Below are 57432 nucleotides of genomic sequence, written 5' to 3'. Positions count from 1 at the left end.
GCCGCAGTGGCGCTGGTCGGGCCGCAATGGCGCGCAAAAGCCGCGGTTTTCAGCGCATTCCACGATCAGGCGCGCATGCCTTACTCGCGCACGCGCGCCAGCACGCGGTTGACCTGTGCCAGATCGAAATGCCCGGGTTCGAAGCGCCCGCCCAAGGTCGCCAATTCCTGCACATGCTGCGCGTGGTCCGGGTCGGCGAGGATCTGCAACAGCGTCTGATAGTCGTCAATGCCGCCGCTGCTCCCTGGCGGGCAGGCGTTGACGCCCTCCACACAGCGCGCCACACGCAGGCCGGCATCCGGCGGCAGCAACGCTTCCACCTGCAAGCGATGCTGCCAGCCCTGCCCGGCGCCGTAGAAATAATCGAAGCTTTCCAGTTGGCCCAGGGCGCTTTCCAGGGTGACACGACCAGCATGTTTGAGCCGTGGACGCTCCGGCACATCCAGCCCGGATTCGCCATAACGCCCCACGCCCAGGTCGAACTCGTAGGGATGCGTGTTATTCCAGCCCATCACCGGCTGCAAGACGCGATGCAGCGTGGCCAGGCGCGCCGCGCCCGACACCAGCAGGCGCCGCCAGATCAACGGCGCACTGCCGGTCAATGCCACATGCAGTTGATACACCGGTGCCTGCACCGGCTGCTGTGTGGCCTTCTTTTTTGCCTTGGTCATCGTGTCGTGTTTGTTGCTGCCTGCCCGCGAGTATGGCGTGCAGGGCCGACGAATGCAGGCGCAGCTCAGGCACCGCGACGCATGCGCAGACCGAACAGCAGGTCGTACAGGATCGGAATCAGGCCCAGCGTGACCAACGTGCCCAACGCCAACCCACCGATCATGGTGATCGCCATCCCGGTCCACAGCGGGCCGGCGAACAGCATCAGCGGTACCAGGCCGACGATGCAGGTGAGCTTGGTCATGACGATCGGACGCAGCCGTTTGACCGCAGCGGCCACCACCGCCTCGCGGCGTGGCAGGCCATCGGCAAGTTCGGCCTCGATGCGTTGCAGCAGCAACACCGCGTTGTTGACGATGATGCCGGCCAGCGCCAGCAAACCGAACGTCGCCATGAAGCCAAACGGGTAGCCGGTGAGCACCAGCGCCAGCGCCGCGCCGATCAACACGAACGGCACCGCCGACAGCACGATGCACAATTTGCGGAACGAGTTGAACTGCCACACGAACAGCAACAGGATCGCGCCCAGCGCATGCGGCATGTAGTGCAGCAAGGCCTGATTGGCTTCGGCCGAATCCTCCAGCTCACCGCCAATCTCCACACGGTAGCCAGGTGGCAGTTTGAGCGCAGCGATTGGCGCGGACAGTCGTTCGACGATCTCGGTCGCGGTCAGTTGCAGATTGCGCGCAGTGACGGTGATGGCACGGCTGAGGTTGCGCCGCTGGATCGCCGACGGCTCGCTGTCGCGCAGCACCGTGGCGATCGCCGCCAGCGGCACCGGCGCGCCGCCTGCCTGCGGATACACCAGCGTATCGGCCGGATTGCCGTTGGCGGCGCGCTCCTGTGCGCTACCGCGCACGATCACCGGCACATCGGTGCCATCGTCACGGATCAACGTGGCGTCCACACCGCTGTAGCGCCCCTGCAATGCCTGCGCGATGTCCTCGCTGCTCACCCCGGCGCGGCGCGCCTTGAGCTGGTCTACCTGCACCACATAGCGCGGAATGCGCGCTTGCCAATCGTCCTGCACATCCACGGTGCCCGGCACCGCCCGCAACGCCCTGGCAATGGCAGCGGCGCTGCGACGCAACACGGCTTCGTCCGGGCCCATCACGCGGTACACCGCCATGCCGGCTTCGGTGGCACCCAGCGAGAAGCGTTTTGGCTCGGCACGCAGCGCGGGGAAATGGCTGCGCACATGCGTGCGGACCCGTGCGATCACCGCATCGATGTCGGTGCCCGGCCGCACGCTGACCGTGAAGTACGCCTGGTTGGCGGCCGGCAGCAGCGGGTTCAGGCCCAACACGATGCGCGGCCCACCATCGGCGACATAGCCGATGCTGTCCACCACCTCGGGGTTGGCGCGGCGGTCGCCCAGCCAGCGGCTGAGTTCGCTCACCGTGCGCAGGGTTTCGCGTGCGTCGCTGCCCGCCTGCAAGGTCACCGGCATCTGGAACTGCAGGCGATCGGACTTGGGCAGGAAATCGTACGGAATCGATACCAGCACGGTGATCGCCAACGCCAGCATCGCCGCCATGGCGCAGATAAACAGCGCCTTGTGCTGCAGCACACGTTCGATCACACGGCGGTAGCCGCGATAGAACCGCGATTCGGCTTCATCGCGCTTGGTGACATGCACCTTGGCGAAGTACATGCACAGCAGCGGCGTCACCGTGATGCTCAGCAACCACGACCCGAGCAGCGTCACGCCCAGCACGATGGCCAGCGAGCGCAGATATTCGTTGGTGCTGGTCTGGCCGAAGAAGAATGGTGAGAACGCCAGCACGATGACCAACGACGAAGTCAGCAAGGGCGTCGCCAACGTTCGGCCCGCATCGATACAGGCCTGGCGGCGTTCCTCGCCGGCCACCAGACGGCGCTCGATGTCTTCGGCAATGACGATGCCGTTGTCCACCAACAAGCCCAGCGCAAGAATAATGGCGGCAATCGAGACCGTCTGCAGCTCCACGTCCAGCACGCGCATGACGATCAGCGAAGCGAAGATGGTGAGCGGCACGATCGCGCCGACGATCAAGCCGGTGCGCCAGCCCAGAAACAGCATCACCACCGCCATGACGATGACAATGGTCTCGCCCATGACGTGATGCATCTTGCCCATCTCGCGCTCGACCACATCGGCCTGAAAGCTCACCACGTGCTGGGTGAAGCCGACAGGCAGCTGGCGCGCGGTGTCGTCGAGCTTGGCGCGCAGCGCCTTGCCGACATCGGCGATATTGCTGCCGGGCTGCATCGACACCGAGACCACCACCGCCGGCTGGCCCTGGTAAACGGCCGCGCTTTGCGGCGGGTCGGCCGGCATCACCTGCACCTGTGCCAGCTCGCCCAGGGTCACTTCGCGGCTACCGCCGACAGAAGCGCCCGGTACGCTCAGCAGAACGCCGCGCAACTGCCCGGGCGTGCGGATTTCGCCGGACGTGGCCACGGTCAGCGCCAATCCGGACACCGCCACCTGTCCGCCGGAGCCCACCACATTCTGCGCGCGCAATTGCGCCATCACGCTGGACGGGGTCAGGCCGCTCGCCAGCAGGCGCGCGCGATCAAACGACACGTACACGCGTTCGTCCTGCAGGCCGAACACCTTCACCTGCTCCACGCCGGGCACGCCATACAACTGCTCGCGCATGCGCCGCAGCGGGCCGCGCATTTCGCTCATCGAAAAGCCTGGCGCGGTGACTGCAATCGAGGCCACCGACACGCGCCCGAAGTCGTCGTCGACGAACGGACCAAGCGTGCCGGCAGGCAATTGCGCACCGGCCTCTGCGGCCTTGGCGCGCACATGCTGCCAGAGCGCTGGCAAATCCTGCACATCGTCGTAGGCGGTCAGCTGCACGATCGCGCTGCCCGGGCGTACCGTGGTGACGATGCGCTTGATGCCGGCCAGCTCACGCAGCTGCGCTTCAACCGGGCGCGCCAGCAGGTTCTCCACCTGCTCGCTGGGCATGCCGGGATAGGCCACCGAGACCAGCGTGTCGCGCACGGTCACCGACGGTTCTTCCTGCGAGGGGAAGCCGACAAACGCCACGATGCCGCCGATCAGGATCAGCGCTGCCGCAAACAACGTCAGCCGGCTCGAGCGCATCGCCATCTGGGTCAGCTTCATGGCAAGCGACCTCCGCTCAGTTGGGTCTGTACCTGCAGTGGTGTCACCGGCTGGCCGCTCACCAGAAAGCCCACCCCGGCGCTGACGACCTGCTCGCCTGCACGCAGCCCGCGCAGGATCTGGACGCGCTCGCCGACGATCGTCCCCAGGTCGACCGCACGTTCGATCACGGCCCGCTTCGCCGGCTGGTAAACGAACACGCTGGCCTGTTGCCGATTGAGCCACGGCACGACCGCCGACAACGGCACGCTGGGCGTGGAAGCGGCACGTGTGGGCAATGCCAGCAGCACGCTGTCGCCGCTGCGCAGCGCAGGCGCTACAGCGACCGGCTCGAGCAACGCCTGTACCGTTGCGGCATTGTCCAGGCGGTTGGAAAGACTGCGCACACGCAGCGCGATCGGCAAGGCGCCTACATCAGCCAGACGCGCGCGCACGGTTTGCCCGGGCACCAGATCGGGGCCGGCAGCTGCCGGCAGCGTGGCGACCAGTTGCACATGGCCCTGCCCTTCCACCTGCAGCACCGTCTGCCCCGCTGCCACATCTGCCTGCGGCTGTTGCAGGCGTGCCACCACGCTGCCATCGAACGGCGCGCGCAATTCGCCCAGACGCGTACCACGGCGGGCCATGGCCAGGTCGGCCCTGGCCGCCTGCAACTGCGCGCTGGCGGCATCGGCCGCTGCGCGCGCGGCAGTCAAGGTGGCATGAGAACTGGCACCGTCATCGAACATCGCCTGTTGTTGGCGCAGTTGCAGTTGCCGCTCGCCAGACTGCGCCAGCGCCGCGCGCACATGTGCGTCGGCCTGCTGTTCGCGCAGCCGCAGCGGTTCATCGTCCAGGCGCGCCAGCACCTGCCCGCGGGTCACGCGGTCGCCCACATCCACCAATACCGCAGAAAGACGGCCCGCCCCTTCGAACGCCAACTCGGCGCGTTGTTCCTGGCGCACCAGCGCCGGCACCTGCAGTGGGCTATCGCTGCCGGCGCCAAAGCGCTCCAGCTTCACCGCGCGCGGCGTCTCGGTGGCGGGCGCGTCCGGCCCGCTGCAGGCGGCTAGTGCCAGCAGCAACGTGCCGCACACCAGGCCGCGATAAAACATCGTCATCCTTCGATCCCCCGGTCTGTGCCGCTCAGCGGCTGTAGGTCAGTGCAAAGGTGCCGCCGACCACCGCGCGGCGTGCCACCAGCGGGCTGTCTTCGGCGTTGTCCAGGTAGCGCGTGCCGGTGACCCCCAGCGTGGTGGCCCAGTGGTCGCCCACCGAATGCGTCCAACTGCCACCGACCGCGGCGGCGTAGACGCCGGATCCGGCGTTGAACGCCGCAAAACGCGTCCGCTCCGCTTGCGCGTCGGTGACGCCGAAAGAGGCCTGATTGAAGCGGTGGTCGCCGCCATGCACATCCAGATCCAGGGTCACCGTGTCGCTGGCGCGATGCAGCAGGGTGAACTCCACACCGGCGCGATAGCGGTTGCGGCGCGCTGCATCCCTGAGTGCGCATTCCGCCTCTGCATTGACGTTCACGTAGGGCGTCACCTGCTGCATCACCAGCGTGCGTGCGGTCACCGACCCAGGCACATCGCCCATGCCCGCCAGCAGGCGCGAGCCCGGCCGCCAGTTGCTGTCGCTTTGCAGCCGGCCCAGGTCGTAATACAGCGATTGCGAGATGTAGAAGCCAGAGTTGCTCTGGAATTGCAGGCCGGCGCCGCGCGCCGTGTCGAAGAACAGCACGCCACGTTGCACCACCAATACCGGATTGAATTGCACGCGTGCGCGCTCGGCACCGGCATAGTCTGGCGTGGCCACTGCTGCGGCGCCCGCAGTGATTTCAGTCCGGTCTCCCAGCAGGCGCGAGCTCCCGGTCAGATCGGTTTGTGCATGCGCGATGCACGGAATGGCGGTCATGCAGGCGAGGACGCTGGTGCGAACGGCACGGGTGCCACGCAGGCGATTGAAGGACGTTGCATTCATCGGAAGTCTCCGGCGGAAGTCAGGAAGCGGTGGGCAGGCGCACGCCGTAGAACGCCTGAAACAGCGCAATACGGCTCAGCACGCGCTGACGTGCGGTGTCCAGGTAATCGAGTTCGGTCTGGGCGATGCGCGTACGCTCGGCCAGCAGCGCGCTGCGGTCTTCCAGACCGGCATCCACGCGCGCGTGCATTCGCGCAAGACGCAGTTGCTCGCGTTCGACCTGCGCGCGCGCGCGCGGCTCGGCCTGCGACAAAGTGGCGTGCGCGTCGAGCGCGTTGGCGACCTCACGAAATGCAGACTCGATTACCTGCTCGTAGGCGACGACATCGGCGCGTTTGCGCACCTGCGCCAACTCCAGATTGGCGCGGTTACGGCCACCATCGAACAACGGCAGATTCAGTTGCGGCATGAAGCTCCACAAGCCGTGGCCTGCGGAAAACAAACCGTTCAATCCGTCGCTGGCAGTGCCCACGCTGCTGCTCAAGGTGATCGACGGAAAAAACGCCGCACGCGCCGCGCCGATATCGGCATTGGCCGCGCGCAACTCCAGCTCGGCCTGCTGGATGTCCGGGCGTTGCAGCAACAGCGACGAATCCAGGGCGCGCCAGGCACTGGCAGGCGTATCAGCAGCGATCAGACCCTGCAGATCGCCGGGTACCGGCGTGCTGTCGTAGCCGACCAGCAGCTGCAGCGCACGCACCGCCGCAGCGTGATTGTCGTTGCCCTGCAAGGCCGCCACATGGGCCTGATCGGCCTGACGGCGCTGCGCATCGCGCTCGTCGCGCGCAATCAGCCCCACCTGATAGTGCCGCTCGGCAATGGCAAGCAACGCAGCGCTGTCGGCATCGAGCGATTGCAGCTGTTGCAGCGCCTGCGCAGTGGTGCGCTCGGCGGTGTAGGCACGCAGCACCTCAGCAATCAGGGCACCACGCGCGGCATCGCGGCCGTAGGTGCTGGCCAGGTAACGCTGGCGTGCGGCCTCGGACATCGCCTGCAGCTTGCCAAAGAAATCCACTTCGAAATTGCCGATCCCGGCATTGGCAATCACCAGGTCCTGCTGGTACCGCGCATCCAGCGCCGGGTTGTCGAAATGTTGCCGGAGCTGCTGTGCGCCGACGGCGAGCGCCGGCAGTCGCGACGCCTGCGCGATACCGGAGTGCGCACGCGCCTGCTCTACCTGCAACGCAGCGCGGCGGACATCGCCGTTGTGCGCCAACGCACGTTCAACCAGAGGCCGCAGGTCGCGGTCTGGTGCGAAGCGCTGCAAGAACGCGCGCGCTTGTTCGTTCAAAGCGACGGTGGTCGTCGCGTTGGCGTCGGTCCGATCGGATGCCGGCGCGGATGCAGCCTGCGGACTGCCGAACGTGGCCGGCACGCTGACCGCCGGGCGCTGGTAGGCCGGCGTGAGCGAGCACCCAGCCGCCAGCACCGCACTGGCGGCAACCAGGCACACGCAAGACCAACGATGCGGAATAATTTGTGGAATCATGATGTCGGAGCACAGAGCCAATCTCGACCGACATCCTCGACCCGCAGCGTCCAGGTTGTTTTCGGGAATTATCCAGATTTGATCGAGACGACAGGGCAACACGCCATGACAGGCAAAAAGGTTCTGCTGGTAGAAGACGACGCCGATAGCGCCAGCATTCTGGAGGCCTATCTACGCCGCGACGGCTTCGATGTGGCGGTGGCCGGCGATGGCGAACGCGCCATCCAGCTGCACCGGCAATGGGCACCGGATCTGGTGCTGCTGGATGTGATGCTGCCCAAGCTCAGCGGCATCGAGGTGCTGTCGGCAATCCGCCGTGCCAGCGACACGCCGGTGATCATGGTCACCGCCATTGGCGACGAACCGGAGAAGCTCGGCGCCCTGCGCTACGGGGCCGACGATTATGTCGTCAAGCCGTACAGCCCAAAGGAAGTGGTGGCACGCGTACATGCCGTACTGCGCCGAAGTGTGGCCGTGCGTGCGCCGGGCGAGCCCTTGCAGCACGGCCGGCTGAGCGTGGATCCGGCCGCGGTGGTCGCCAGCGTGCAAGGCGAGAACGGCGACAGCGTGGCGCTGGATCTGACACCGACCGAATTCAATCTGCTCGCGCTGTTGCTCAAGACCCCATGCAAGGCCTTTACGCGCAGCGAACTGCTCGACGCCTGCCTGCCCGACAGCGATGCCTTGGAACGGGTGGTGGATTCGCACATCCACAACCTACGCCGCAAACTTGAAGTGCATGGCATCACCGGCGTGCTGGTCACCGTACGCGCAGTGGGATACCGCTTTCAATGAAGGCGCTGCGGCGATTTCATGCGTGGCGCAACCAGGCCCCGCTGTGGTGGTGGGTGGGGCTGCGCATGAGCGCGCTGGCGGTCCTGACCATGATGGTCATCGCCTTCGGCATGTGGTGCTATTTCAATCTTCGCTACAGCCTGATTCTGAGCAACGTGCCCGCCGAGCCGCGTGCCGAGATCTCCCAGCTGATCGCGCAGCCCAGGGCCAACCAGGCCCGCCTGTGGGAGCTGTTCCAGCGCTATTACGACATTGAAAATTTCCTGCCCGGGCTGGCCAATCCGGACTGGTGGATGCTGGGCGCCATGATGACCATCTCGGTCCCGGTCATCCTGTTCTGCGGCCTGCTCGCGTCGCGGCCGCTGTCGCGGCAATTTTCGCAGGTGGCTTTCGCGGCGCATCGGGTCAGCGATGGCGATTTCGGCGCACGCGCACACGTGGTGCGCGGCGCACCGGACGAGCTCACCGCCCTGGCCGACGACTTCAATACGATGAGCGGCAGGCTGCAGCAGTACGAGCGCGAATTACGCGACTCCAGCGCGATGTTGGCGCATGAATTGCGCACCCCGCTCAATGCCGCGATGGGACGCGTGCAAGGCATGCTGGATGAGGTCTTCCCGCGCGAACCCGAGCAACTGCGGCTGGTGCATCGTCAGCTGGAGCAGATCAATCGCCTGATCGGGGATTTGCACCTGGTGTCGCTGGCGCGTGCCGGCCAATTGGTGCTGGAGCCGGAAAGTGTCGAGCTGCGGGAGCTCGTCGCCGAACGCATCGAGTGGGCGGGGCCGGCGCTGCGCCAGGCGCAGATGGCGATCCATTACCCCATGCATCCCCCGCTGCGCTTGCGTGCCGACCGGCACCGGCTGGGCCAGGTGTTGTCGATCCTCATCGATAACGCGTTGCGCTACGCCGCAGCCGGCAAGCTGCTGGAAATCGAGGTGCACCGCGAGGGCACCAGCGTGCAGCTCACTTTGGGCGACCGTGGGCCGGGCGTAGAGCCTGCGCAATTACCGCATCTGTTGGACCGCTTCTGGCGCGCCGACAGCTCGCGCGCACGGCATTCCGGCGGCAGCGGCCTGGGCCTGGCGATCGCCTCGGCCATCTGCCAGGCGCACGATGGCCGGCTGGTCGTCAGCAACCGCCCCGGCGGTGGCCTGCTGGCCGGCGTGCGGTTACCGCTGGGGCGTTGACGCCCCCCAAACGCGCACGCCGCTGCAGTTGCCGGCCACAGCAGACAACTGCGCGCTATCACCGCGATTGCAGGCTCGGCACCGCGTCGCTCACGTGGGCGTGGCGACGCATGATCCAGTTGAACAACGGCGTGGCCATCAACGTGGACAGGATCGCCATCAGCACCAGCACCGAGAACAGGCCTTGTTCGATCACACCCGCCTGCAAGCCGATGTTGATGATGATCAGCTCCATCAGCCCGCGTGCATTCATCAGCGCGCCGATCGCCATCGCGTCGCGGTTGTTCTCGCCGGTCGTACGCGCCGCTGCCCAGCAGGCCACGCCCTTGCCGATGAACGAGGCGGCCAGGATCGCCACGCCGGCCAGCATGATCTGCGGCTGCAGCAACACGCTGAGCTGGGTTTTCAAGCCCGAATAGGTGAAGAACATCGGCAGCAGCAAGACCACGACGAACGGCTGCAGCATCTCGCGCAGCTTCTCGGTCAATGCGCCTCTGGGCAGGCAGACGCCGAGCAGGAAACCACCGAAGACCGCGTGGATACCGATCGCGTCCATCGCCCAGGCGCTGACGCAGAACAGGATCAGCACCACTGCCAACACACTATTGCTCAGCGGCTGGCCGGGCACCACATGATCGGCCAGCCGCTTGAGCAGATGCCGGCCGACGAAAATCATGAAAACCGCATACCCAATGCCGCCGCCGATGGCCAGGTAGGCACTGCCCCAACTGCCGCCGAAGCTGGCCAGCACCACGGCCAAAATGCACCACGCAGACGCATCGTCGAACGCACCAGCGGTCAACGCCAAGGTCCCCAAAGGGCTAGTGGCCAGACCGCGCTCGTGGATGATGCGTGCCAGCATCGGGAAGGCGGTGATCGCGATCGCCGCGCCCAGGAACAGCGACGCTTCCATCAGCTTGGCCTTTTCCGAGAACAGGCCTTCCACGTTGATCAACCATGGGCACATGGCAAACGCCAGCAGGAACGGCACCGCGATGCCCGCCAGCGACACGCTCATCGCGCTGCGATAGCGCGCGCGAAAGTGATCGCTGCGAAAATCGGTACCGACCAGAAACATGTACATGCCCACGCCGAACTGCGCGAACACGTACAGCACGTCCATGGTCTGCTTGGGGAACAAGGCCGCCTGCGCGCCAGGTGCCAGCAAGCCGAACAGCGAGGGCCCCAGCATCACGCCGGCAATCATTTCGCCCACCACCTGCGGCTGTCCGAGGCGCTTGGCCAGCATGCCGACCAGCCGACACACCAGCAAGATCGCGGCAGCCTGCAAAAAGAAATACACCGACATCTGCGCAGTGGTCATGCGTGCGGCAACATCCCTGAAAAGTGCGCAGATCGTAACCGGACATGCCGCGCTTCGATAGCATGCAGTTGCCGGTGGCTATCCGGGCCCAAGCGCGCGCCTGGGCCCGCCAGACGCAGCGCGGCGGCTACGCGCACCTGCCTGCATCACTTGCCCGCAGCGGTTTCGGTCGGCACCGGCGTCAGCACCAGATCCTGGAAATCGAAGCTGAAATCGGTCAGCGGCGAAATCGGCTCCATGCGCATCTCGCGCACCGCGCCATCCGGCGTCAGCAAGAAATTGACGAAGGCATCGGCATTCAAGGAGCGGTCGTCCCAGCGCACGATGAAGCTGTCGTGCTGCCAATGCTCCAGCGTGCCCACGAGTTGGGCGGTCTTGGCGAACTGCAGCCGCAGCCGCTTGCCGTCCTGGACAATCACCACATCGCCGTACCACGGGTCGCGGTAGGTGGCCGCGTAACTGCGCAGCGGCAACGACGGGGTGGACCGCGCCGCACGTGCGTCCTGGTGCTTCTTCCAGCTGGCATCGGCATCGCTGTCGGCCTTTTCCACCAGTTTGGCGTAAGCGGCCGTCCAATCGGTGGGCGGCACCCGCAAGAACGCATCCAGCACCTGGAAGGTCACTGCGTTGAATGCGGCGCCCACTTCCTGGTTGGTCAACACCACCACGCCCAGTTTCTGATCCGGCAGCAGCGTGAGGCGCGACACCATGCCGGGCCAGCCACCGGTATGCCACACCATGCGATGGCCACGGTAATCGCTCAAGCTCCAGCCCTCGCCGTAACCGGCGAAGTTCGGCCGTGCCGCGGCAAACTCGGGCAACTGCACCTCACCGATCGGAATCGGCGTGATCATCGACCACATCTCGTGCTGACGCTTGGCGCTGAACAAGGGTTTGCCATCGGGCAGGATGCCGCCGGCCAGTTGCACGTTCATCCATAGCGCCATGTCGTGCGCACTGGAATAAATGCCGCCGGCACCGGAGTTGTTGGACCAGGTCAGCGGCGCCACCGTGCGCAACTCGGTGAAGTCGTACTTGGCATGCCCCACTGCAGCGTGATCGCCAGCCTGCAGATGGTCGGCGTTGAAGCGCGTGCCGCGCATGCCCACCGGGGCGAAAATACGTTGCTGCAGAAACGCCTCGTAACTCTGTCCGGAGACCTGCTCGATCACCTTTTGCGCGACCGCGTACAGGATGTTGTCGTACGCATAACGGTCGCGAAAACCGCCCTTCAGCGGCACCTTGGCCAGGCGCTGCACGACTTCTTCGGTGGTGTAGCTGGTGGTGGGCCAGAACAACAGGTCGCCCGCCCCCAGACTCAGGCCGCTGCGGTGCGCCAGCAGATCGCGGATGCGCATTTCGCCGCCCACATACGGGTCGGACATGCGAAACCACGGCAGATGGTCGATGACCTTGTCCTCGAGCGAGAGCTTGCCTTCGTCGGCCAGGATCGACAGCGATGCGGCAGTGAAGGCCTTGGTGTTGGATGCAATGGCAAACAAGGTGTCGGCCTGCACCGGCGCGGGCTTGCCTGTCTCGCGCACGCCGTAGCCGCGCTCCAGCACCACCTGGCCGTCCTTGACGATGGCCACCGCGATACCTGGCACATCGAACTGTTTGCGCACACGCTCCATCTGCACGTCGAACTGCTGCATGCCGGCGGGAAGTTCGGCCGCGTGCGTTGTCGCCACCAAGCTTGCCACCATCAGCACGCCCCCACTCAGCCATCGCTTCAAGGTCACTGCATCGCCCTCAGGTTTTCGGTCAGATCGATCCGCTGGCGCCATCCAACGACAACGGCTGCGGCGACACCAGCACGCCATTGGCATCGGCATACAGCCAATGGCCTGGAACGAAGGGCACGCCCGCAAAACTCACCGGCACATCCACATCGCCCAGATCGCGTCGCTCGGTGCGGCGCGGACAGGCGGCCAGCGCCAGCACCCCCAACGGCAGCGAGGCAAGCATCTCGACATCGCGCACGCCGCCATGGATCAGCACGCCGGCCCAGCCGTTCGCCACCGCGTTGGCCGCGATCTGGTCGCCCAGCAGCGCATGCTTCAGCGAGCCCTGGCCGTCCACCACCAGCACCCGGGCATCGCCCGGCGTGGCGGCCAGCTCGCGCATCCGCGAGTTATCTTCGAAACAACGCACCGTGACCATCGGCCCGCAGAACACGGTGCGCCCGCCGAAATGGCGAAACGGCGGCTCGGCAATCGTCACCTCGGGGTAGCGGTCACACAGATCAGGCGTGGTCCAGGTCATCGGGGCAGTCTCGCGCGGCAGAGCTGGCATGGTAGCCGGCCGCGGCGGTGTGCGGGCGACCTGTGAGGCGCCGCGTAAGCACCCAGGCAGCGGCGGTGCGCGGATGTGGGCAGTACGTAGCCCTGCGGTTTCTTGGTTGCCGCTGCGGTGGGCGCGCCGCGCGTCGTGTGCTGCGTGCTGGCCGTTTTCAGTGGCGCATACGCGAACAGCCCCCGGCGCGACAGCCCAGAACGCGCACTGCGAATGCGCAGCTCTGGCGCATCGACGCGCATGACGCGGCCGCTGCGGTTGCCGACAACTGCGCTGTTGACGTCTTACCCAGATCGTCTCCGACAGGCTGCAATGCCCATGCGCCATGTCAGCGCTGTCGTCGTTCGCCTTCCCACAACGATAGCGACGCCGCCACGCAACGATGCCCATGCAGGCTCAACCCTTGCACCGCGCAACGGTCGCCCACGGCGACACCGGATTCGCATCGCACCATCGGCACCGCGGCTATGATCGGACGAGGCGCATTGCACCTGCCGAAGAACCTGTCATGGCCCACGCCCCCGCCAGCGAGTATCCACGCAATGACCGATCTGTTCGCTTCCGCCCCACCCGCCCTCGACGGCATCCATATCGGCATCGGTGGCTGGGTGTATGCGCCGTGGCGCGCGGGCATGTTCTAGCCGGAAGGGCTGGTACAGCGCCGCGAGCTGGACTACGCAAACCGCCACGCCACCGCCATCGAGATCAATGGCACCTACTACGGCACGCAGAAGCCGGCCACCTACGCAACGTGGCGCGATGAAGTGCCGCCGGGCTTCGTCTTCTCGGCCAAGGCGCCGCGCCGCATCACCCAGGCACGCAAGCTGGCCGGCACCAAGGCGCCGGTGGAAGACTTCATCGGCGGCATTGTGGAGCTCAGCGACACCCTGGGACCGCTGGTGTGGCAGTTCGAACAAGGGCATCGGCTGCAGGCCGACGACCTGGACGCGTTTTTGTCATTGCTGCCCAAGCGTGCGGGCACGCGTGCGCTGCGCCATGTGCTGGAGATTCGCGACCGCGATGCGGTGGATGCACCGCTGCTGGCGTTGGTGCGCCGCCACGGTGTGGCCACGGTATTCACCGATTCGCACGAGCATCCCTCGTTCGCGGATCTGTCCACCGATTTTGTCTATGCGCGTTTGATGCGCAGCCAGGCGCGCCTGCATGCGGGATATCCGGCGCCGGCATTGGCGCGCTGGGCTGAGCGCATCCAGGCCTGGCGAGGTGGCGACGACCCGGCCGATCTGCCGCATGTGGATGCATCGGCAGCGCCAGCACGTCAGCCACGCGAGGTCTTCGTGTTTTTCATCAGTGCGGCGAAGGAGCGCAACCCTGCGGCAGCGATGGCGTTGTTGAAAGAGCTATCGACACGTTAGAGCAGCTGGCAACACGATGGCGCAGCCGGCAGACGGTGCGCCCGGTGCCCGATGCGGCATGTACTGCGCGCACATACCGGTTTTGAGTGTGCCGTCCACGCCCGCCTGACGATTGCTTGCTACGTCTGCTTGGCCGCTCTTGGCCCCGCGCATGCGGCGCAATCGGCGATGCATGATGCGGCTGTGTTTGGGGTGCAGTGGCGATCACTGGGGTGGAGCACTCGATCGCGGCGTGATGTGCCAAATCGCTGGTTGACTCTACTTGCCGCGATGCGGGTGGGCGATGGCTGGCGACCGGCCGCGCGATGACTGCCCGGCAGTCACATTCGCCATTCCCTTAACCCGCCGCTGCGCCCCGCATCCGCCGCCCTTGCAACGCCGATCAACGCGTTTTCGGCGACAATGGCGCATGCCCACGACCGACCTGCGCAAGGCGCAACTGCAAATCCATTTCTGCGTGCTGCTTTGGGGCATCACCGCGATCCTGGGCAAACTGATCACGCTGCAGGCATTGCCGCTGGTGTGGTGGCGCATGTTGATCGTGGTGGTGGCGCTAGCCTTGTGGCCACGCGTGTGGTGCTCGGTTATTGCGGCATCGGCGCGCTGGTTGCCCTGCACTGGCTCACCTTCTACGACGCAATCAAGCTGGCCAATGCGTCGGTAGCGGCGACCTGCATCGCGCTGGCGCCGGTCTTTACGGCGGTGATCGAGCCGTGGGTGACCAAGCGCCCGTTCCGCCCGCGCGAGCTGCTGTTCGGGCTGGCCGTGTTGCCCGGCGTGGCGCTCGTCGTTGGCGGGGTGCCGGAGGGCATGCGGGCCGGCGTGGTGGTCGGCGCGATCTCGGCAGTCTTCGTCGGGTTATTCGGCTCGCTCAACAAACGCATGGTGGCGCATGCCGACCCGCTCACCGTCACCGCGCTGGAACTCGGCGCCGGCACGCTCACCTTGACCCTGCTCGCGCCGGCGATGCCGCTGCTGCTGCCGGCGTTGCACGGCGATCTACTGGTCGTGCCCAGCCTGCACGATGGCGTCTTGCTGCTGGCACTGTCACTGGCCTGCACCCTGCTGCCGTTCGCGCTGGCGCTGGTGGCACTGCGCCATCTCAGCGCCTATTCGGTGCAGCTGGTGACCAATCTCGAACCGGTCTACGCCATCGTGCTGGCGATCGCGCTGCTGGGCGAACAACGCGAACTCACCCTGCAGTTCTATCTCGGCGTGGCGATCATTCTTGGCGCAGTATTCCTGCATCCGGTGCTGGAGCGTCGGCGCAAGGTAGTGCATCCGGAATTGCTGGGAACGGCCGAAGCGAAAAACATCGTTGACTGACTTGCACGACGTGATGCGACAGCGCACGTCGCGCGCAGCAACTGTTACGTCTCAAAAGCCACGCTGCGGCTGATGCTCTAGCGCGGGGCGTGGGCGCTGCAGCGCTCGTCTTGAGCCGTTGCCAGGCCGGCGTGATCAGCAGGCGGACGACAGACACGCGGCGGCGCGGTCGGCGCGTCTGCCGGGTTTACCAGTCGGTGCGTTGCGGCAGCAGGCCGCGCAATTCCGCATCGCTGAGGTTGCGCCACTGCCCTGGCTTGAGCGCGGCCAGCTTGATGTTGTCGATGCGCACGCGGCGCAGTTGCGTGACCCGATAGCCAAACTCGGCGGCCATCAGGCGGATCTGCCGATTCAAGCCCTGCTCCAGCACGATGCGGAAGCCGAATTTGGCGATGCGCGCGGTGTGGCATGGCAGCGTGGTCTCGTTGTGGATACGCACGCCGCGCGCCATGCCACGCAGGAATTCGTCGGTGACCGGCTTGTTGACCGCCACCAGATATTCCTTCTTGTGGCGATTTTCCGCGCGCAGAATCTCGTTGACGATGTTGCCGTTGCTGGTCATCAGGATCAGCCCTTCGGACTCCTTGTCGAGCCGGCCGATCGGGAAGATGCGCTGCTCGTGGCCAACGAATTCGACGATATTGCCTTTGACCGAACTCTCGGTGGTGCAGGTGATGCCCACCGGCTTGTTGAGCGCGATGTAGACATGTTTGCGGCCACCGAGCTTCTTGGCCTCGCGCACGCGCAGCGGCTGGCCATCCACCAGCACGGTGTCTTCCTCGCCGACCACCGCGCCGGTGCCGGCGGGCACGCCATTGACGGTCACCCGCCGTTCGCCGATCAAGCGATCGGCCTGGCGGCGTGAGCAGAAGCCGGTTTCGGCTATGTATTTGTTGAGTCGCGTCGTCATCTGCCAATTATCGGCGATTTAGCGCAGGCCGTGCGCCATGCCAGCTGCCCAGACCGGCAATCGGCAATCGGCAATCGGCAATCGGCAGTTGGTACTCGCCAGATGGGTACACGCAGCGCCCGTCTGATGCTGCGTGCAGCCGCATGCTCAGACGCCTTATCCAGACACGGGCACCAGCTGCGGCGGGTGCAGCAGCTCTTCCAGCGGACAGGGACGATGCAGACTGAAGCCCTGCACCTGGCCTACGCCAGCGTCGCGCAGCCCGGGGATGTCGGCCTCCGATTCCACACCTTCGGCCACCACTTCAATGCCTAGCGCCAGCCCGACCTGGGCGATCGAGTGCACCGCCGCACGATCCACCGCATCGTGCGCGTAGTTGCGCACGAAGCCGCAGTCGATCTTCAACACGTCCACGGTGAATTGCTTGAGATAACCGAACGAGGCCATGCCGCTGCCGAAATCGTCCAGCGCCACGTGGCAGCCACGCGCACGCACGCTCTGCACGAAACGTTGCGCATGTTCCAGGTCGCCGATGACCGCGGTCTCGGTGATCTCCATGCACAGCTTCGGCACCAGGGCCGGGTAGCGTTCGAACAGGGCACAGACGAAGTCGAGAAAATCCGGTTGCGCGATCGATTGCGCAGACAGATTGACGTGGCACAGGTCCAGTATCGCCAGATGCATCGGGTTGGCCGACAGCTGCGCGCACAAGGATTCCAGCACATAGGTATCGACCATGCGCCCCAAGCCGTAACGCTCCACGGCCGGCAGGAATTCACCCGGACTCAGCACCCGCCCGTCGCTGGCACGCATACGCACCAGCACCTCGTACTGCAGCCGCCCCGGGTCGCTCAGCACCTGGATTTTCTGCGCGTACAACAGCAAGCGTTCTTCGGCGATGGCCAGTTGCACCGCACTGATCCAGCCACCGTCGTGGCGGCGCTGCGCCAGCGCCACATCGGTTTCGTTGAAGCAGCGAATGCGGTTGCGCCCTTCTTCCTTGGCCGCATGACAGGCCAGATCGGCAGCGGTCATCAAGCTATTGACGTCACTGGCGGACTGGCGAATCTCCACCACACCAAAACTGCAGCTCGGCGTCAGCGGTCGCCCGCCCTGATGGCTCCACGGTTGCCCGAGTACGGCGTGCATGCCCTCCAGCAAGGCGCGCGCCTGCGGCAAATCGGTATTGGCCAACAGGATGGCGAATTCATCGCCGCCCAGACGCCCCAGCCAGTCGCCGGGACGCAACTGCATGGTGATCACATCGGCAAAGTGGCACAGGAACTTGTCGCCGACTGCATGCCCGAAGGTGTCGTTGACCAGCTTGAAATAGTCCATGTCGACAAAGCACAGCGCATGGCACATCTGCGGCGATCGCGGCAGTTCGATCAGGAGCTGCAGCCGGCGCTCGATTTCATGCCGATTGATCAGCCCCGTCAGCGCATCGTGGCACGCATGGAAGGCCACTTGGTCGGCCAGGTCGTGCGCATGCGACACATCTTCGATCACCGCCAGCACCAGGGTCGGCTCTTCCGGCCCCGGCTCCACCAGCGATGCGCTCCAGCGGCCCCACATCACCCCACCGTCGGCGCGGACGAAGCGCTTCTCGCCGGACTGCAGCAGCTTGGGCCAATCGAGCATGCCGCGGCTGTCCAGCTTGATGTCTTCCGGGTGCATCACCTCGGCCAGCGTGCAGGCCTGCAGCTCTTCCGGCCGGTACAGCAGGATGTTGGCCATCGACGCGTTCGCATCGAGCACGTTGCCGCGCAGATCGAACTTGACCATGCCCAGCGCCGCCTGCTGAAACGCGGTGCGGAAGCGGCCTTCGTGCGACAGCAGGTAATCGCGGATGCGCCGCATGGCCAGCACGCAGGTGATCAGCACCAGCAGCAAGGTGACCAGGCTGCAGACCACCATCACATCGTGCAGCAGCCGCGCGCAGCGGGTCAGATAGCCCAGGAATTGGGAAGCATCGCGGCGCATGCGGCCATCCAGCACATGCAGCTCATCGCGCAGTGCCTGCAATGCGCGCGGGTCTGGCCGGGTGGCGGCCTGTACCGAGGCGGCACGATCGGCCAAGGCACTCAGTTGCAGGACGTCGCCGTCAGTGCGCTTCCACAGCGCGATGGCGTCGCCGAGATACGGAAACTGCTGCCCATAACGATACAGCCGCACCATATGCGGCATGTCCTCACGGGCATTGCGACCAGCGCCGAGACCAGCGTAGACCGCGTCCCAATCGATCACCGGTTGTTCGATCGCCACGCGCGCCGCACGATCGCCCAGCGGCACTTCCAGCACGCGGCAAGCGGATTGCAGATCGGCTGTATTGCCGCTGCCCAGGTAGCGCTCCATCCAGTACACCGATTCCTGCTGGGCGTTGGACCAATGGCTCTGGCCAACGATCCAGGCGGTGGCGCCGGATTGAATTTCGATCAGCAGCGCCGAGACCACCGCCATGCAGACGGCAATACCGATCAAGAGCGCTAGAGGAAGCGTCAGCCAGCCACGCACCAGTTGCATGATCTGTCCACCGCCGTTTGCCTGCGCCATCGCCGTCCGTCCTTCGCCGCCCCAGTGCGACTCAGGCGCCCAGTGGGCGCCCGAAGACAGTAACGGCCGCAACGGCCCAGTCTGTATGGCAATACCCGCTTGGCGTGATGCACATCGGGTTAGCAACGCTAACCAGGCCAGCCTGATCGCCGGCGCAGTGAGGCACCGTAACGCGTCACACGCTCGCTATGCGAATTTACGCATAGCGATACTAGGCAACCACACCGCCTGCAGGGTGACCCCGCAGGCGGTGCCGGCCACGCTTACTCGCCGCGCGGCTTCGGCGGGCCCTTGCGGTGCGGTGCGCCAGCGCGGTCCATCGGACGGACCGGGCCGTTCGAACGACCGGACGGCTTGCCGCCACGCGGGAAGCGCGGCTTGGCCGGCGACGCGGCTGCCTCGCCCTCTTCCAGCTTGCGCATGTTGAGCTGCTGACCGGACACCCAGACTTTCTTCAGGTGGGTGAGCAGTTCGCGCGGCATGTCGGCCGGCAGATCCAGGATCGAATAATCGTCCTGAATGTCGATCCGGCCGATATAGCGGCTTTCCAGCCCGGCTTCGTTGGCGATCGCGCCGACGATGTTGGCCGGCTTCACGCCATGGCTGTGGCCCACTTCGATGCGATAGCTCTCCATGCCCAATTCCGGCTCCCCACGCGGGGCGACCGGATCGCGACGCGGACGCTCGCCGCCGGCATCGTCGCCACGCGGCGGACGTGGGGCGCGCTCACCGTCGGCCCGCGGGCCGCGCTCGAACTTCGGCTCGAAGCGCGGGCGGTCGCCACGATCGGCACGCTGATGACGCTCGCGCGGCGCGGCGTCTTCGCGTGCGCCACGCACCGGCGGAGTCAGCAGGAACGGCGCATCGCCCTGCAGCAGCTTGGCCATCGCGGCGGCGATATCGATCGCCGGCACGTTGTTTTCGGCCTCATAGCGCTGCAGCAGATCGCGGTACATGTCGATCTGGCCGCCGGCCAGGGTCTCGGTGATACGGGTCATGAAACGCGCCACGCGCGTGTCGTTGACCGCATCCACGCTCGGCAGCTGCATCTCTTCGATCGGCTGACGGGTGGCGCGTTCGATCGAGCGCAGCATCCCCTTTTCGCGCAGCGTCACGAACAGGATCGCGTCGCCCGTGCGTCCGGCACGGCCGGTGCGGCCGATGCGATGCACATAGCTTTCGGTGTCGTACGGAATGTCGTAGTTCAGCACGTGGCTGATGCGCTCCACGTCCAGGCCGCGTGCGGCCACGTCGGTGGCGACCAGGATGTCCAGCTTGCCGTCCTTGAGCTGGGCAATGGTCTTCTCGCGCGCCGCCTGCTGCATGTCGCCATTGATGGCGGCCGCGGCCAGACCGCGCGCCTGCAGCTTCTGCGCCAGCTCTTCGGTGCCGGCCTTGGTGCGTGCGAAGATGATCATGCCGTCGAACGGCTCGACCTCGAGAATGCGGGTCAGCGCATCCAGCTTATGCAGCCCGCTCACCCACCAGTAGCGTTGGCGGATGTTGGCCGAAGTGGTGGTCTTGGCCGCGATGATGACTTCGGCCGGATCCTTCAGATAGGTCTGCGCGATGCGACGGATGGCCGGCGGCATGGTGGCCGAGAACAATGCCACCTGACGCTTTTCCGGCAACTTTTTCAGTACCGCTTCGACGTCGTCGATAAAGCCCATGCGCAGCATTTCGTCGGCTTCGTCCAGCACCAGCGTCTTGAGCTGGGACAGATCCAGCGTACCGCGGTCCAGGTGATCGATCACGCGGCCGGGGGTACCGACCACGACATGCACGCCGCGCTTGAGCGCACTCAGTTGCTGGGCATACGGCTGGCCGCCGTACACCGGCAGCACGCGGAAGCCCGGAATGGCTTCGGCATACTTCTGGAACGCCTCGGCGACCTGGATGGCCAGTTCGCGGGTCGGGGCCAGCACCAATGCCTGCGGCTTGACCTGGTTGAGATCGGCGTTGGACAGCACCGGCAGCGCGAACGCGGCGGTCTTGCCGGTGCCGGTCTGGGCCTGGCCGAGGACGTCACGGCCGGCGAGCAACGCGGGAATGGTGGCAGCCTGGATCGGCGACGGCGACTCGTAGCCGACATTGGCAACGGCCCTCATCACAGCGCCTGAGAGGCCGAGGTCTGCAAACAGCAGCGGCGCGGAAGATTCTTGGGTCATGGGTAACTCCGGAGGCGCCGCACGAAGCCGGCAGGCGCAAAGCCGGATAGTGTGCCTTCTCAGCCCCCCTGCTGTCGAAATTTTCGTTACAGACCATTCAGGTTGTGAGGAATTGCGCGTTCGCGCGAATCATCCTGCATGCCAATCCCCCTTACCTGCCCGGCCGGAGGCATGCCCCTGGACACAGACCTGCAGACCCACTTCAGCAGCCTGCTGTAGCAACACCGCGGCATCGTGCTGAAGGTGGCCGCCAGCTACTGCCACGACCGCGACGAACTGGCGCAGGAAATCGCCACGCACCTGTGGCGGGCATTTCCCGGCTACGACCCGGGTCGGCGTTTTCCACCTGGATGTATCGCATCGCCCTGAACGTGGCGATCAGCGATCTACGCGGCCGGCGAGCCGATCGCGCTGGATGCGGGATGGAGCGCATCGCAGATCCACAGGCGCACAACCCTGTCCGCGCGCAACAGGTGGCCGCGCTATATGCCTTCATCGCACACCAACCGCCGCTGGAACGCGCGCTGCTGTTGCTCTATCTGGACAAGCACAGCTACCGCGAAATCGGCGAAGTGCTCGGCATCAGCGAAACCAATGTCGCCACAAAACTCAGCCGCCTGAAAACCCGTATGCGCGGCGAACGTTGACCCACACCGATCCGCAACCGGAGCAAGACATGGAACTGGATGACATCGCCCTGGCCTGGCGTTCGCTGGAACAACGGCTGGACCAACAAACTGCACTCACCAGCCAACTGCTGGGTGATATGCGCAGCCACGCAGCACGTGCGCAACTGCGCCCGTTGTGGCTGAGCCAATCGGCGCAACTGCTGTGCGCCATCGCGCTGAGCGGCGTCATCGCCCACAGCTGGCTCCCGTTTGCCGATCAGGCGGCAGCCGTCGTCGGCGGAGTGCTGCTGCAAGTCTGGAGTGTTGCGCTGGCAGCTTCGGCGGTCCGTCAACTGTGGCTGTTGTCGCAACTGGATTTCGCCAGGCCCCTGTTACAGACACAGCGCGCGCTTGCACAGCTGCGGCGCTGGCGCACGCGCGTGGCGCCGTGGCTGGGCGTAGCGTTCTGGGTACTGTGGGTAGCGGTGGCAGACGCTGCGTGGCGGGCCTTCACCGGCCAGTCGTTGCCGACCGCCTGGATGCTGTGCAACGTGCTGGTCGGCGTGCTTGGCGGCATCGGCACCTGGTTAGGTTATCGGCGCCTGCAGCGCAGTGCCCCCCCCCCCTGGCTGGAACGCCTCGATGCCGCACATGCCGGCCGCAGCGTCGCGCGTACCGAATCCCTGCTGGAACAGATCGCGCGTTTCCAGCGCGAGTAGGCGGATAATCCCTGCCTCACTGCGACCGAGCACACCATGCAATCCCTGGAATTCGACCTGGACGGCGACTACATCGCACTCAACCAGTTGCTCAAACTGGCCGGCATTGCCGACAGTGGCGGCCAGGGCAAGGCGATCGTCGCCAGCGGCGCGGTCAGCGTCGACGGCGTACAGGAGCTGCGCAAGACCGCCAAGATCCGCCCCGGTCAGCTGGTGCAGTTGGACGATGTGGAAATTCGCGTGCTGGCACTGGACCCGGATGCCGAGCCTGACGCATGAAGGTGGTGGAGATCAGTCAGCGCAACAACGCACCTTCGGCCGACGATCCAACCCACGACGTCTCCATTTTTTCGATCGCCATCGATTCGGACACGCCGTTCTGGCTGGAGCACTCCATCCGCGGCGGCCATGCCGAGCGAGGCGGATGCACGATGCTGGCCTTGCACGAACGGGATGCGTGGCGCGGCGACCGGCGTGCCGATGTGACCAAGGCCGGTTGCGCTGTGGGCGATTCCGAATTCTGGAAGAGGGCCTGCTTACCGACAAGACGCAGGCGGCAATCGATGCAATCCTGGCGCGGGTGCAAGCGTCGGGTCGAGCCTCATGCCTGGCGGCACTGCTGCATCAAATGCCCAGCAGTGCGCGCACCAGTTTGACGATGCCCCAGAACGACACCACCCAGATGGCGCTACGCAGGTACGGAATCCCCGCGGCATACACCGGCACATAGGCCACGCGCGCCCATAGGTAGAGCTGCACGGCGAGTGCTGTTTCTGCACTGCTGCGCCCCGCGACGTTCACTGCCAGCACGGCAGCAGCGAAGATCGGAAAGGTTTCAAGATAGTTGCCGAACGCACGGTCCAACCGCGCGGCCACGCCGGTAAGCGGCTTGGCCGCGCCATCGCGTGCGCTGGCATTCCACTTGGCGCCGCGCTGGGCGGTCATGCTGGCCGAGGCAGCCAGCAATTGCACCAACCCCAGCACCATCGCCCAGCCCAGCATCTGCAGTTCGATCGTCAGTTGCATACGTTTCTCCCGGCCGATGGAACCATCACTTCACCGCCGGGCGCAGGCTGTAACCGGCCAACCGCCAGGTCTTGTCTTCGTCCAGACGGAACGACACCAACTCGCGCACCGGCTGCTGCGCCTTGGCAAAGCGGGTCGGGAAGCTGACGTTGACATACAGGCCTTCGGGCACCTGCGCGCCGGGGCCGTACTTGACCCGCGTCACCGAGCCCTGCCCGCGTCCGACCACCGCACCCAGCCGCGCGCGTTCGGTGCCGATCTGGCTGACGAAGACATCGCGCTTGACGGCGGTCTTGGCCACTTTGGACGCGCCATCCCACAAGGAAGCGACCTGGTTGCCGTCCACCATCTGCGCCACGCGCAGGGCCGCCTGGGTCATTTCGGTGTTCTGCTTGGTCAGCTGCGCTTGCTGCGCGGGGGTGAGCGCCGGCTGGCCTGCGGGCGCCGCAGGTGCCGGCCGCGCCGCCGGGCTAGCGGTGCGACTGGCGGCCTGCGGCTGTTGAGCGAACGCCAGCACTGGAGCCAGTGCCAACGCGATAACCAGACGAGAACGAGGCATGGGACGAGGACCTTGTCAGGATCGGGTGGAAAGGAGAGGCACTGCACACCTTGCGGTACGTAGCGCAGTCTAGGGTGCGCCCTGCGCAACACAAGTCCCGCGTGCAGGGCGGGATGGCGCGGAAGGCAAACCATGGCGAGCGGTGACGAGGAGCTGGTGAACGATGTGCTCATCGACAGTACAAGCGGCGAGCATGGAACCCCGGCGACAGCGACACGCATTGGCGGTCACCAAATCTGGCCGCGGCCGCTTTCGTCTTTTTTTGGAGTCGCCCAGACGCTGCGGATGGCAGCGTCAATTGGATGCGGACGCACGCGTGGCAATGTAGTGGAAGCACCTCGCGCCGATCCCGAGGAAGGCCACGCCACCGTCGGCAACCACACCGCCGCGCCCTCATCGAATTTAGACCTCGCCTCCGGGAGCCGGCGGCACGGCCGCCACACCACGCGGCCGCCACAGGCGCCAACTGACCCAGAAGCCACGCGCAATCGCGGCAATCAGCGCTACCAGACTCAGCCACGTTGCCACCGTTGCTGGCCATTGTTCATGCATGGCGGCAGCGGCCAGACGCAGCACCTCGGCGACACCGAAGCCGACCAGCACCAACAGGGCCGACGGTAGATAGGCCAGTAACACCCCCTTGGTCTTGCCTCGCATACGCCCCCACCGGCTCGGTTGTGATGCAGCGACGATAGGCAGCGTGCAGTGCGATACGCGTGAAGCCCGTCACTGCATTCAGCCTTCAGGGTGGGTCGCCGACGGCGGGTCGGCCTGGGCGGCATCCTGCGCTGGCGCGGTAGCGGGCGCACCAGTGCCTGCGGCAGCGTTCTGGGCCTCGCCGGTCTGCGCTTGGTCGCCGTGCGCCTGGCCAGTTTGCGCCTGGCCGTTCTCCGCCTCACCAGGCTGCGTTTCGACCGTCGGGCTGGCCGGCGGCAGGGCAGCCGCATCGGTTTCGGCCAGCGGACTTTCTTCCGGGCAGGTCGCATCCGGAAAGCCGAAACGCTGCTTCAACGCCAACCCGCAGGCACTGACTGCGTCCAAGTCCGCACCCTCACCCTTGCACTTCTGATCGAAGGCGACCAAAACGCGTCCTTGCGCCGCACGTGCGCATCTGGCGGATGCGTTCCAGATCGTCCTGCACCGCGTTGGTGCCATCCAGGCCGTATTCGCGCAGTTCTTCCATCGTGCGCAGGCGCAGGCTGCGGTTGGGCACCGTCAGCATCAGGTCGGCCACCGCCACTACCACGCCGTTGCGCTCCAGATAATCCTTGGCGTTGCCATAGACCTCGCGCAATTGGCGATTGAACTCGGCGCGCGAGGTGGCCTTGGAGCTGATCCGCATCATGCGGTGGATGCCGACCTTGCCGGCGACCAGACGGTTGTCGCCAGCCGCCAGCACGAACACACACGCGCTATGGGAGATCGAGCCTTCGCGCATCCAGATGGTCCAGGTGGATGCACCGATGGTGTCGCCGGCGCGGATCGCCGCCTCCACCTGACCGCCGCTGGAATCCAGATCCAGGAAGCGATGCGGCAACTTCCATTGCTCGGCCACCGAGGCCAGGCGCCAGACCAGCGCCGCAAACCCGGCGTTGATCTTGCCGGCGTCACGCACCCGCACCAGCCCGGTCTCGCGGCATGGCGCCAGCGCCGCTTCCACGCTGGCCCGGTCCAATGCCGGCAGCAGTGTGCCGTCGCCGGCCTCGCGGCTGTCATCGGTCGCGCAGCTGATCCAGGCCTGGCCCGATTCCAACTCCGCCTGCGGCCATCCCGCCTTGCCGGACTGCGCACGCGGGCGCGGTATGGGGTCGGGCGTATCCACCGACACCATATGGTCGCCATCACCCGCCTGCCCTGCACCACTCTGCTGCGCAACCGCTGCATCGGCGGAGATCGCCGAACGATCGCAAGCGGCTAGCACCAGCACGCAGGCAAGTGAGAGGCAAACCGATTTCAACACGATGGGGGGCACGGACCACGACGGAGATCGCCCGCAGTCCATGGCTGAATGGGCGGATGGGTTGACCCGGCCATGACGCGCAGGCCCGCCGCACCCCTGTCCGAAAACGGCCAGCCGGTGCGCGGGCAAGCGCATAGACTGGCGCCATGCAGATCGCGACGCCCGACCGAACCCAATGCGACCGTGCCCGCCTGGCGCGCGATGCACGTTTCGACGGGTTGTTTTTGACCGCCGTGCGCAGCACCGGCATCTATTGCCGCCCGGTGTGTCCGGCACCGCCGCCGAAGCCGGCCAATGTCAGCGACTACCCCACTGCCGCGGCGGCCAGCGCGGCCGGATACCGCCCGTGTCTGCGCTGCCGGCCGGAGCTGTCGCCGCAGGCGCAGCAGCATCTGGGCGAAGAAAGCGTGCAGCGCGCACTGGCGATGATTGCCGACGGCGCGCTGCAGGAGCAGCCGGTGCAGACGCTGTCCGATGCGGTGGGCTTGAGCGCGCGCCAGCTGCAGCAGCAATTCGTGCAACAGTTGGGTGCCACGCCGATCCAGGTGCACGGGACGCATCGGCTGCTGCTGGCCAAGCAATTACTCACCGAAACCGCACTGCCGGTCACCGAGGTGGCGCTCGCAGCAGGCTTCAACAGCTTGCGGCGGTTCAATGCGGCCTTCCTGCAGGGCTGCGGCATGCCGCCTTCTGCACTGCGCAAGCAGCGTGCCGAGGTGCCGGGCGGCGAGCTCACACTGCGCCTGGGCTATCGCCCGCCACTGGATCTGCCGGCGATGCTGGCCTTCTTGCAGCGCCGTGCGATCCCGGGGATCGAGCAGGTCGATGCCAGCGGCGACCGTCGCGTGACCGGCCCGCCGGGCAAGGCCAGCGTGATCGGCGTCAGCGCGGCGCCGCAGCGCGCGGAACTCCTGCTGCGCATCGGGGCGACCGACCCACGCCAGATTCCGCAGAGCGGGCGGCGCGTGCGACGGCTGTTCGATCTGGATGCGGACTTGCAAGCCGTGCCCGCGACGCTTGCGCCCGACCCACTGCTGGCCGAGGCAATCGCACGCCGACCAGGCCTGCGCGTGCCCGGTGGTTGGGACGGCTTCGAGGTGGCGGTACGTGCGGTGCTGGGCCAGCAGATCAGTGCCGCCGGCGCGGCGACCTTGGCGGCGCGGCTGGTGGACCCTCATGGCGGCCATCATACCGACATGCCACCTGGACTGGATCGCAGTTTCCCCACGCCCGACCAGCTGGCCGACGCGCCACTGGAACAACTCGGGCTACCGCGTGCGGGCGCCGCCACGCTGCGTGCGCTGGCATCGGCTTGCGCACAAGGCCAGCTGCACTGCGGTGCCGGGCAGCGTCTGCCCGACTTCCTCGCCGCCTGCACCGCGCTACCCGGAATCGGGCCGTGGACCGCGCATTACCTGGCCATGCGTGCGTTGTCGCATCCCGATGCGTTTCCGGCTGGCGATTTGATCCTGCAGCAGGTGCTCGGCGCCCCCGAGCGCCTGAGCGCGCGCGCCACCGATGCACGTTCGCAAGCGTGGCGACCGTGGCGCGCCTTCGCCGTGCTGCACCTGTGGCATCTGGCCAACGACCGTAAGGACACCCGCGCATGAGCACATTGCACTACGACACCTTTCCCTCGCCGATCGGCGCGCTCAGCGTGGCCGCCGACGACACCGGCGTGCACCACATCCTGTTCGCGCAGAACCGCTACGACGCCATCGGCCGTGCGCGCTGGTTGCACGATCCTGATGCGCCGCTGGTGCGCGCAGCACGCGAACAGTTGCTCGATTACCTGCATGGCGGGCGAGGCAGTTTCGATCTGCCGCTGGCGCCGATCGGCACACCGTTTCAGCTCAGCGTCTGGCGCACGCTGGCGCAGATTCCGTTCGGGCAGACCTGGAGCTATGCGCAACTTGCGCAGGCGGTCGGCAAGCCGACCGCGAACCGCGCAGTGGGTGCGGCCAACGGGCGCAATCCGCTGCCGATCGTGCTGCCCTGCCATCGCGTGATCGGCGCCAATGGCGCATTGACCGGCTTCGGCGGCGGGCTGCCGACCAAGCAGGCGTTGTTGCAGCTGGAAGGCTGGTCGCCGCGTGGTGGTGCGCGCGCCGACGATCTGTTCGCCCCTGCATCCGCACTACGCACTGGCTGACTGAGGGAACCTGTGAACAACTGGTTCGCTAACTTCCGATCAGTAGCTGGGGCAGTCTCCATAACTCGCAAGTCATTGATTTGCAGCATGAGCGACCGCAGCGATCAAGCGAAATCCCACGTCCGCTCGTGTTGCAGACCTTCCCATCAATGCGTCTCCACAGTGCCAAGAATACTGCTTGGACCACGCAAAGAATGGAAAGTCACATGCGGGACATCACACTAGCGGCGTCATCGCTGCGCCGTAAACTCACGCCATGATCGACCGACGTTTTGGAGTTGCCGTAGCGGCGCTTGCCCTGCTTGCGGCCTGTAGCAGCCCGCCTTCTTCGCGCAGCGCGCCCACGCAGTTGCCAACTGCAGCGGCGAACACCGCATCGGCCAGCACACCGCACACCTTATTGTTGTTCTCCATCGACGGCCTGCGCGCGGACATGGTCGATCGCGGCATCGCGCCGAACCTGTCGCAACTGGCGCATGAAGGCGTGCGTGCGCGCTGGATGACGCCCTCGTATCCATCGCTGACGTTTCCCAATCACTACACCCTGGTCACCGCCCTGCGCCCGGATCACCACGGCATCGTGCACAACAGCATGCGCGACCCGACGCTTGGGGGTTTCTGGTTGCGCACCTCCGAGGCGGTGGGCGATGCGCGCTGGTGGGGCGGCGAACCGGTGTGGGTGGGCGTGGAAAATACCGGCCAGCATGCGGCAACCTGGTCCTGGCCAGGCAGCCAGGCGGCGAGGCGGCGATCAAGGGCGTACGCCCGTCGCAGTGGCGCCATTACCAAAAAGGCATGCGCCTGGACACGCGCGTGGACGCGGTGCGGGGCTGGCTGAAAACCGACGGTACCCAGCGCAATCGCCTGGTCACGCTGTACTTCGAACGCGTGGACGAAGCCGGCCAGGACCACGGCCTGGAATCGCGCGAATACGCCGACGCCGTGCGCGCGGTGGATGCGGCCATCGGCCGGCTACTGACAGGCATGCAACGCGATGGCACGCCTGCGCGCATCAACATCATCGTGGTCTCCGACCATGGCAGGGCCGAGGTTGCGCCCGGGCATGCGATCAGCGTGGAAGACATCGCGCCGCCGCAGATCGCCACCGCAATCATCGATGGCCAGGTGATCGGTTTGGAGCCACTGCCCGGGCAACAGGCCGCTGCCGAGGCCAGCCTGCCTGGCGCGCACGCGCACTGCGACCGCTGGCGCAAGGCAGAGCTGCCAGCGCGCCGGCATTACGGCCGCCACCCGCGGATTCCGCCGGTCGTGTGCCCGATGCATGAAGGCTGGGATGCGCTGTTTCCGAACAAGCTCGCCAAACGCGCGCAGGAAGACACGCGCGGCTCGCATGGCTTCGATCCGGGGTTGCCGTCGATGCGCGCGGTAGTCCTGGCACAAGGCCCGGACCTGGCGCAGGGCAAGACACTGCCGGGCTTGGACAACGTGGATGTCTATGCACGCATGACCCGGCTGCCGGGCATTCCGGCCGCACCCAACGATGGCAATCCGGCGACCTTGCTGCCGGCCTTGCGCGTGCCGCCGGCGGCCAGGCCAGAGTAGACGCGCCAGGCACCTTCGGCAGCGCTGACGAACCGGCATGATCGCGCAGCGTAGGCAGCGATCTAGACACTTGAAGACGCCATTCCATGGCGTCGCGAGATAGCAAATACCGGCAACAGCGCGGGCATGTGGAGCGTTGAAGACACGGCTGCCGCCAGGCAGTGCGACAATCGCGGGATGTCTGGTTCAAATCCCCCGCCGCGTCGCTCGCGGCCGCTGTTGTCCAGCGAAGGCTGGCGTCGTCGTGCTGCTCTATGGGGCGGCGCAATTGCAGTGGCGCTGGTGGCGATCGTGTTCGCCAAGGCCAGCGATGCGGCCTTCCATCTGTTTCAACGCATCACAGCGCATTCGATCTGGTGGGCATTTCTGCTGACGCCGGGCATCTTCGCCCTGCTTGCCTGGCTCACCTCCGGTGCGCTGCGGCCAACGCGCGGCAGCGGCATCCCGCAAGTGATTGCCGCGCTGGAGCACCCCGACCCGGCCTTTCGCGACAGCAACCTCTCGTTGCGCGTCTCGGTCGGCAAGCTCGCGCTGACCACCTTGTCGCTGCTCGGCGGCGCATCGGTGGGGCGCGAAGGGCCCACCGTGCACGTCGGTGCCAGCCTGATGCATGTGTTCGGGCGCTGGTTCGGTTTTCGCGAACCGCGCGAGCTCTCGCACTTTCTGCTCGCCGGTGGCGCTGCCGGTATCGCAGCGGCCTTCAATACACCGCTAGCCGGCGTGGTGTTTGCGATCGAAGAACTGAGCGGGCGCTTCGAGCACCGCTTCTCCGGCACCTTGCTCACCGCGGTGATCGTCGGTGGCGTGGTGTCGTTGGGCCTGCTGGGTAATTACACCTATTTCGGCAAGGTAGCTGTCGCCTTACCGCTGGGCCAGGCATGGCTGGCAATCGCATTGTGCGGCAGCGTGGCCGGGTTGCTCGGTGGGGTATTCGCGCGGCTGGTGCTGGCCAGCGTCGGCGGCAAACCACGCTGGTTGGGCGCGCTACGTCAGCGGCATCCGGTGCTGCTGGCTGCGCTGTGCGGCCTCGCCCTGGTCGGTCTTGCGCTGGTGTTCGGGCAAGGCGCCTTCGGCACCGGCTACGAGCAGGCGCGCAGTCTGGTGCAGGGGCACGCGGTCGTCGGCCATGAGTTCGGCATGATGAAACTCATCGCCAATCTGGTCTCGTATCTGGCCGGCATTCCGGGCGGTCTGTTTTCACCGGCGCTGGCAGTGGGTGCCGGCATCGGTCACAACCTGTCGGTACTGATGCCCAGCGTGGACCCGCGCACCTTCGTGCTGCTGGGCATGTGCGCGTATCTCACCGGCGTGACCCAGGCGCCGCTGACCTCGGCTATCATCTCGCTGGAACTGACCGACACCAGCCAGATGCTGCTGCCGATCCTGGCCACCGTACTGATCGCGCGCGCAGTCTCCGGGCTGGTCTGCAAGACGCCGATCTACCGCGGCCTGGCAGAGCAGTTGTTGACCGTGCAGGCGCCTGCTGGTCCCGCTGCAGAGCGCGCGTCGACGTCGCGGCTCCAGACCTTGGCCGGAAACAGCGGCGAGGACAACGCTCCCCCACGAACATAGGCTGCCGCACTGCTCGCCAGTGGTGCAGCGCAGTAGATCCCCTCTTCATCGTGCTGCTTCCCGAGGTTATGTATGCGTGCAATGCACTTCGAGCGTTTTGAACAGGTCCCGGAAATTCTGCAGCTCCCCGACCCGCCCCCAAGCGATGACGGCGTGGTGATCAAAGTGGCAGCCACAGGCATCTGCCGCAGCGATTGGCACGGCTGGATGGGGCACGATCCGGACATCGCATTGCCGCACGTGCCGGGACACGAGTTCGCCGGCGAAGTGGTCGCCATGGGAAAACGCATATCGGGCTTTGCGATCGGCACCCGGGTCACCGTGCCGTTCGTGTCCGGGTGCGGGCGCTGTGTGCAGTGCCATGGCGGCAATCAGCAAGTATGCTCGAACCAGTTCCAGCCCGGCTTCACCGCATGGGGATCGTTCGCCGAGTATGTCGCGATCGATTTTGCCGAGACAAATCTGGTCAGACTGCCGGAGAGCATCGACGATGCGACGGCGGCAAGCCTGGGATGCCGGTTTGCCACCTCGTTTCGGGCGGTGGTCGATCAGGCCAGAACCGGCCCTGGCGAATGGGTCGTGGTCCATGGCTGCGGCGGCGTCGGGCTTTCGGCAGTGATGATCGCAGCGGCACTGGGGGCGCAGGTGATTGCGGTGGACATCTTCGACGACAAGCTGGCGTTCGCCGTCGAATGCGGCGCGGTCGCAACGGTCAACGCGTCGAAAGCGGCCAACACGGTGGAGGCGATTCGCGAGATCACCAAGGGAGGCGCGCACGTTTCCATCGATGCGCTCGGCAGCCCGACGACCTGTTTCAACTCCATCAGCAACCTGCGACGGCGCGGCCGTCATGTCCAGGTGGGACTGATGCTGGGCGAACACGCCACGCCCAGGATCCCGATGGCGCAGGTGATTGGCCACGAACTGGAGATCTACGGCAGCCACGGGATGCAGGCATGGCGGTACGATGCCATGTTGGCGATGATCCAGGCCGGGAAGATCGCACCACAACGGCTCATCGGCAGAAGGGTGTGCCTGGACGAGGCCATTGCGGTGCTGATTGGCATGGACGCTACGCGCGACCTCGGCATCAGCGTCATCGATCGCTTCTAGCGCGTATCGCCGCCGGCATCGCGCACACATGGGGCGCACATTGATGGGCCGGCCGGGAGCGTAAATCACCGGTCTGCAAAACAAAAAACGCGGCGCAAGCGCCGCGTTTTGGTGTCGCGAAGCGAGCCGGGATCAGCTGGCCTTGGCGACGGTCTTCTTGGCGACGGCCTTCTTGACCGGAGCCTTGACCACGCCCTTCTTGGCAACCGGGGCAGCTGCACCCACGACAACCTTGCTCGCCGCGTGCGAACGCGAATTGCCGTAGCTGGCGTTGTAGCGCTTGCCCTTGGCGGTCTTACGGTCACCCTTACCCATTTCGTCGACTCCTGAATGTGAATACAAATTCCCGTGCTGGCACAGGTCTGGCGAGGTTTCACCGGCAGCGCCCTCGCACAAGGCCGGCAAGCCTACCACGGCGGCTCCGGCCAGCGTAGCCAGGCAGCGCCCGACTGACCTTGCAGAGCGATCTGACTCAGGCGCAGTGCGCGCAGTGGCGAACTGGCATCGGGCAGCATGCAAGCCGCCGATCAACCCGAACGTGCGAGTGGCAGAGGCCGATTCCGGCTGCCATCCGCATTGGCCCGGAGGCTACGCAGCCGCCTTGCCAGCGGTTCTTAGTGCGCGCAGCTGGCGTCATGGACATGCCCATGATTCAGGCGCAAATTGACCAAGTGCGCGATGCCGACCAGGGCGCCGCCCAGCGTCATCACCACCGCATGCGGCACCACCGAATGATGCAGCGGGTCGTACAACAGGCCGACCCATAGCAGCGCCAGGCCGGGCAGCAGCAATGCCAGCGCATGCAGCGCTTTGTGCCGGCGATACCCGAGCACCAGGCTGAAAAGGCCCAGCAGCGTCACGAACACCACGATGGCCAGTTCCACCCCATCGCCCAGCCAGAACGACAGGCCCAACGAGGGCGCCAGGGCCAGCACCAGCGGCAATACCGCGCAGTGCAAGGCGCACAGCAGCGACCCGGTCGCACCGAAGCGGTCGAGAAGATGACGAAGGGTCGGTGGAGGCATGAGGTCCAGCAGGTGCTCGCGGCGATGTGGAATAATATAACGTTTTACTGTTTCAGCCCTGCATCATTGCATCGCGCAGCCGTGCAGGCCTTCGCCGCCGGCGCAGCAGGCAAGCTGCGCCTGCCACTGATACACGGTAACAATTACAGAGTCCCGCCTATCATGCCTGCACGTTTCGATGCCTCGTTCCGTCGCTCTCGCTGGCGCTGACCAGTCTGTTGACCCCTGCCCTGGCCATGGCCGAGGACGCTCCGGTCGTTGCAGATGCACAGACCCCGCCCAGCTCGGACACGCGCCACGCTGCCAGCCCATCCAGCGGCCGGCACATCAAGGATCTGGACAAGGTGGTGGTCACCGCCAGCCCGCTGCGCGCTGCGGCCGGTGAGTTGAGCCGCCCGCCCGGTGGAAGTGCGGGCCGGTGAACGTCTGGACGAGGTGCGCAGTTCGAGCCTGGACGAAACCGTAGCGAGCCTGCCCGGCGTGCAGAGTTCCAACTTCGGCCCCGGCGTCGGCAGGCCGATCATCCGCGGCCTGGACGGCCCGCGCGTGGCGGTGTTGCGCGACGGCCTGTCCACCCAGGACGTGTCCACCGTCAGCCAGGACAATTCCCCGGCAATCGAGCCATTCCTGGCCAATCAGATCGACGTGCTGAAGGGTCCGTCGACATTGCTGTACGGCTCCGGCGCCAGCGGCGGCGTGGTCAACGTGGTCGACGGGCGCATCGCTGAAACGCCGGTGGACGGCTTCAGCGGGCGCGCCGAAGTGCGCGTCGACGGCGACGACAAGGACGGCAACAAGGACGGCAACACCGACATGTTCCGCGTCGACGCCGGCAACGGTAGCGGGCTGTCGATCCATGCCGATGGCGTGTATCGCAACCAGAACGACTACGACACGCCGAAGGGCCGTCAGCTCAATAGTTGGGTTGATTCCAAGGTGGGCTCGATCGGTGCGTCGCTGTCGGGCGACTGGGGATTTGTCGGCCTGTCGGCGTCGCGCTTCCGCGACAACTACGGCAACCCCGGCGAGCCGGGCGACCCGTCCATCGGCGAGCGCGGTGTTTCGCTGAAACTGCAGCAGGACCGCTACGACCTCAAGGGCGGGCTGACCGATCCGTGGGGCGAAGGCAGCGCGCTGCGTTACAGCGTCGGCCACACCGATTACGCACTTACCGAATTCGAAGGCGCCGAAGTCGGCACCGTGTTCACCAAGCGGGCCAACGAAGGCCGCGTGAAAGCCTCGCTTACGTTTGGCGGCGGCTGGCAGACCGCATTCGGCCTGCTGGGCAGCGACAGCACCTTCCAGGCGATCGGTGAAGAATCCTTTGTGCCCAAGACCGATACGCGCTCGCTCGGCGCATTCGCCGTGGCACGCAACAATTGGGAGCGCGTCACCGCCGAATTCGGTGCGCGCGTGGACACGGTCAAGTACCAGACCGATATCGGCGTAGACCGCGATTTCACCCCGACCAGTTTCTCGGCCAGCGGCGGTTTCCGCTTCAACGAACAATGGCGTCTGACCGCAAATCTCGATCACGCCGAACGTGCGCCTGCCGAAGAAGAACTGTTCGCCAACGGCCCGCACATCGCCACGCTCACCTTCGAAATCGGCGGCGCCGATCTGCAGACCGAGAAAGCCAATCAGGCCGAGCTGGGATTGAATTTCCAGAACGCATGGGTGGATGCCAAGGTGGCGGCGTACTACAACCGCTACAACGACTTCATCTATATCGTCGACACCGGCGGCCAGTGGTTCAACGAAGAAGACAACGACTTCCTGCCGATCCGCCAATGGACGCAGGCCGATGCGACCTTCCACGGCTTCGAGGGCGAGGCCACCTTTCATCTGGCCAACAACGATAACGGCGCGTGGGACCTGCGCGTCTTCGGCGACACTGTGCGCGCGCGTCTGAACGATGGCGGCAACCTGCCGCGTATCGCACCGGGGCGTTTCGGCGCGCAGCTGCGCTGGAATGCCCAACAGTGGCGCGCATCGCTCGGTGCCACCCGCACCATGAAGCAGGACAAGGTGGCAGTGAACGAAACACCGACCGACGGCTATACCTTCGTCGATGCGCATCTGGCGTATCACGTGGATCGCGGCAGCACTGCGTGGGAAGTGTTTCTGGACGGCAACAACCTGACCAATCAGGACGCACGCGTGCATACCTTCTTCCTGAAGGATGACGTGATGCTGCCTGGCCGCAACGCCTCGTTCGGCGTGCGCTTGTTCTTCTGACAGCGGACTCTCTCCCCGCTGACTGGAAGCGAGGCCGCCTTCGGGCGGCCTTTTCATGCGCGTTGCGAGCATAGCAGCGTGTGCTTCCTCGCTGCTGCATGAGATCTGCAGACCCGCTCGTCGCTGCGTGCGTCAGCCGATGCACAGGATGTGATCGCCGCCACAGCCAGGCAAACATCGTCGTACCGTCATCATGAAAGTGCAGACCGCGGCTGCTGCGTCGCACAACAGGCTGTGGTGCATCTAGGGTTAAAACTTCATGAGCACTGCGCTGACAGGGGGCGCAAGCGACGCGATGGCGCGGGCGGGCGCGTGCACGCGCTGCCGATGCCTGCGCACCACCGCGTGGCTTGGCGGCGTTCTTGCATTTAAGACAAGGAGCCTTGCGCATGCGTTTTTCATCATCCTGCTACGCCCTCTCGCTCGCCGTCGCTGCCGTGCTGCTGGCACCGGATGGCCGCACGCAGACCGTCACGCCTGCATCGGGCAATCAGGACGCCACCACGCTGGATGCGGTCATCGTCAGTGGTACCGCGCGCTTCAAAGGCCTGGCCAAACGCGACGCCAGTTTTTCGATCACCACGGCCAGCCCCGAGCAGATCCAACAAGCGGTGCCGCAGAGCACCGCAGATCTGCTCAAGATCGTGCCCGGCGTGTGGGCCGAGCCCAGCGGTGGCGGCACCGGCGCCAACATCTTCGTGCGTGGCATGCCCTCCGAAGGCGATGCGCCGTTCGTGACCATGCAACTGGATGGCTCGCCGCTGTTCCCGCCGCCGACCTTGTCGTTCCTGGAGAATTCCACGCTGTTCCGCGTCGACGATACGGTCGAACGCATGGAAGTGCTGCGTGGTGGCTCCAGCCCCATCTTCTCCAACGGCCAGCCTGGCTTGACCGTCAATTTCATCCAGAAAAAAGGCCAGGATGCACCCGAAGGCAGCGTGCGCCTGACCGGCGGCAACACTGCATTGCGCCGCATCGATGTGTTCAACAGCGGGCCGATGGGCAATGGCTGGTACTACAGCGTGGGCGGTTTTTTTCGCGACACCGACGGCGTGCGCGACCCGCAGTTCTCCGCCGACAAGGGCGGCCAGTTCAGCGCCACCTTGAGCAAGCGCTGGGACAGCGGCGAGCTGTCGCTCTATGCGCGCCACACCGACGATAACAACGCCTTCTACACCGCGATTCCGTTGCTCTCGCGCAACAACGGCAACGCTCTTTCCAGCTTTCCCGGCTTGAACGCGCAAACCGGCACCCTGCTCGGCCGCGACTTCCGCACTGTGGATCTTCTCGTCGGTCCCAATGGCCAGACGCTGCGACGCGATCTGGCCGATGGCCGCGGCGTCGACATCGACGTGTTCGGCGGCGAATGGAACTGGGAGCGCGGCGGCTGGACCGTGGCCGACCGCTTCAACGTGATGAACGGCAGCGCGCCAACCTACGCGCTATTTACCGGCGATGCGCCACAACGCCTGGGCGATTTCATCGCCGGCTACGGCAGCAGCGGTAGCGCCAGCTACACCAATGGAGGAGGCGCGGTGGATGCGAATCAGCAGGTGCTCGAAGCCGGTTGGTGGTCGGTGGACAAACGCCTGAATTCCTTGACCAACGATCTGCGCCTGAGCCGCGAGTTGTTTGCCGGCAACACGCTGACCGTAGGTGCGTATGACGCCAAGTATTCCTCTGCCGACACCTGGTACCTGGGCAACACCCTGTTGCTGACCGCGCAAAACAACGCACGCCGCATCGATGTGGCATTGGACGATGGCCGGCAGCCCACGCGCCAGGGTTTCACCAGCACTGCCTTCTTCAACCTGCGCGCCAAGTACAACGGCGAAAACATCGCCGCATTCGTTGCCGACGAGTGGGAGCTGAGCGAGCGTCTGCGCCTGGACCTGGGCGCGCGCTACGAGTGCCAGAGCGTCACCGGCGATGTGCACGACACCGCCACTGTGGATCTGGATGGCAACCCGGCCACGCTATACGACAACGCCACCTCGCTGGCGCTTGCGACCACGCGGCGCATCGATCAAGACGATGAAGCGTTCTCGTGGACGGCCGGCGTGAACTTCACGCTCGATCGGAACAACAGCCTGTTTGTGCGGGTCAACTCCGGGGTGAAGTTTCCCGGCTTCGACAACCTGCGCGATGGCCAGAACCGCGTGCAGGACGTGGATCAATACGAGCTTGGCGTGAAGTCCGGCACCAGTGCCTACGACCTGTATCTCACCGCGTTCTACAACACCTTTAAAAATTCGCCATTCCAGGCATTTCTGGCCAATGGCCAGAACTTCACCGCGGTCGGCGATTCGCGCGCACGCGGCCTGGAAGTCGAAGGCGCGATTCGGCCATTGGGCGGGTTCGAACTGGCTGGCACCGGGGTGTGGCTGGATGCGAAATACCGCAACTATCGCGAGTTCACCGGCAACCAGGTGATGCGCCAGCCCAAGCGCCAGTTCCGCATCACGCCCAGCTATTACTGGATGCTACCGTTCGGCGATCTCAAGGTGTTTGCCACCTATTCGTACATCGGCGAGCGCTTCGCGGATCTGGCCAACAGCCAGCGCCTGCCCTCGTACGACATGCTGGAGCTGGGCGCCAACCTGCATGTGGGCGAACACTGGGAAGTCACCGCCAGCGGCAGCAACGTCACCGACACGCTGGGCCTGACCGAAGGCAACGTGCGCGTGCCTGGTGCGGCCACCGGTGGTCTCTTCATGGGCCGGCCGATTGCCGGGCGGCAGTACCAGATGTCGGTGGCGTACCGCTGGTAGATCGGCGCAGCACAGAGCCGCGCAGCAGTGGAGACTGCTGCGCGGAATCATGCGAACGACAGTGCGCCGTTTCATGGCGTCGCGGTGTCGGCGCATGCCACGGCTGGCGGTCGCCATTGCAAACGCTGCCTGGCAACGACGCCGGCATCTTCCCCATGCGCGGCATGCGATGGAAATAGCGAGACGCACGCACCGCATGCGAAAGAACGCGGCGCATCGTGATGGGTTATTTCAATGGCGAATTCAACTCTGATTCGCAACGCTTTTGAGGACCTCCTCGGAGAAGACTTCGAGGGGCGTTTTGAATCCAAGTATCTTGCGCGGACGATTGTAGAGCCGCTGCTCGATCCATCGCAGGTGCGCATCGGTGATGGTGCTGACATCGGTCTGCCGTGGCAAGTATTGGCGTGTCAATCCGTTGGCATTCTCGTTGCTGCCGCGCTGCCATGGGCAGTAGGGATCTGCGAAATAGAAATCGCTCTGCAGGCAGGCGGCAATGAGCCGATGATCGGCGAACTCCTTGCCGTTGTCGGCGGTGAGGGTGTGAACTGCATGGCGCAGGCCGCCCAGTCGCTGGACAATGGCGTTGCGCACGTTCTCGGCGGTGCCGTCGGGTGAATAAGCCAGCAGATGCAGGCCACTGCAGCGTTCGGTCATGCTGACCACCACGGCGCGTCCGTGCGAGGCCCTGATGGTCTCCAGCTCCCAGTCGCCGATGCGGCTTCGCTGCTCAACCACGCTTGGGCGCTGTGTCCAGCTGCGCCGATGCGTCAGCTGCCCGCGGCCATCGCGCACGCCACGCCGACGGCGCTTGCGGCGGCGTTTGCGTAGATGCATGAACAGCTGACCACCAAGCTTCTGGTCGGCGTCGATGTGCCGATAGATCCATGCGTGACTGGCCAAGCCGGTGCGGCCGGCGATCTGTTCGGGACTGGCGTCCTCCCTCAGCAGGACCTCGATCTGGCCGATACGCTCAGCGTCGATGCGTGGACGCCGGCTGGCGTGCGTGCGCCGATGGGCGCTGATGCGCTGCGCGTGATCGGGCTGGTACCGCGCAGCGTGCTGATTGCGGCGCAGCTCACGACTGATCGTGCTGGGCGCACGCGCCAATACATCGGCGATGGCGCGCATCGACATCCCGGTTTCATATAACGCATGCAGACGGTATCGTTCCGATAGGTCAAGGCGGCTGGATGACATGGGCAACTCCACTTGGCGGTGAAGTGCTCAGGTCAGGTCGCCTGGACCACGTCACAACCGTTGGTGTTGCGATCCAGAGTTGAAGCCGCCCTCTCCCAGATGGGTAAAGCTGCCATTGGAACCGTGGGCATCCAACGGCGCCATTTGCACGCTGCTGTAGGCGCCCTGCTCCACCTCGAGTTCCCCACCACCGTTCATGTCGGTTTTGACGGAGCCCGGATGCACGGCATTGACCTTGATGGCGGTCTCGCGCAATTCGTAGGCAAGATGCACCGTCCAACTATTCAACGCGCTCTTGGAGATGTTGTAAGCAGGAATCTTGAAGTCGTAGATCGGCGAGCCGGTTTGGCTATGCAAGGTCAGCGAGCCGAGGAGGCTCGACACATTGCAACGGCCGCGCCCGCCTGGCGGCTGCGCAATCGTTTTGTTAGCCGCTCTTAGCTGCTCTTGACTACACACCATGCAGCACTAAAAAACAGGCCGCTTTCGCGGCCTGTTTTCCCGCACATCAGCACATCGCGGGTGAGTCATCCGACTTGCCACGCGTCACTGCATCACACTCAACGCATATCGGTATTGCTGGCAGGGCCTTCGGCACGCAACGGAATCAGGCGAATTTCAACGCGACGGTTCTTTGCGCGGCCGGCATCGGTGTTGTTGTCGGCAATCGGATAACGCTTGCCGGCGCCCATGGTTTCCATGCGCTCGCGCTGCACACCCTGCGCGGTCAGGTACTGCGCCACTGCACCGGCGCGCTCTTCGGACAGGCGCTGATTCGCCGCATCGCTACCGACGCTATCGGTATGCCCAACCACTTCCACCATGGTCTGGTTGTACTCGCGCAGCGTGGAGGCCACGCCGTTAAGCGCGGTATAGAACTCGGGCTTCAATGCAGACTTGCCGAAGTCGAAGGTGATGCCGTCCGGCAGGTTCAGGCTGATGTTGTCGCCCTGGCGCTGCACTTCGATACCGGTGTTGGCGGTGCGCTCGCGCAACGCGCGTTCCTGACGATCCTGGTACTGGCCGATTGCCGCGCCGCTCAACGCACCGATACCGGCACCGATCATTGCATGCTGACGACGTTCGGTAGCGCTGTCGCCGGTGAGCAGGCCCGCAGCCACGCCAATCGCGGTACCGATCAGCGCATTGCGACCGGTCCGATTCTGCTGTTGCGTCTGGTCGCCGTACTGATCACGCTGCACATATGAGCCGCCGGTGGCGCAGGCGGACAGCGCAATGGCACTGGCCAGGGCAAGGGCAAGACTCTTGGTAGCTGCTGGGGACATGCTGTTCTCCTATGGCCGGACCATCCGGCGCTCAATCGTATCCACAAGGATAAACAGGCCCACGCGACTGCCGCATGATGAAAACCACCGCAGCATGCGCGCAGCGGGCATGCCATTCAGGAAAACGGTTTCGGCGTTGAGATGCCACAGGTGCGCCATCAAATCGCCAGCGCATGCCAGCAAATACATACGCTCCGTGCCCACGCACCAACTCTCAAAACGACGCGGCATGCGCTGTCGAAACAGGCACACGCGCATCGATCAGCAGCGACTGGAGCGGCGAACAAAACGACTGCGCTCACCGCCAGGCGGGCGCGGCCGGTGCCCGGAATCGGCATGTACCACGCCTGCACTGCGGTTCTGAGCGCGCCGTCCACGCCCACCTGACAGCTGCTCGCGACGTGTTGTTCGCCGCTCTAAGCGCGCGATTTCGAATAGGCTGCCAGCGCCGCGTCGCGCCCTTCGGCCAAGCCAATGATCGGCGTGCGCGGGTACTCTGGTGCGAAGCGTGCCAGCGACAAGGGATGCAACCAGGGTGCGAAGCGTTCTTTCACCGGAAGCTTGCCCAACTCGGGCACCCAGCGCGTGATGTACGTTGCGTGCGGATCGAATTTTTCCGCTTGCGTCACTGGATTGAACACGCGGAAATAGGGCGCCGCATCGGCGCCGGTGCCGGCCACCCACTGCCAGCCCAGCGTGTTGTTGGCCAGGTCCGCATCCACCAGCGTGTCCCAGAACCAGCGCGCGCCTTCGATCCAGTGGATGCGCAGATGCTTGCACAAAAAACTGGCGACGATCATGCGCACGCGGTTGTGCATCCAGCCGGTGTGCCAGAGCTGACGCATACCGGCATCGACGATCGGGATGCCGGTGCGGCCGCGCTGCCAGGCCTGCAGTGCAACCGGATCGACCTTCGCCCAGTCGAATCCTTCGAAGCGCGGATTGAGGTTCTGGTTGGTGGTGTCCGGGAAGTGATGCAGCAGGTGATAGGCGAAATCGCGCCAGCCCAGCTGGCGGATATAGCCATCGATTTCTGCGCCATTGCGCGCAGTGCGCTGCGCTTCCAGCGCGCTGGCAATGCGCCACGGCGCAATCTCGCCGAAGTGCAGATGCGGCGAAAGTTGCGAGGTGCCAACGCGATCGGGGCGGTCGCGGTTTTTGCGATACCCGGACAGCCCGCCATCGATGAAGAACTCCAGCATTTCGTGCGCGCCGGCTTCACCGGCGTGCCAGTGCTCCCAGAAGCCCTGGTCCCAGTTCAAGCTAGGTACCAGCTGCAGCGTGTCGAGTGCATCCGTCTTCAACATCGCAGGCAGCGGCGGCAGGCTGCGCGGCGCAGGCGCTGTGGCGGGCAATTGCAGCTGTGTCAGCGCATTGCGCCAGAACGGCGTAAACACCTTGTACGGGCCGCCCTGCTGCGTGGACAACTGCCACGGCTCGAACAGCAATGCGCAATTGCAGCTCTGTGCCTCGATCCCGCGCTCGCGCAATGCGCGCTTGATCTGCGCATCGCGCGGCTGCGTGGCCGGCTCGTATTTGCGGTTCCAATACACCGCCACCGCGCCGGTCTGCGCGATCACCGCATCCAGCACCTGTGCACTGTCGCCGGCGCGGATGACCAGGCCACTGCCAAGCGCACGCAACGCATCCTCCAGCGCTGCAAGCGAGCGATGCCGCCAGGTACGCGATGCGGCGCCGGGCGTCCACTCGCCTTCTTCGTGCGGTGCGTCGATGTACAACGGAATCGGGTGATGCCCCGCATCGAGTGCGGCACGCAAGGCCGGGTTGTCTTGCAGACGCAGATCGCGACGAAACCAGACGATGGCGTATGACATACGAACTCGGCAGCGAACGATGAGGCTGCGCAGCATAAGCCAGCGGCCGCAACGATGGCGCGATGCCGGGCGACGGATGGCCGCCCAGCGGGTCCACTGCGCTTACTCGAAACTGCCCACCGAGTCGTGCGCCAGATTGTCGAAGCGGGTGTACTCACCGAAGAACTTGAGCTTGCACGAGCCGGTCGGGCCGCCGCGGTGCTTGCCGATGATGATCTCGGCCAGGCCCTTGTCCGGCGAATTTTCCTTGTTGTAGTAATCGTCGCGGTAGATAAAGACGATCATGTCCGCGTCCTGCTCGATTGCGCCGGATTCGCGCAAGTCGGCCATCACCGGGCGCTTATCGGTCCGCGTTTCCAGCGAGCGGTTGAGCTGCGACAACGCGATCACCGGCACGTTGAGTTCCTTCGCAAGCCCCTTCAGGCCACGCGAAATTTCCGAAATTTCGGTCGCGCGGTTTTCGCTGTTGCCGGGCACCGACATCAGCTGCAGGTAGTCGATGACGATCAAGCCCAGGTCGTGTTCGCGCTTGAGGCGGCGGCACTTGGAACGCAGCACTTCCGGCGACACGCCCGGGGTGTCGTCGATGAAGATCTTGGTTTCTTTCAGCATCTTGATCGCACCGGTCACGCGTGCCCAATCCTCGTCTTCCAGCGCACCGGTCCGCAGACGCTGCGCATTGATGCGACCGTTGGAGGAGATCAGGCGCATCGCCAGCTGCGAGGCCGACATTTCCATCGAAAACACCGCCACGCCCTTCTTGGACTTGATCGCGGCGTATTCGGCAATGTTCAGCGCGAAGGTGGTCTTGCCCATGGCCGGACGCGCGGCCAGGATGATCAAGTCGGTCGGCTGCAGGCCGGCCGTCATCGCATCGAAATCGTTATAGCCGGTCGGCAAGCCGGTGATGTTGCCGCCGTTTTCGAAACGGTTGCGCAGCTCTTCGAAGGCATCCTTCAAGGCGCCGGGCATCGCCACGAAATCGGCCCGCCCGCGCGCGCCGGCTTCGGCGATCTTGAACACGGCCTTTTCCGCAGAGGACAGCAACTCGATGCTGTCGCGGCCCTCTGGCTGGAAGCCATCGTTGACGATCGTGGTGCCCACATCGATCAACTGCCGCAGCACCGCCTTGTCGCGCACGATTTCCGCATACGCGGCGATGTTGGCTGCCGACGGCGTGGTGCTGGCCAGCTCGATCAGGTAGGCGCCATCGCCCACCTGCTCCAGCTTGCCCTGCGATTCGAACCATTCGCCCAGGGTCACTGCGTCGAATGGGCGATCTTTTTGGTTCAATTCGCGAATCGCGCGGTAGATCAGCCGATGATCGCGTCGGTAGAAGTCGTTTTCGGTGAGCTGATCGTTGACCCGGTCGAACGCGTCCGGCGCCAGCATCAAGCCACCCAGCACAGCCTGCTCGGCCTCGACCGAATGCGGCGGCACCCGCAGCTGGTCCAGACGCGGCTCGGGACGATCGTAATCGTCGTCGTCGCGATCACGATTGCGCTTGGAACGGAAACCAGGACGAGCGGACATGGACAGACAAACCTGACGCGGGCAGACAAGGGCAGGAAGCATAGTCATCGGCGACGCCGACGACCATGCACAACTCTGTGGATAACTGGTGTATAGGCGGTGTATCAGCGTTCCACGCGCCGGTTGTCGCAGATGCCAAGACCGTTGCGCCACCTGGGTTTCCGTCCTTCCCCGAGGCCCCGCGGGACGCCGCGCCCGAGCGCGGCGCCGCTGTGGTCAACTCAGCGCTTGAGGTGCCCGATCAAGCCCAGGAACTGGCCGATGAAGCCCTGCAGGAATTTGCGGCTGTCGGCATTGGCGATCTGGCCGTCCGGCCCGAACAGGCCGTCCTTGTACTGCAGAAAGACTTCCGGCTGGCCGAGCACGTGCATGTTCAGATACGCCAGCACGTTGCGCAGATGCTGCTGCGCGGTAGCGGTGCCGATCGCGCCGACCGAAATACCGACCACCGCCGCAGGCTTGCCGGAAAACGCGCTATCGCCGTAGGGGCGCGAGGCGGTGTCGATGGCATTCTTCAGCACGCCAGGAATCGAGCGGTTGTATTCGGGAGTGACAAATAGCACCGCATCGGCCGCGCGGATCTGCTGCTTCAGGCGCGTGCCTTCTGCCGGGTAATCGCCGTCGCGGTCCTGGTTGTACAGCGGAATATCGCCGATCTCCAGGTACTCGAACACGGCCATGTCGCCGGCCAGATGCTCCAGCGCACGCGCCAGCTGACGGTTATACGACTCTGCGCGCAGGCTGCCGACCAGGACGGCAATGGTGAGCTTGCTCATGGGTACGCTCCGTGGAAACAGGGCCCCACCCTACCCAGCAGCATGCTCAGCGCTGGTGAAACGGCGCCCGGCTCCGGCCGCTGCGCCGCAGCTGCATGCAGTGCGCTGATCACTCCCCGCTCCGACGGCAGGGCCGAAGCGACAAGCAACGCCAACACGCCGCGCACTGCAGCGCCATCTTCAGCACCTCACCATTGCGCGTCGCCGCAACCACGATCAGCGCGTGATGGCTGCGCGTTGCTCGCGCCAGTGCGCCTGCCAGGCCTGGAACATCAGCACCGTCCACAGGTGCGTATGCCATTTGCGCTCGCCGCCGTTGAAGTCGCGCCACAGGCCAGCCACGGTATCAGCGGCGAACACGCCCTCGCGCTGCAACGCGCCGTGCGCCAGCAGATCGTCCGCCCAGCCGTGCAGATCGCCGCGTAGCCATGCACTCACCGGCGCGCCGAAGCCACGCTTGCCGCGGTACACCATCGTGTCCGGCAGGTAGCGGCACAACACGCGCTTAAGCAGATACTTGCTCATTCCATCGCGATATTTCAGCGACAGCGGCAGCGACCAGGCGAATTCGGCCACGCGCCAATCCAGCAGCGGCGCGCGCGCCTCCAGCCCCACCGCCATCGTGGTGCGGTCCACCTTGCACAGCAGATCGTCGGGCAGATACGCGGCGAAGTCGGCCAGCATCATCGCGTCGGCCGGGGTGCCGGACCCATGCAGCGGGTCGGCCAGGCTGTAAAAACTATCGGGTTCGGTCGCCCCCGGCACCACCGCTGCCGGGTCGCGCCAGCGCGAAATCCGGTTGCGGTAGATGTCGCCGATGCCGCGTGCGCCCGCCTCGGCCACCAGCGCGGCGAGCCCGCCGGTACGCGAAGATTCGCCATTGCGACGCGCTGCCACTGCCATCAGGCGACGCAGCGGGCCAGGTACCAGGCCATGCATGCGCCAGTTGCGCAGCGCACGTTGATAGCGGCCATAGCCGAAGAACAATTCGTCGCCACCGTCGCCGGACAGCGCCACCGTAACCCCACCGCGCGCCAACCGTGCGACCAACGCCGTCGGCACTTGCGAGGCATCGGCGAAGGGTTCGTCGAACATGTCCGGCAGGCACGGCACCACCGCCAGCGCATCGGCGCCGCTGACATAGAGTTCGGTGTGGTCGGTGTGCAGATGCGTGGCGACTTCGCGCGCCAGCGGCGCTTCGTCGTGATGCGAGCCTTCGAAGCCGATGCTGAAGGTGTGCACCGGCTGCGCGCTCTGCGCCTGCATCATCGCAGTGACGATGGACGAATCGGTGCCACCGGAAAGAAACACGCCCACCGGCACATCGGCCACCATGCGCAGGGCCACCGCATCGCGCAGCACGCTATCCAACTGCTCTTCGGCCTGCGCGTCGCTGCCGGTGAATGGTGCGGCGAGCGCGCGTTGCATCGCCTCGCGTGCGTTCCAGAACGGTTGTTGCGCCTGATCGGCACGATGCGCGGCAGCGCCGGCCGCCACGGCCTGCGCATCCATGCGCAGCACGCGGCCAGGCATCAGCTTGAAGGTGTGCGCGTGGATGCAGGCCGGCGCCGGGATGTAGCCCAGCCGCAACAGCAAGGTCAGCGCATTGCGATCGACGCCGTTGTCGAAATCCGGGTGCTGCCACAAGGCCTTGAGTTCGGAACCGAACACCAAGGTGTCGCCGGCCCACCCGTAGTAGAGCGGCTTTTTGCCGACCCGGTCGCGCGCCAGGAACAGGCAGTTGTCGCGCTCGTCCCACAACGCAATGGCGAACATGCCGTTGCAGCGGGTCAACGTCTCGTCCAGGCCCCACTCCACCACGGCCGCCAGCAACACTTCGGTATCGGAGTGGCCGCGGAAGCGATGCCCGAGCGCGGACAGTGCCGCGCGCAGCTGCGCGAAGTTATAGACCTCGCCGTTATAGGCCAGCACATAGCGGCCATCAGCCGAACGCATCGGCTGGTGGCCGAGCGGCGACAGATCCAGAATGCTTAGCCGTTGATGCGCCAAGGCAACGCCGGCCTGCGCATCGCACCAAGTGCCGGCATCGTCCGGGCCGCGATGGCGCAAAGCGGCGCCCATCGGCCGCACCAGCGCATCGAGCTGTTCGCCATGCAGACGCGGCGAAGCCAGCAACAGTCCTGCCAATCCGCACATCGTCAGTGCTCCTGCCTGCTGGCAACGGGGAGTAACCGGGCGTGCCCCACACGCGTCACGCGCAGCGCGCGCGCGTGCAAGCGCATGGCGAAGGCCGATGGAAGAAAGCAAAGACGAGTGTCCGCCAAGCACGCAGCGATGCCGACGTCAGCGCCAGGCACATCGCGCGCACGGCTCATGCCGTCACCGACGCAGCTGACGGCATCGGCACGAAGCGCGGCAGCGCCTGCACGCGTTGCAACCAGTCCGTGATCGCCGGCCAGCGCTCCAGATCGAAACGGCCGTCTTCGGCGCAATGGGTGTAGGCGAACAGCGCGATATCGGCGATGCCGTAGTCGCTGCCGGTGAACCAGGCGTGCTGCTGCAGATGCTGTTCCATCAGGGCCAGCGCCTGCTCGCCGCGCACACGCAGCTGCGGCAGCTCGGCGCGGCGCGCGGCATCGCGCGGCGTCCACAGGCTGATGAACCGCGCCATCGCCACAGACGGCTCATGGCTGTATTGCTCGAAGAACATCCAGCTCAGCGCCTGCGCGCGCTGCCACGCATTGGTGGGCAGATACGGGGTGCCTTCGGCCAGCCAGAACAGGATCGCATTGGATTCGGTCAACACGCGGCCGTCGTCGCGTTCCACCATCGGCACCTTGCCGTTGGGATTCTTGGCCAGGTACGCGGGCGTGCGGGTCTGCCCGGCCACGCTATCCACCTCCACCCAGTGGTAGCGGCTGACCAGTTGTTCCAGCAGCAAACGCACCTTGTAGCAATTGCCGGAACTGGACATGCCATGGACGGTCAGCGGGGGACGCACGGTGGACATCTCGCTGGCTCCGCGGCAGCAACAAGGGGCTGGCAGTGTCACAGCCCGGCGTGCCTTTGCAAAGCCCTGCACGCAGCAGCGGCCCGCCGATGCCACGCTTGCGTGCGTTGCCGCGCCAAACGACTTCAGGCGAATGCCACCACCGCCACCGGGACACGCAACACGGCGATCAGGATGCCCAGTGCCGCCACCGTCAGCGCCCAGGCGCAGAACGCACGCGTACGCGCACAGCCGCCAGCAGCAGCCACCGCCTGCACTGCGCAGACCGACCACCACAACGCGCCCAGCATCAGTAGCAAAATGCACGTCGCCAGCTGCGTCATGCCGGCCGGATCGGTCGCGCCGGTGCGCAGCAACGCCACCTGGCCATTGAGCGCGACCACGGCCGCCAGCAGGCACACCAGCCAAGGCAAGACGCAGCCGGCCATGGCCGGCAACATCTGCGTGCGCTGCGTACCGCTGCCCATCCAGCGCAAGATCTACCTGAGCAACACACATCCCAGCACGGCGATTGCCACCACCACGATGACGCCACCAGCCTTGGCCCATAACGGCAGCGCGTGCAGCCACACCCACGCCGACAGCAGCGTAGTCGCCGCGAACACGGCCCAGGCGCTCCAGCGTAGCCCGGCGTGCTGCGGCATCCGCGTCACCAAAGCAGACATGCCACCAGCAGCACCACCAAGGCGATTAACCCGGCCAGCGGGTAGCTGAGCGCACGCCGGTCGGGTGGCTGCGCGCGCCGTTGCGGCTTGAGATCGTGATGGAAGTACAGCAGTTCGCGCGCGCTCCATGTCGGACGCAGCGCGCGCCACACCGTTGGCCGGAATACGGTCGGTGAAGCGCTGCCACTCGCCCACGATGACCAGCGTGCCGTCGCGCATCGCGATGCTGCGCGAGAAGCGGAACCACGGGTTGGCGATCACTGGCGTCTCCGCTTCTACCTGCGTCGCCGGGTCGCTGTGCACGCGCACGGTCTGCCGCGCCAGCGGCGGGCCGCCCAGCGCCAGCGGGCTCTTGCGCGCCTCCTTCGGTAGCGCATCCATCCTTTCCCGAGTTGGAACAAGGCAAAGCCCAGCGCATCGCCCTCGTTCGCCGGCCACTCCAGCCGGTAGGCCTCGTGCGTGCGCACATTCAGCGGGTCGGCATCATCGATGCTCGGCACGCTCACCTGCGTCAGCGCGGTGTAGTACTGCTGCATGAATTCCAGATAGTGCTCGCCCACCGTCTGCGCACCATCGTCGTCGAAGCTGCCGGCGACACCCTCAGCCCTATCGTGGCGATAGATGGTGTCTACCGTGAAGCTCGCCCAACGCTGCGGCTTGCGCAGCGAAATGGCGATGTCTTCATTCACTTCGATCTGCGGCAACGCGGGCATCGACGCCGGCACCTCGACCAAGCTGTCCTGCCCTGCAATCACCGGCAAGCCGCGCACGAACGGCAGCTGCCGGCGTTGCGCCAACGGACCGTCCTCGCGGTCGCGCGTGGCATCCACCCACACCTCGCCCTGCGGCAGATGCGCACGTACCACCACATGTCAGCAGCGTCACCCCATCCACCGTGCGCACATTGCGGCCGAACCCCGGCGCGCTGATGCGCCACTGCAGCGACGTGGCGGCGGGATAGCGCACACGTACCCGGCGCTCGCCCAGCGGCACGCTGGCGCGCTTCGAATACGTCGCAAGAGCCTTTGCCGGACACCGGGTTGCTGCCGCTGATGGTCACGCCATAGTCGACACGGTCGCCCACGCGTCGGTCCGGCAAGGTGATCGACAGCGTCAGCGCGCCGTCGATCAACCCATTCTCCAGCCCGCTTTCGCGCCGCAATATGGCGTAATGCGCCCGCGTGCGCATGTCGATGCGCTTGCCGGCGCGCCAGACATCCAGGCTGTTGAGCTCCAACTGCTGGTACTGCGGCTGATAGTCGATGGAGATCTGCCCGGCTTCCTCCAGGCTTTTGGCGCGTTGCACGGTGTCACTGAGCCGGCGGTAGGCCTGCGACACGCGGCCGGTCAGATCGACCTGGTCGGATACCAGCTCCTAGCGCAGCCGGTGGCACCAGGCACGTTGTCGGGCACGGCATCGGCACCACCCAGCTGGGCGTCGGCGCCATGCGTGGCGCCTCGTTGGCCTGCGCTGGGGCAATTGCCATGCCGGCAAGGGAGCACACGGCTCCAGAAGACGCCGCCCAGGCGTTTCATCACATCCTTGCTGATCAATCATCCACTCCTTGTCAAAACGCATTGAGTCCTGTCAGCGCACGTCCCACCACCAGCTGATGCACGGTTTCGGTGCCCTCGTAGGTGATCACCGATTCCAGGTTCAGCGCATGCCGGATCGCCACATGCTCGGTGGTGATGCCAGCCGCGCCCAGCAGGTCGCGGCATTCGCGCGCTACATCCAGCGCCATGCGGCAATTATTCCATTTTGCCAGCGAGATCTGCTCCGGCCGCAACGTACCGGCTTCCTTCAAGCGGCCGAGCTGCAAGGCGAGTAGCTGGGCGGTCGAAATCCCTCGCGCCATGTCGGCCAGTTTGATCTGCGCGCTCTGCGTGGCCGCCAACGGGCGTCCGAACAGGATGCGTTCGCCGGCATAGGTCAGCGCCTCGCGCAGGCAGGCCACCGCCGCGCCGATCACGCCCCAGGCGATGCCGTAGCGCGCCTGGTTGAGGCAACTCAGTGGCGCCTTCAAACCGGCCGCCTCCGGCAGCCGCATCCGCTCCGGCACGAACACGTTGTCCAGGAACAGGCCCGACGTCACCGACGCACGCAGGCTCATCTTGTGGCTGATGTCGTGCGCGCTGAAACCGGCGCTGTCGGTCTCGACCAAAAAGCCACGCACGCCATCGTCCGTATGCGCCCAGATGATCGCCAACCCGGCAATGCTGCCGTTGGTGATCCACATCTTGGCGCCATTCAAGCGCCAGCCGTCGCCCTCGCGCACCGCGCGCGTCGTCATCGCGGCAGGATCCGACCCGCCCTGCGCCTCGCTCAGGCCGAAGCAGCCAATCACCCTGCCGGTCGCCATTTCCGGCAGCCAGCATTGCCGCTGTTCGTCGCTGCCATAGGCGTGGATGGGATACATGCACAACGAAGACTGCACGCTGACGAAGCTGCGCAGCCCGCTGTCGCCGCGCTCCAGCTCCTGGCAGATCAGTCCGTAAGACACCGCGCCCAGACCCGCACCGCCATCGCGAACCGGCAGGCTGGCACCCAGCAACCCTAATTCCGCCAGGTCTGGAATCCACTCGCGCGGGAAGCGCCCGGCATCGAAGGCATCGCCGATCGCCGGCACCACCCGCGTATCGGTAAACCGCGCTACCGCCTCCTGCACCGCCCGCTCTTCGTCGGTGAGAAGCGCGCGTACGTCGAACAGATCATCAGGGCGTGCCGGCATGTTGGCTGTCATCGCAAGCGGAAGACGCGATTATCTGCCAGTTGCCGGCCGAACATGGTGGTGCCTGCCGGCCCGGGAATGGCACAAACGAAAAGAGCCGGCACTGCCGGCTCTTTTTTCATTCACTACGCTACTTGCGAGCGCTTCGGCGTGCCTGTTACTGGCGGGTGCTCAAACCATCCTGACGGACGTTGGAGTCGCCCGCCGTCGATGCCATCTGGGTCACCAGCTGGCCATCGACCACCGGGAGACGGTCGCTGGCCGGCTTGTCGTTCATGCGCACGGTCTTTTCGAAACCGTCGTAGCGGTAGGTGACGTCATAGGCCACCACGTTGTCGGCGTCGCCCAGCGAAATGCGCTCGCCCGGCTTGCTGTCCATGCGCATGGTGCCGGTGGTGCCATCGGCATTGCGATAAGTCACGTCGTAGCCCACCACACGCGAGGACTGCGAGTTGGCATTTTCGGTATGGCACTGGCGCTCGGTACGATCGACCACGCGGCCGCCGACGTGGTTGCGGTCGATGCTGTTACCGATGAAGCCACCACCCACCGCGCCTGCGGCGGTCGCCAGCTTGCGACCGTTGCCGCCGCCCACCTGGTTGCCGATCAAGCCGCCGATGATGGCACCGGCGACGGTGCCACCGACATTGCCGTCACGTTCCGGCAGACGTTCCTGCACCACCACATCGCGACACACTTCGCGCGGCGAGGTGCTGGTGGTGGTTTCGCGGATGGCGTTGCTGTTGATGACCTGCGCGTACTGCGGCTCGCGCTGGCTGATCGGGGCCACCCTGACCACGTCGGCGTATTCCAGGCCACGCGGTGCCGGCTGGCCATTGGCCACAAAATCGCCGGACGACGGGCGGTTATTCATGAAAGCGGCAGTGGCGACGCCTCCGACCAGCAAGGCACCAGCAGCGACCAGTATAGTTGTCGTATTGCTCTTCATAACCAGCTCCCTGCGGACGCACCGCGTTGTTGACGGCTGTGATTCCAGCATGGGAACCCTGAACGAAAACGCCATCGCTCATGAACACGACGGTTAAGTTCAGCTAGCGGTTACTTCATGCATCTCTAACAGCCGGAGCATTCGCATGCGAAATCCTCTCGCCGCACGCGCCCTGGATTGGGCCGGCACGCTGCGCTATCCCACCCTGTTCAAACTGGCCGCCGCGCTGTTTCTGGTGGATCTGGTGATCCCGGACCCGATCCCGTTCCTGGACGAATTGCTGTTTGGCCTCACCACGCTGCTGCTGGCAAACTGGAAAACCCGCAAGGCACCGCTGCAAGCACCGGTGCGCCGCGACTGATGCAGCTGATCGACAGCCACTGCCATCTGGACGCAGGCGAGTTCGACCACGACCGCGCAACGGTGATTGCGCGCGCGCAGGCAGCGGGGGTCATCCAGCAAGTGCTGCCGGCGATCACCGCCGCCAGCTGGCCGGGCTTGCGTGCTGTCAGCACGCAGGCGCCTGGCCTATACCCTGCCTACGGCCTGCACCCGCTGTTTCTGGATCAACACCGCCCCGAGCATCTGGAGCTGCTGGCCGCATGGATCGAGCGCGAGCGGCCGTGCGCGATCGGCGAGTGCGGCCTGGATTTCTTTGTGGATGGATTGGACGCGCAGGCCCAGCGCGACTACTTCGACGGCCAGCTGCAGCTGGCCAAGCGCTTCGACCTGCCGCTGATCGTGCATGCGCGCCGCGCCACCGAGGAGGTCATTGCCCGCATCAAGGCGGTGGGTGGCCTGCGCGGCGTGGTGCACAGCTTTGCCGGCAGCCCCGAACAGGCGCAACAGTTGTGGAACCTGGATTTCATGATCGGCCTGGGCGGCCCGGTGACCTACCCACGCGCCACTCGTCTGCGAGGATTGGTAGCGAGCATGCCGCTGCACCACCTGCTGCTGGAAACCGACGCGCCCGATCAGCCCGACGCCGGCATCCGCGGCCAACGCAACGAGCCGGCATACCTGCGCACGGTGCTGAGCTGCATCGCCGACCTACGCGGCGAAGACCCCGCGCACATCGCGGCGCAGACCAGCGCCAACGCGCGTCGCTTGTTCGGTCTACCGCACTGAGAGGAGCATGCGCGTCACCGCGACCGCGTAGTCGACACGACCAGGCAATGGACAGGCGACATCACGAGGCTGCAACTGCCTCGGCTGCCGGCCTCGCGGCTGCAGCCTTGGGCTTGAGCAACATCTCCAACGCCTTGCCCACCGCAACAAACGCGAAGGTACCGGTGATATGCGTGGCCGCGCCCAGCCCTGCCCCGCAATCCAGCTTGAGCGTGGCATCGGCATCGAGCTGCGGACGGATGCCGCAGACGCTGCCATCGGCCTGTGGATATTTGACGTTTTCCAGCGAATACACCGCCGGCACGCCGAAGTAGCGCTGCGGGTTCTTCGGGAAATTGAATTCGCCGCGCAGCTTCTTGCGAATCAGCGCCAACATTGCATCGTGCTCGGTGCGCGAGACATCACGCACGCGCACCAGGGTGGGATCGGTGCGGCCGCCAGCCGCGCCCACGGTCAACAGCGGCAATTTGCGCCGCCGGCACCAGGCAATGGTTTCCACCTTGACCCGGAAACTGTCGCAGGCATCGATCACCAGATCGAAGCCCGCACCCAGCAGGGTTTCGATATTGCCGGAGGTCAGAAACGCCTCCACCGCATCGGCTTCGATGTCAGGGTTGATCGCCACGCAGCGCTCGGCCATCGCACGCGCCTTGTTGCGTCCGTACTGGCCGGCCAGCGCCGGCAACTGCCGGTTGGTGTTGGAAACGCACAGGTCATCGGCATCGATCAGGCGGATCTGGCCCACCCCGGTGCGCGCCAATGCCTCGACCACCCACGAGCCCACGCCGCCCATCCCGACCACCGCCACGCGGCACGCCGACAAGCGCTCGACCGTGCCGACTCCATACAGCCGGTCGATACCGGCAAAGCGTTCACGCGATTGTGCTTTCATCGGCCTATTTTACGCGCCTCGCCCGGGCACGCCCACGCCGCCGCGACGAACGTTGCCTCCCAGAAGCCACCTATGCAGAACTCGCCCCCCAACCAATCCCGCGCGGCCCGCTACGCCTTCATGCTGGTGCTGGGCGTGCTGATCGGCCTGGTCGCCACCGTCATGGTGGCTAATGCGTTACAGGCGCGGCGCGACCCGGTACCCGATAGCCTGATGCAGGTCATGGCTTACCAATTACGCGCGCTGCGACCCGACACAGGTGCTGCCTGCACGCCGGCGCAGCAACAGCGACGACTGCAATCGCTGCGCCTGCTGGCCGACGAGGCAGAGCCGGCATTTCCCGAGATTGGCGAGGATCGCCGCTTTAGCGAGCACGCGCAGGCACTGCGTGCTGCGCTGGATCAGGCGCAGGGCGTGCCGCTGGCCGATTGCAAAGCGCTGGGCAGACTCCACAGGCGCATTTCCGATGCCTGCGAGGCCTGCCATCGCGACTTTCGCTGAGGTTCGATGAATACGGCGCTCGGGTTTCGTTAAGCCTGCAGTGAACCAGTTGGCAGACCGTTCACCTGGACCATCACAGGATGACGTCGCCGCGGCCCTGGCCGCCTTTTCGAACCACCCGGAGAGATCTGATGAAGACCCGACTGCTCGTCATTGGCCTGGCTGCAACCGCAACCCTGGTTGGCTGCGCTACCCCTCAGCCGCAGTACGGCAGCTATCGCGGCGACCGCGATTACGACCAGGGCTACTCGCAGACGCAGCGTTGCGTGGATTGCGGCATCGTGACCCGGATCGATGAAGTCGCCCCGACCCGCTCTGCGCCCACCGGCACCGGCGCGGTCCTCGGCGGCATTGTGGGCGCCGTTGCCGGCCGCCAGATTTCCAAGGACACCGGCGGCAGCACCGGTAACAAGAACATTTCAGCGGTCGCTGGCGCCGCTGCGGGTGCGCTGGCGGGTAACGCGATCCAGAACAACGTCACCAGCTCCAGCTTCGACGTGCAGGTACGCATGGACGACGGCCGCGTGATCGTAGTGAATCAGCGCGACCTGGCTGGCGTGCGCGAAAACGCGTATGTGCGCGTGGTCAACGGCAAGGTCGTGCTGCGCTGATCCAACCGTGCACGCTGCGGCAGCATCGCCGCAGCGTCGCCAGGAAATACGACGCGTGCCAAAAAGCCGGTTAAGCGACGTGCCCGACCCGACGTCGGCAAGCTGATCTCAAGCGCGCCTCATGGCGGTACTGGAAAGCGCACTGCGCCATACCCGCTGAGTGCGTCGGCAAGATAAACAGCAAAAAAACAGAAAGGCCCGATCGCGGGCCTTTCTGCTGTCTGCGTGATGCGCTTACACAGGCGTGGACTCAGACCACCTGCACTGCGTCGGCCTGCAGGCCCTTCTGGCCCTGCACGACCGTAAAGCTGACCTTCTGACCTTCCTTGAGGCTCTTGAAGCCCTGGATCTGGATCGCGCGGAAATGGACGAAGACGTCTTCGCCATTTTCGCGGCTAATGAATCCAAAGCCCTTGGCATCGTTGAACCACTTCACGAGACCATTCTCGCGTTCGATGTTGGACATCTCGACTGACTCCCTACGACACTGTGATGGACTGGCGGTGGTGGCTGTGATTGCAAGGAGGAAGCGAGGTACAAGGATGTAGCAGATCGGACGATCTACCGCATCAGGCCACGATTCACGGTGACCTTTGCAAACAGCAGCGACAGCAACTTAACCTGCACAAAATGAATTTTCAAGCACCTCTTGCGCCTTTTTGTCAAGCCTGAATTGGGACCTGTGTAACCATCATGGACACTGCCGTCGTTTACTACATCTTGCCCACAGCGCTGGTGCTGATCGGCCTGGCTGGCATCATCCTGCCGGCCCTGCCGGGCCTGCCACTGGTGTTCGCCGGCCTGCTGGTCGCGGCCTGGGCCGACGACTTCACCCACGTTGGCTGGGTCACGCTGGTCGTGCTGGGACTGATCACTGCGCTCTCGTTCCTCATCGACTTCTTGGCCACGCTTTACGGGGCGCAGCGCGTGGGCGCCAGCAAAATGGCGTTGTGGGGATCGGTGATCGGCGGCATTGCGGGCATTTTCTTCATGCCGATCGGGCTGTTTGTCGGCCCGTTCGCCGGCGCATGGATCGGCGAGTACTACCAGACGCGCAAGACCGGCCAGGCTACCAAGGTCGGCATCGGGACCTGGGTGGGCATCATGCTCGGCACCGCCACCAAGCTGGCGCTTGGCCTGTGCATGCTTGGCGTGTTCGCCATCGGCTGGTTTTTCTAGGGTGAGGCCTGAACAACCCATCTGATCCTGAGATCATCCCTCAACGAACAGATCGGACGATCCTGATGCAACTGACCTGCGGCGACGCGGATGACAACGGCAACGCACGCGGCAGAGCCTGCGCGGCGGGAAGATGGTCGATGCCACGATCATTGCTGCACCAGTTCGACCGATAACGAAGAAGGCGAGCGCGATCCGGACATGCACCAGACCAAGAAGGCAACCAGCCCTTTTGTTCGGGATAAAGGCGCACATTGGGGCGCACGATGAGTCGGGCCTGTTGCAGCACTTGGAATGCACGGCAGCTACGTAGTCGCCCCTGAAAAACCCCCAGACCACATCCATTGCAAGGCTTCATCTGCGTTTTCGGTGTGCTGGAATTGCCAGTGTTCGTTACGCTACGTCCTGGTTTCTGGCAGTTTTCGCCCATGCGGACACGCCGTCCTGCTGCCGAGCAATTGCATGCCGATGAGCTGTGTCGTTCGCGTCTGGAGAACCAGATCGACTTGCGCCATCCGCTGGTCCAGCTGAGCCATCGGCTGCCGTGGAGTGCGTTGGAGCAGGCGCTGTCGCCGCAATTGCCGGCCACCACCGGCACAGGCGGTCGACCCGCATTGCCGATGCGTCTGATCGCCGGGCTGCTCTACCTCAAGCACGCCTACGACCTGTCCGATGAAGCGGTGTGCG

Annotated in this window: 42 protein-coding genes, 2 other RNA genes and 10 pseudogenes; 24 read left to right on the top strand and 30 right to left on the bottom strand. The window is 65.3% G+C overall.

All coding sequences use genetic code 11. The features are described 5' to 3' along the window. Positions 1-80: 80 nt before the first annotated feature. The 5 genes from WJW29_RS13240 to WJW29_RS13220 form a co-directional block, all read right to left on the bottom strand. A complete protein-coding gene (locus tag WJW29_RS13240) occupies positions 81-671 on the bottom strand; it encodes a plasmid pRiA4b ORF-3 family protein (RefSeq protein ID WP_011258343.1) in 591 nt (196 codons plus the stop codon). A 65-nt stretch (positions 672-736) separates the two neighbouring features. Then, positions 737-3793: an efflux RND transporter permease subunit gene (locus WJW29_RS13235; RefSeq protein ID WP_044756980.1), complete on the bottom strand. Its 3057-nt coding sequence runs from the start codon at positions 3791-3793 to the stop codon at positions 737-739. Next, positions 3790-4893 (bottom strand): efflux RND transporter periplasmic adaptor subunit, encoded by a 1104-nt coding sequence (locus WJW29_RS13230; protein WP_011258341.1) that lies wholly within the window; start codon positions 4891-4893, stop codon positions 3790-3792. Before WJW29_RS13230 ends, WJW29_RS13235 begins: the two co-directional genes overlap by 4 nt. A gap of 25 nt (positions 4894-4918) precedes the next feature. Further along, a complete protein-coding gene (locus WJW29_RS13225; protein WP_011258340.1) occupies positions 4919-5755 on the bottom strand; it encodes a MipA/OmpV family protein in 837 nt (278 codons plus the stop codon). A 19-nt stretch (positions 5756-5774) separates the two neighbouring features. Next, complete coding sequence (locus WJW29_RS13220) at positions 5775-7244, bottom strand: efflux transporter outer membrane subunit (RefSeq protein WP_033013597.1); 1470 nt, start codon at positions 7242-7244, stop codon at positions 5775-5777. Between the two features lie 105 nt (positions 7245-7349). On the opposite strand from WJW29_RS13220, the gene WJW29_RS13215 reads away from it, so the two are divergent. Both WJW29_RS13215 and WJW29_RS13210 read left to right on the top strand, forming a co-directional pair. Beyond that, positions 7350-8039 (top strand): response regulator, encoded by a 690-nt coding sequence (locus WJW29_RS13215; RefSeq protein WP_012444424.1) that lies wholly within the window; start codon positions 7350-7352, stop codon positions 8037-8039. Continuing rightward, positions 8036-9229 (top strand): ATP-binding protein, encoded by a 1194-nt coding sequence (locus WJW29_RS13210; protein ID WP_011258337.1) that lies wholly within the window; start codon positions 8036-8038, stop codon positions 9227-9229. Before WJW29_RS13215 ends, WJW29_RS13210 begins: the two co-directional genes overlap by 4 nt. Before the next feature lie 58 nt (positions 9230-9287). Here WJW29_RS13210 and WJW29_RS13205 read toward each other — a convergent pair whose 3' ends face one another. The 3 genes from WJW29_RS13205 to rraA all read right to left on the bottom strand — a co-directional run bounded on the left by WJW29_RS13205 (position 9288) and on the right by rraA (position 12818). Continuing rightward, a complete protein-coding gene (locus WJW29_RS13205) occupies positions 9288-10553 on the bottom strand; it encodes a cation:proton antiporter (RefSeq protein WP_011258336.1) in 1266 nt (421 codons plus the stop codon). A 146-nt stretch (positions 10554-10699) separates the two neighbouring features. Further along, positions 10700-12376 carry a serine hydrolase gene (locus WJW29_RS13200; protein ID WP_075241746.1) on the bottom strand — a complete coding sequence of 559 codons (1677 nt, stop codon included), beginning with the start codon at positions 12374-12376 and terminating at the stop codon, positions 10700-10702. Beyond that, positions 12318-12818, bottom strand: a complete 501-nt coding sequence (gene rraA, locus WJW29_RS13195) for a ribonuclease E activity regulator RraA (RefSeq protein WP_011258334.1) — start codon at positions 12816-12818, stop codon at positions 12318-12320. The genes WJW29_RS13200 and rraA overlap by 59 nt, the downstream gene beginning before the upstream one ends. A gap of 572 nt (positions 12819-13390) precedes the next feature. On the opposite strand from rraA, the pseudogene WJW29_RS13190 reads away from it, so the two are divergent. The 3 genes and pseudogenes from WJW29_RS13190 (at position 13391) to WJW29_RS13180 (ending at position 15550) form a co-directional block, all read left to right on the top strand. Further along, positions 13391-14224, top strand: a pseudogene (locus tag WJW29_RS13190) (DUF72 domain-containing protein). 58 nt (positions 14225-14282) lie between these two features. After that, positions 14283-14359: non-coding RNA, sX9 sRNA (locus WJW29_RS13185), on the top strand. 426 nt (positions 14360-14785) lie between these two features. Next, positions 14786-15550 (top strand): DMT family transporter, encoded by a 765-nt coding sequence (locus tag WJW29_RS13180; RefSeq protein ID WP_229002714.1) that lies wholly within the window; start codon positions 14786-14788, stop codon positions 15548-15550. 187 nt (positions 15551-15737) lie between these two features. Here WJW29_RS13180 and WJW29_RS13175 read toward each other — a convergent pair whose 3' ends face one another. From WJW29_RS13175 to WJW29_RS13165, 3 genes are all read right to left on the bottom strand, one after another. Beyond that, positions 15738-16460 carry a pseudouridine synthase gene (locus tag WJW29_RS13175; RefSeq protein ID WP_011258331.1) on the bottom strand — a complete coding sequence of 241 codons (723 nt, stop codon included), beginning with the start codon at positions 16458-16460 and terminating at the stop codon, positions 15738-15740. A 156-nt stretch (positions 16461-16616) separates the two neighbouring features. Continuing rightward, positions 16617-19013 carry an EAL domain-containing protein gene (locus WJW29_RS13170; RefSeq protein WP_011408052.1) on the bottom strand — a complete coding sequence of 799 codons (2397 nt, stop codon included), beginning with the start codon at positions 19011-19013 and terminating at the stop codon, positions 16617-16619. Positions 19014-19276: 263 nt separating this feature from the next. Then, complete coding sequence (locus WJW29_RS13165; RefSeq protein WP_011258329.1) at positions 19277-21181, bottom strand: DEAD/DEAH box helicase; 1905 nt, start codon at positions 21179-21181, stop codon at positions 19277-19279. 231 nt (positions 21182-21412) lie between these two features. On the opposite strand from WJW29_RS13165, the pseudogene WJW29_RS13160 reads away from it, so the two are divergent. The 4 genes and pseudogenes from WJW29_RS13160 to WJW29_RS13145 form a co-directional block, all read left to right on the top strand. Then, positions 21413-21828 (top strand): annotated as a pseudogene (locus tag WJW29_RS13160) (sigma-70 family RNA polymerase sigma factor). A 29-nt stretch (positions 21829-21857) separates the two neighbouring features. After that, entirely contained in the window at positions 21858-22508 is a 651-nt protein-coding gene (locus tag WJW29_RS13155) for a hypothetical protein (protein ID WP_075239995.1), read from the top strand. Between the two features lie 36 nt (positions 22509-22544). Then, the gene (locus WJW29_RS13150) at positions 22545-22787 is read left to right on the top strand and encodes an RNA-binding S4 domain-containing protein (protein ID WP_011258326.1); all 243 of its coding nucleotides are present in this window, start codon (positions 22545-22547) and stop codon (positions 22785-22787) included. Then, positions 22784-23097: pseudogene (locus WJW29_RS13145) on the top strand (hypothetical protein); the annotation flags it as partial. The gene WJW29_RS13150 and the pseudogene WJW29_RS13145, both read left to right, overlap by 4 nt. A gap of 35 nt (positions 23098-23132) precedes the next feature. Here the strand turns inward: WJW29_RS13145 and WJW29_RS13140 are convergent. From WJW29_RS13140 to WJW29_RS13125, 4 genes and pseudogenes are all read right to left on the bottom strand, one after another. Beyond that, positions 23133-23534, bottom strand: a complete 402-nt coding sequence (locus tag WJW29_RS13140; protein ID WP_011258325.1) for an MAPEG family protein — start codon at positions 23532-23534, stop codon at positions 23133-23135. Positions 23535-23559: 25 nt separating this feature from the next. Further along, positions 23560-24093, bottom strand: coding sequence for a DUF4019 domain-containing protein (locus WJW29_RS13135; protein ID WP_011258324.1), 534 nt, complete (start codon positions 24091-24093; stop codon positions 23560-23562). Positions 24094-24495: 402 nt separating this feature from the next. Next, complete coding sequence (locus tag WJW29_RS13130; protein ID WP_011258323.1) at positions 24496-24750, bottom strand: hypothetical protein; 255 nt, start codon at positions 24748-24750, stop codon at positions 24496-24498. A 78-nt stretch (positions 24751-24828) separates the two neighbouring features. Next, positions 24829-26053: pseudogene (locus tag WJW29_RS13125) on the bottom strand (hypothetical protein). Positions 26054-26199: 146 nt separating this feature from the next. Here WJW29_RS13125 and WJW29_RS13120 point away from each other — a divergent pair. From WJW29_RS13120 to WJW29_RS13100, 5 genes and pseudogenes are all read left to right on the top strand, one after another. After that, complete coding sequence (locus tag WJW29_RS13120) at positions 26200-27663, top strand: AlkA N-terminal domain-containing protein (RefSeq protein WP_011258320.1); 1464 nt, start codon at positions 26200-26202, stop codon at positions 27661-27663. Continuing rightward, on the top strand, positions 27660-28205 hold the full coding sequence (locus tag WJW29_RS13115; RefSeq protein WP_011258319.1) for a methylated-DNA--[protein]-cysteine S-methyltransferase: 546 nt from the start codon (positions 27660-27662) through the stop codon (positions 28203-28205). The genes WJW29_RS13120 and WJW29_RS13115 overlap by 4 nt, the downstream gene beginning before the upstream one ends. Positions 28206-28461: 256 nt before the next feature. Continuing rightward, positions 28462-29768 (top strand): annotated as a pseudogene (locus WJW29_RS13110) (ectonucleotide pyrophosphatase/phosphodiesterase). A 126-nt stretch (positions 29769-29894) separates the two neighbouring features. Beyond that, positions 29895-31340: a chloride channel protein gene (locus tag WJW29_RS13105; RefSeq protein WP_011258317.1), complete on the top strand. Its 1446-nt coding sequence runs from the start codon at positions 29895-29897 to the stop codon at positions 31338-31340. A gap of 72 nt (positions 31341-31412) precedes the next feature. After that, positions 31413-32453: a zinc-dependent alcohol dehydrogenase family protein gene (locus WJW29_RS13100; RefSeq protein WP_011258316.1), complete on the top strand. Its 1041-nt coding sequence runs from the start codon at positions 31413-31415 to the stop codon at positions 32451-32453. A 132-nt stretch (positions 32454-32585) separates the two neighbouring features. Here WJW29_RS13100 and WJW29_RS13095 read toward each other — a convergent pair whose 3' ends face one another. Together WJW29_RS13095 and WJW29_RS13090 are read right to left on the bottom strand one after the other, a co-directional pair. Continuing rightward, positions 32586-32768 carry a 30S ribosomal protein THX gene (locus WJW29_RS13095; protein WP_011408042.1) on the bottom strand — a complete coding sequence of 61 codons (183 nt, stop codon included), beginning with the start codon at positions 32766-32768 and terminating at the stop codon, positions 32586-32588. A 299-nt stretch (positions 32769-33067) separates the two neighbouring features. After that, positions 33068-33478, bottom strand: coding sequence for a MerC domain-containing protein (locus WJW29_RS13090; RefSeq protein WP_011258314.1), 411 nt, complete (start codon positions 33476-33478; stop codon positions 33068-33070). A gap of 200 nt (positions 33479-33678) precedes the next feature. Here WJW29_RS13090 and WJW29_RS13085 point away from each other — a divergent pair. Together WJW29_RS13085 and WJW29_RS13080 are read left to right on the top strand one after the other, a co-directional pair. Further along, a pseudogene (locus WJW29_RS13085) lies at positions 33679-35716 on the top strand (TonB-dependent receptor). A 389-nt stretch (positions 35717-36105) separates the two neighbouring features. Next, positions 36106-38487 carry a TonB-dependent receptor gene (locus WJW29_RS13080; protein ID WP_041182035.1) on the top strand — a complete coding sequence of 794 codons (2382 nt, stop codon included), beginning with the start codon at positions 36106-36108 and terminating at the stop codon, positions 38485-38487. Positions 38488-38730: 243 nt separating this feature from the next. Here WJW29_RS13080 and WJW29_RS13075 read toward each other — a convergent pair whose 3' ends face one another. From WJW29_RS13075 to WJW29_RS13065, 3 genes and pseudogenes are all read right to left on the bottom strand, one after another. Further along, positions 38731-39687, bottom strand: coding sequence for an IS30 family transposase (locus WJW29_RS13075; RefSeq protein ID WP_041182034.1), 957 nt, complete (start codon positions 39685-39687; stop codon positions 38731-38733). Positions 39688-39738: 51 nt separating this feature from the next. Next, a pseudogene (locus tag WJW29_RS13070) lies at positions 39739-40074 on the bottom strand (SDR family oxidoreductase); the annotation flags it as partial. A gap of 173 nt (positions 40075-40247) precedes the next feature. Further along, complete coding sequence (locus tag WJW29_RS13065) at positions 40248-40973, bottom strand: OmpA family protein (protein ID WP_011258309.1); 726 nt, start codon at positions 40971-40973, stop codon at positions 40248-40250. A gap of 336 nt (positions 40974-41309) precedes the next feature. Here WJW29_RS13065 and WJW29_RS13060 point away from each other — a divergent pair. Next, positions 41310-41386, top strand: a non-coding RNA gene (locus WJW29_RS13060) — sX9 sRNA. A gap of 3 nt (positions 41387-41389) precedes the next feature. Here WJW29_RS13060 and WJW29_RS13055 read toward each other — a convergent pair. The 8 genes and pseudogenes from WJW29_RS13055 to WJW29_RS13020 form a co-directional block, all read right to left on the bottom strand. Next, positions 41390-42808: a deoxyribodipyrimidine photo-lyase gene (locus WJW29_RS13055; protein WP_012444398.1), complete on the bottom strand. Its 1419-nt coding sequence runs from the start codon at positions 42806-42808 to the stop codon at positions 41390-41392. A gap of 102 nt (positions 42809-42910) precedes the next feature. After that, positions 42911-44341, bottom strand: a complete 1431-nt coding sequence (locus tag WJW29_RS13050) for a replicative DNA helicase (protein WP_011408037.1) — start codon at positions 44339-44341, stop codon at positions 42911-42913. 221 nt (positions 44342-44562) lie between these two features. After that, positions 44563-45117, bottom strand: coding sequence for an NAD(P)H-dependent oxidoreductase (locus WJW29_RS13045; protein ID WP_011258306.1), 555 nt, complete (start codon positions 45115-45117; stop codon positions 44563-44565). 216 nt (positions 45118-45333) lie between these two features. Next, complete coding sequence (gene asnB / locus WJW29_RS13040; RefSeq protein ID WP_011258305.1) at positions 45334-47274, bottom strand: asparagine synthase (glutamine-hydrolyzing); 1941 nt, start codon at positions 47272-47274, stop codon at positions 45334-45336. 175 nt (positions 47275-47449) lie between these two features. Then, positions 47450-48088: a glutathione S-transferase family protein gene (locus tag WJW29_RS13035; RefSeq protein WP_027704133.1), complete on the bottom strand. Its 639-nt coding sequence runs from the start codon at positions 48086-48088 to the stop codon at positions 47450-47452. 125 nt (positions 48089-48213) lie between these two features. After that, positions 48214-50240: pseudogene (locus WJW29_RS13030) on the bottom strand (DUF3857 domain-containing protein). A gap of 81 nt (positions 50241-50321) precedes the next feature. Then, positions 50322-51497, bottom strand: a complete 1176-nt coding sequence (locus WJW29_RS13025; RefSeq protein WP_011258301.1) for an acyl-CoA dehydrogenase family protein — start codon at positions 51495-51497, stop codon at positions 50322-50324. 145 nt (positions 51498-51642) lie between these two features. Further along, complete coding sequence (locus WJW29_RS13020; protein ID WP_011408033.1) at positions 51643-52434, bottom strand: glycine zipper 2TM domain-containing protein; 792 nt, start codon at positions 52432-52434, stop codon at positions 51643-51645. Between the two features lie 145 nt (positions 52435-52579). Between WJW29_RS13020 and WJW29_RS13015 the strand changes: the two genes are divergently transcribed. Together WJW29_RS13015 and WJW29_RS13010 are read left to right on the top strand one after the other, a co-directional pair. After that, positions 52580-52795, top strand: coding sequence for a DUF6116 family protein (locus tag WJW29_RS13015; protein WP_011258299.1), 216 nt, complete (start codon positions 52580-52582; stop codon positions 52793-52795). Then, complete coding sequence (locus WJW29_RS13010) at positions 52795-53562, top strand: TatD family hydrolase (RefSeq protein WP_011258298.1); 768 nt, start codon at positions 52795-52797, stop codon at positions 53560-53562. Before WJW29_RS13015 ends, WJW29_RS13010 begins: the two co-directional genes overlap by 1 nt. 61 nt (positions 53563-53623) lie before the next feature. On the opposite strand, the gene WJW29_RS13005 is transcribed toward WJW29_RS13010, so the two are convergent. Then, positions 53624-54454 (bottom strand): tRNA threonylcarbamoyladenosine dehydratase, encoded by an 831-nt coding sequence (locus tag WJW29_RS13005; protein WP_011258297.1) that lies wholly within the window; start codon positions 54452-54454, stop codon positions 53624-53626. Between the two features lie 72 nt (positions 54455-54526). On the opposite strand from WJW29_RS13005, the gene WJW29_RS13000 reads away from it, so the two are divergent. Both WJW29_RS13000 and WJW29_RS12995 read left to right on the top strand, forming a co-directional pair. Beyond that, entirely contained in the window at positions 54527-54955 is a 429-nt protein-coding gene (locus WJW29_RS13000) for a cytochrome c (RefSeq protein ID WP_011408031.1), read from the top strand. 131 nt (positions 54956-55086) lie between these two features. Next, complete coding sequence (locus WJW29_RS12995) at positions 55087-55566, top strand: glycine zipper 2TM domain-containing protein (RefSeq protein ID WP_011408030.1); 480 nt, start codon at positions 55087-55089, stop codon at positions 55564-55566. A 250-nt stretch (positions 55567-55816) separates the two neighbouring features. On the opposite strand, the gene WJW29_RS12990 is transcribed toward WJW29_RS12995, so the two are convergent. Then, positions 55817-56032 (bottom strand): cold-shock protein, encoded by a 216-nt coding sequence (locus tag WJW29_RS12990; protein ID WP_011258294.1) that lies wholly within the window; start codon positions 56030-56032, stop codon positions 55817-55819. 227 nt (positions 56033-56259) lie between these two features. On the opposite strand from WJW29_RS12990, the gene WJW29_RS12985 reads away from it, so the two are divergent. The 3 genes and pseudogenes from WJW29_RS12985 to WJW29_RS12975 all read left to right on the top strand — a co-directional run. Further along, positions 56260-56745, top strand: coding sequence for a DUF456 domain-containing protein (locus WJW29_RS12985; protein WP_011258293.1), 486 nt, complete (start codon positions 56260-56262; stop codon positions 56743-56745). A 112-nt stretch (positions 56746-56857) separates the two neighbouring features. Next, a pseudogene (locus WJW29_RS12980) lies at positions 56858-57052 on the top strand (IS5/IS1182 family transposase); the annotation flags it as partial. Positions 57053-57173: 121 nt separating this feature from the next. Then, positions 57174-57432: pseudogene (locus WJW29_RS12975) on the top strand (IS5/IS1182 family transposase); the annotation flags it as partial.

The sequence above is a fragment of the Xanthomonas sp. JL1 genome (assembly GCF_038405005.1).
Note: the sequence above shows the minus strand (reverse complement) of the source record. Positions and strands in the feature narration are given on the sequence as shown.

What these genes read in the sequence shown, in the direction of transcription:
- WJW29_RS13240 (WP_011258343.1), bottom strand. Translation starts at nt 671, where the DNA reads ATGACCAAGGCAAAAAAGAAGGCCACACAGCAGCCGGTGCAGGCACCG.
- WJW29_RS13235 (WP_044756980.1), bottom strand. Translation starts at nt 3,793, where the DNA reads ATGAAGCTGACCCAGATGGCGATGCGCTCGAGCCGGCTGACGTTGTTT.
- WJW29_RS13230 (WP_011258341.1), bottom strand. Translation starts at nt 4,893, where the DNA reads ATGACGATGTTTTATCGCGGCCTGGTGTGCGGCACGTTGCTGCTGGCA.
- WJW29_RS13225 (WP_011258340.1), bottom strand. Translation starts at nt 5,755, where the DNA reads ATGAATGCAACGTCCTTCAATCGCCTGCGTGGCACCCGTGCCGTTCGC.
- WJW29_RS13220 (WP_033013597.1), bottom strand. Translation starts at nt 7,244, where the DNA reads ATGATTCCACAAATTATTCCGCATCGTTGGTCTTGCGTGTGCCTGGTT.
- WJW29_RS13215 (WP_012444424.1), top strand. Translation starts at nt 7,350, where the DNA reads ATGACAGGCAAAAAGGTTCTGCTGGTAGAAGACGACGCCGATAGCGCC.
- WJW29_RS13210 (WP_011258337.1), top strand. Translation starts at nt 8,036, where the DNA reads ATGAAGGCGCTGCGGCGATTTCATGCGTGGCGCAACCAGGCCCCGCTG.
- WJW29_RS13205 (WP_011258336.1), bottom strand. Translation starts at nt 10,553, where the DNA reads ATGACCACTGCGCAGATGTCGGTGTATTTCTTTTTGCAGGCTGCCGCG.
- WJW29_RS13200 (WP_075241746.1), bottom strand. Translation starts at nt 12,376, where the DNA reads ATGGCGTGCTGGTGTCGCCGCAGCCGTTGTCGTTGGATGGCGCCAGCG.
- rraA (WP_011258334.1), bottom strand. Translation starts at nt 12,818, where the DNA reads ATGACCTGGACCACGCCTGATCTGTGTGACCGCTACCCCGAGGTGACG.
- WJW29_RS13175 (WP_011258331.1), bottom strand. Translation starts at nt 16,460, where the DNA reads ATGACGACGCGACTCAACAAATACATAGCCGAAACCGGCTTCTGCTCA.
- WJW29_RS13170 (WP_011408052.1), bottom strand. Translation starts at nt 19,013, where the DNA reads ATGGCGCAGGCAAACGGCGGTGGACAGATCATGCAACTGGTGCGTGGC.
- WJW29_RS13165 (WP_011258329.1), bottom strand. Translation starts at nt 21,181, where the DNA reads ATGACCCAAGAATCTTCCGCGCCGCTGCTGTTTGCAGACCTCGGCCTC.
- WJW29_RS13155 (WP_075239995.1), top strand. Translation starts at nt 21,858, where the DNA reads ATGGAACTGGATGACATCGCCCTGGCCTGGCGTTCGCTGGAACAACGG.
- WJW29_RS13150 (WP_011258326.1), top strand. Translation starts at nt 22,545, where the DNA reads ATGCAATCCCTGGAATTCGACCTGGACGGCGACTACATCGCACTCAAC.
- WJW29_RS13140 (WP_011258325.1), bottom strand. Translation starts at nt 23,534, where the DNA reads ATGCAACTGACGATCGAACTGCAGATGCTGGGCTGGGCGATGGTGCTG.
- WJW29_RS13135 (WP_011258324.1), bottom strand. Translation starts at nt 24,093, where the DNA reads ATGCCTCGTTCTCGTCTGGTTATCGCGTTGGCACTGGCTCCAGTGCTG.
- WJW29_RS13130 (WP_011258323.1), bottom strand. Translation starts at nt 24,750, where the DNA reads ATGCGAGGCAAGACCAAGGGGGTGTTACTGGCCTATCTACCGTCGGCC.
- WJW29_RS13120 (WP_011258320.1), top strand. Translation starts at nt 26,200, where the DNA reads ATGCAGATCGCGACGCCCGACCGAACCCAATGCGACCGTGCCCGCCTG.
- WJW29_RS13115 (WP_011258319.1), top strand. Translation starts at nt 27,660, where the DNA reads ATGAGCACATTGCACTACGACACCTTTCCCTCGCCGATCGGCGCGCTC.
- WJW29_RS13105 (WP_011258317.1), top strand. Translation starts at nt 29,895, where the DNA reads ATGTGGAGCGTTGAAGACACGGCTGCCGCCAGGCAGTGCGACAATCGC.
- WJW29_RS13100 (WP_011258316.1), top strand. Translation starts at nt 31,413, where the DNA reads ATGCGTGCAATGCACTTCGAGCGTTTTGAACAGGTCCCGGAAATTCTG.
- WJW29_RS13095 (WP_011408042.1), bottom strand. Translation starts at nt 32,768, where the DNA reads ATGGGTAAGGGTGACCGTAAGACCGCCAAGGGCAAGCGCTACAACGCC.
- WJW29_RS13090 (WP_011258314.1), bottom strand. Translation starts at nt 33,478, where the DNA reads ATGCCTCCACCGACCCTTCGTCATCTTCTCGACCGCTTCGGTGCGACC.
- WJW29_RS13080 (WP_041182035.1), top strand. Translation starts at nt 36,106, where the DNA reads ATGCGTTTTTCATCATCCTGCTACGCCCTCTCGCTCGCCGTCGCTGCC.
- WJW29_RS13075 (WP_041182034.1), bottom strand. Translation starts at nt 39,687, where the DNA reads ATGTCATCCAGCCGCCTTGACCTATCGGAACGATACCGTCTGCATGCG.
- WJW29_RS13065 (WP_011258309.1), bottom strand. Translation starts at nt 40,973, where the DNA reads ATGTCCCCAGCAGCTACCAAGAGTCTTGCCCTTGCCCTGGCCAGTGCC.
- WJW29_RS13055 (WP_012444398.1), bottom strand. Translation starts at nt 42,808, where the DNA reads ATGTCATACGCCATCGTCTGGTTTCGTCGCGATCTGCGTCTGCAAGAC.
- WJW29_RS13050 (WP_011408037.1), bottom strand. Translation starts at nt 44,341, where the DNA reads ATGTCCGCTCGTCCTGGTTTCCGTTCCAAGCGCAATCGTGATCGCGAC.
- WJW29_RS13045 (WP_011258306.1), bottom strand. Translation starts at nt 45,117, where the DNA reads ATGAGCAAGCTCACCATTGCCGTCCTGGTCGGCAGCCTGCGCGCAGAG.
- asnB (WP_011258305.1), bottom strand. Translation starts at nt 47,274, where the DNA reads ATGTGCGGATTGGCAGGACTGTTGCTGGCTTCGCCGCGTCTGCATGGC.
- WJW29_RS13035 (WP_027704133.1), bottom strand. Translation starts at nt 48,088, where the DNA reads ATGTCCACCGTGCGTCCCCCGCTGACCGTCCATGGCATGTCCAGTTCC.
- WJW29_RS13025 (WP_011258301.1), bottom strand. Translation starts at nt 51,497, where the DNA reads ATGACAGCCAACATGCCGGCACGCCCTGATGATCTGTTCGACGTACGC.
- WJW29_RS13020 (WP_011408033.1), bottom strand. Translation starts at nt 52,434, where the DNA reads ATGAAGAGCAATACGACAACTATACTGGTCGCTGCTGGTGCCTTGCTG.
- WJW29_RS13015 (WP_011258299.1), top strand. Translation starts at nt 52,580, where the DNA reads ATGCGAAATCCTCTCGCCGCACGCGCCCTGGATTGGGCCGGCACGCTG.
- WJW29_RS13010 (WP_011258298.1), top strand. Translation starts at nt 52,795, where the DNA reads ATGCAGCTGATCGACAGCCACTGCCATCTGGACGCAGGCGAGTTCGAC.
- WJW29_RS13005 (WP_011258297.1), bottom strand. Translation starts at nt 54,454, where the DNA reads ATGAAAGCACAATCGCGTGAACGCTTTGCCGGTATCGACCGGCTGTAT.
- WJW29_RS13000 (WP_011408031.1), top strand. Translation starts at nt 54,527, where the DNA reads ATGCAGAACTCGCCCCCCAACCAATCCCGCGCGGCCCGCTACGCCTTC.
- WJW29_RS12995 (WP_011408030.1), top strand. Translation starts at nt 55,087, where the DNA reads ATGAAGACCCGACTGCTCGTCATTGGCCTGGCTGCAACCGCAACCCTG.
- WJW29_RS12990 (WP_011258294.1), bottom strand. Translation starts at nt 56,032, where the DNA reads ATGTCCAACATCGAACGCGAGAATGGTCTCGTGAAGTGGTTCAACGAT.
- WJW29_RS12985 (WP_011258293.1), top strand. Translation starts at nt 56,260, where the DNA reads ATGGACACTGCCGTCGTTTACTACATCTTGCCCACAGCGCTGGTGCTG.